Below are 45,905 nucleotides of genomic sequence, written 5' to 3' on the forward strand. Positions count from 1 at the left end.
CTGGCGACCTTGGCCGGCGAGACGAGCTTCGAGTGGGCGGTGCCCGACGTCGATGAGCCGGACTGCCGCATCAGAGTCGTCTGCGTCGACGCCGAGTCGAACGAGGGCAGTGACATCTCCGACGCCGACTTCCGCATCATCCCGCATGATGGGACAGCGCCGGAAGTAGCCGTCGTCGCGCCGAACGGCGGAGAAGAGATCGACGCGTTGAGCGCTTATACGATCACCTGGACCTCCAGCGATAATATCGCTGTCACGGGAACGATCGTGTTGCTCTCGATCGACGGCGGGTCGACCTATCCGGACACGCTGGCGACCTTGGCCGGCGAGACGAGCTTCGAGTGGGCGGTGCCCGACGTCGATGAGCCGGACTGCCGCATCAGAGTCGTCTGCGTCGACGCCGAGTCGAACGAGGGCAGTGACATCTCCGACGCCGACTTCTCGATTGTCGACGTGAGTGGGGTCGAGGGTCAGCAGGAGATTCCCGTTTCTCTAATCCTCAGAAGAAGCCGGCCGAATCCCTTCGCCGGAATGACCCGGATCGAGTTCGGTCTACCCACCGCCCAGCGGGTCACGCTGGGGATCTACAACATCAAGGGCCAACTGATCAAAACCTTGGCCGCAGGCGAGTATAGCCCTGGGTTCCATACAGTTGTGTGGCGCGGGAAAAATGCGCAGGGTGAGAAGGTTTCAAGTGGCCTCTATTTCTATCGCTTGGTGACCGATGGCAAGGTCCTGAAGCAGAAGATGTTATATCTTAATTAATTAGAATGAAAATGCCTGACCCGATCGCCCCCTCTTCAGGAGGGGGCGATTGTCTATCCGTCGACTCGAGTTTGATCCGATAGAAGGGACGATCGGGACCCTTCGCCGGTGAGTCACGCCATGATTCGCGGATTATCCGGCGTGGAGGGCCGCCGCCTTGCATCTGAGGCTGGAAGCCCGATAATAGTCTTGGAGTCAAGATAGTGCGCAAAGGCTGCGACGAGCCGCCAACAGAGATTGTTTTATAGAATAAGGGGGACAAGATGAATGCGGTCCACAAGATACTGGCCGCCATCCTCATCACGGCGCTTGCCGCCGGCTGCTCATCAAATAAAAAACTTCTGGAGCAGCAGCAGATGGAGATCACCTCGCTCACCACACGGCTAAATGAGGCGGAGCAACAACTGGCTGAAGAGCAAGCCAGAGCGGCCAATCTGACAGCTGAGCTGGACCAGGTTTTGGCCGAGTTTAGCGAGAAGGAGGAGCTCTACCTCGAGCAGATTAATTCGAAGACAGTTATCACGCTGCCCGATGCCGTCCTGTTCTCTTCGGGAAGCGCCCGTCTCACCTCGTCGGGAAAGGGCATTCTTGACAGGATCGCTGGTGTGCTCGAGGAACATCCTGATCGTGAGATCCTTGTCGAGGGACATACCGACGATGTCCAGATTGCGAATCAGTACTTGTCTAAATACCCATCCAATTGGGAACTTTCATCAGCGCGGGCCCACTCTGTTTTACATTATTTCCAGGATCAACATCGCTTTCCCGGGAAGCGTTTGTCGGCTATCGGTTACGGGGAGTACCGGCCGCTGACTGGAAGCGATACACCGGAGGGGCGGGCCATGAACCGGCGGGTCGTCATCAGCATTGGTCCAATGCGGCAGGAAGAACGGCAGACGCTCCCCTGATCAGCCGGCCACCTAGATGGGAGTTTTGGACGAACCAACGGGTGAAAGCATGGCCGATTCGCCGATAGATTCGGGCTCTCCACGAGAGATTCCCACCGATCTCACAGGCACAAAGGTGGGCCGTTATCTCGTTGAATCACTTATTGGACGGGGAGGAATGGGTGAAGTCTATGTGGCGAATGACCCCCTCTTAAATCGCAAGGTGGCGCTGAAAAGGATCAACCGTGACCGGGGTGGGGGAGGCGTTGAGAGAGGCCGCATCCTAAGGGAAGCCCGGCGGGCCGGCAAAATCAACGACCCAAGGATTGCCTCCGTTTATGACGTCCTTGATCTTGCCGGTGATGTGATACTTGTCCAGGAGCACGTCGATGGACGAACCCTCCGGGAGCTGATCCATCAGCATCCACCCATTAAAGAGTTTTGGCCCATTGCCGTGGAATGCGCACAAGCGCTTGCCGTCGCCCACAGAGAGGGCCTTCTTCATCGGGATATCAAACCCGAGAACATCATGGTCACACGGTCGGGTGGTGTTAAAGTCCTCGACTTCGGATTGGCGAAACCGCTTGCCTCTGAGCGGGAGACGGAAACCCTCACAACGGAATCATTCCAGGATCCAAAATTCGGTGGGACGCCGCCCTATATGGCCCCCGAGGTCCTGTTGGGCCGCGATATCGACGAACGGACCGATATCTTTTCACTCGGAGTTACATTTTACGAGCTGCTGACCGGGATCAGGCCTTTCCGCGGCCAGACGTTCCACGCCGTGGCCCAAGAAATCCTTAATACCGAACCGGGTGTTCCCACCGATTTAAACAAGGAGGTTCCGCCCTCTCTATCTACGGTTGTGCTGCGGATGCTGGCTAAAAGGCCGGATGACCGCTACGCAACGGCCGAGGAGGTCCTTCATGATCTGGAAAAGTCGCGGGGTGGGCAGGAGATTACTCCTCTTGCGCGGATAGATGAACCCACGCGACCTGTTGTGTTTAAGGCGCCAATGACCAAGGTCTTGTTGGCCTCCGCCGGAGCGATATTCGTTATACTCTTTCTTCTCCTTGGAGGACCAGAAAAGATTCGGGAGCGATTCGGATGGTATCCACTGCCATCACAAAAGAATGTTCTCTTGCTGCCCTTTGAAATAGGTTCCGGCAATGAAGAGGATTTGAAGGAGATAGCGCTCGGCATTTCGGGACTCCTCGGTTCCGGCCTGGCGGGGCTCTCAGGTGATCCGTCCCTTCAGGTGGCCTCCTTCATGAACACGATTCAATTAGGCATAAAAACGCCTTCGGAGGGCCGCGAGCTTCTAGGCGCCAATCTCGTCATCGCGCCCCTTCTCCTCAGTGATGGACGCAAGCTGCAAGGGACACTGAGGCTGTTGGATCCGGTCTCGGGCCGCCGGCTTCGATTTCGCACGATTGAAGCCCCCCTCTCAAGACCCGGCGAATTTATCAACGCAGCTTTTGTGCAATCCGCGGAGATGCTGGGTCTGTCCGCCGGGAGTCCTGCACAAAGGCATCTCATCATTTATGGAACCGAAGGGGCCGGAACACTTCAGTTTTATCTCGCCGGTTTGGGGCGGATTCTGGAGATTCATCGCAACCGTGATGCTGTCGCCGCAGCTGACACCATCCAAATTCTTGAAGCCGTGAATTCTTTCGAACGGGCGACGAATATTGATCCGGATCACGCCCCCTCCTATGCCGGCGTGGCGCGGGGTTGCCGCCTAATGTATAAAGCGATGGGGGATGCGGCATGGCTCGGGCGGGGAGAGCAGGCCGCGCACCGGGCGATCTCGCTGGATGATAGCCTGGGTGACGCTCACAAAAGGCTCAGTTTCATCTACTGGGATCAAGGGAAGCGAGACCTTGCCGCAGCAGAGATGAACATTGCTTTGGCCCTTGACCCATACGACGATGTGGCCCTCGCAAACCTTGGACTCTTCTATAGAGTTCTCGAGTGCGACGATGAAGAGGAGCGCGTCTATCTGGACGCCGCCCGATTGAACCCAAACCATTGGGCGCCTCAGTGGTATTTGGCGTTCAGAATTTATTACAGGCGCGGCCGCATCGAGGAAGCGCGTGAGGCTTTCCGACAAGTGGTCCGGCTGGCTCCCGATTTATACAAAGGTTATCAAGCCCTGGGAGGGATGCAGGTTCTCGACGGGGACTACGGGGAGGCCGCGGAAAATCTCGAGAGATCGATCGCGCTTCATCCAAATGCAGAAGCTTTGGGGAATCTAGGAGTCACTTACTTTAACACAAGAGATTTTGATCGCTGCATTCAGACCTTTAACGAAGTCTTTCAGTATAAATTCGCCGAATATCAGGATTGGCTCAATCTCGGAGATGCCTACTACTGGGCCCCGGACAAGCGGGCGAAGGCCGTAGCGGCTTATGTTGAAGCGATCCGTCTCGGCCGCAGGACCCTCTCGACATATCCATCAAACTACATGATTTATGCGAATCTTGCGCAGATCTACCCCAAGATTGACAAACCCGATAGCGCCCGGATATGTCTCGAGGCGGCGCTCGCAGGTGATCCCGAAAATCCCATGATCCAGTTTTGCGCTGCATTGACATTCTGGCAGCTCCACGAGAGCGATAAGGCGTTGGATTGGCTTGGCAAATCGGTTGCGGGAGGGTACCCGGTTTCCTGGCTTCGTGATTCCCCCATATTTGATGAATGGAGGCCGGAAAGCCGTTTTCAAGAAATTGTGAAGGAAATATTGTGAAAGGAAATGCCGACGGTAACTAATCTTGAAACATTGAAAGGAGAGATGCCGTGAAGTCATATCGAGTCAATGGGTGGGTTCTTGCACTCGGCGCCGTCATTATGATCTCCGGGTGGGGATTGTACATCATTGATAGGGATCCCGGGATTAATGGGGCGGCATTTAAAAATGAGTTCTGGTTTCGGACAGTAGTCGTCTCGCATGAGGATGGGCAGATCGCCGCCACTCCCGATCCTCTCCGTGCAAATCCAGAAGACAGAATCAGATGGGAAAATCCCTCAGGAAAAGATTTTAGAATCGAATTTGAGAATCAGGAATATCCCTTCACCGAATCGAAGTTCTCTTCCGAGGAAGCAAAGACTTATAAAAAACTCAGAGAGGGGACCCCAATGAGGGATTATAAATACGCGGTTATTCTCGGATCGGACACGCTTGATCCCGTGATCCGAATCGAACAAGATCCTCCCCCCGGAGGTGACTCATCCGGTGTGGTCAAGAAATAGACACTCAATCGAGCGGTGATCGATAATCGATCGTTGGCGCCACAACCACGGGTGGGCCGCCCAACATGTTATAAATTAATCAGTTAGAGTCGATGCGTGATCTTTCCAAGGAGTCGATTCTCCCGGCGATTATCGAGAAGACGCGTGGAATTCCTCTTGCTATTATGCACATATGTGCGTAAATAGGAAAAGAAAGCGAGACATCTGAATGCCAAGACCACGGAAGAAGAGGTCGGTTTATTGCCCACCCTTTTTCTCCGACTTCAAACCAGCGGGGATCAGGGGAAGCAAGTTGGAATCTCTTTGGCTGGCCCTGGACGAATTTGAAGCGATCCGGTTGGCCGATTTTTTGGGCATGGATCATGCGGAGGCCGCTGATCAGATGGATATTTCCCGATCGACGTTTTCCCGTTTGGCGGAGAGGGCCCGCTACAAGATGGCTCAATTCCTGATTGAGGGCAGGCATCTTCGGATCGATGGGGGTGATGTCCATTTTCGAGGGAATCTCATTCGGTGCCAAAGTTGTCAACACATGTTCAATTCGGCCTTTGATCTGGCGCTGGAGAAATGTCCCAGCTGCGGTTCTTCGAACCTGATGGACATGGCCAACGCATATGGACATGGGGATTGCTGCCTTAACTATCATCATAGGAAGTAGCGCCTGGCCGTCTCTGTAGATGATGACCGGCGCTTTTGCGTTTAAACCATTATAACTTAAGGAGGAGGTGTCATATGCCAGGTGGACGTGGATCCGGCGGTGGCGGTGGCGGTGGCGGTGGCGGTGGTGGCGGTGGTGGCGGCCAGGGACGTGGTTCAAGAAGTGGCGGCGGTGGCGGTGGTGGCGGCGGCCGCGGTCAGGGCCAGGGTTCCGCTGGCGGCGGTCAGGGTCGGAACAAGGGCGGTGGATTCGGCGCCGGAGGCTTTTGCATCTGCGCCAAGTGCGGTAAGAAGGTCCCCCATCAACGTGGCGTTAAGTGCACCGGGCTAAAATGTCCTGAATGCAACCGGCCCATGGTGCGGGAGGAGCTGCTCAACAGATCCAAGAAGACCGGGGAAACAGAGTGAAGATCGCTATCGCCAGCGGAAAAGGCGGCACAGGAAAAACAACCCTGGCGACCAATCTGGCCTTCTACATGGCCGAATCAGAATCCGTTGTTTTGGCCGATCTGGATGTTGAAGAACCCAACTCAGGACTCTTTGTACAGGGCCGTCTTCACCATCGCGAAACAACATATAAAATGATTCCAGTATGGAATAAAGACCTCTGCACCCATGGAGGCAATTGCCAAACTGTTTGCAATTTCAACGCCGTCCTTGCCATGCCCCGCAGCGTGATGGTCTTTCCAGAGCTCTGCCACGGTTGTTTCGCCTGTTCAGAGTTGTGTCCTACAGGATCCCTTCCGATGACCACCAAACCGATGGGTGAACTGAAACATCTCAAGACAGGGGCTCTTGATTTTATCGAGGGCAAATTGATGATAGGAGAGGAGCAGGCCGTTCCATTGATCAAGCAGACCCTCGCCTATATCAAACGGGGTTTCCCTGAAAACATTGTTAAAATCCTCGATGCGCCGCCGGGCACATCATGTCCGGTGATAGAGGTCACCAAAGATGCCGATCTGGTGATCCTGGTCACCGAGCCGACGCCTTTCGGGTTTCACGATCTGAAGCTGGCCGTTGATACGGTTAGGCATCTTGAGAAAAGGTTCACCGTGGTTCTTAATCGTTTCGGAATCGGGGATGATAAGGTTACTCGCTATTGTGAGGAAGAGGGCATAGACCTGATCGCGCGCATCCCCAACAGCAGGAAGATCGCTGAGATCTATTCCGCCGGTGGTCTTCTCTACCAGGAAGTGACAGAGGTGAGAGACGCGGTGAAATCTGTTGTTGCCTATATCCACAATCACTCGATTGGACAGGAATCATGAAGGAGATCGTTGTTATTTCGGGGAAGGGTGGGACGGGAAAGACATCAATCACCGCTTCCTTCGCTGTTCTAGGAGGAAAGAATGTAGTTGTAGCCGATTGCGATGTGGATGCGGCCGATATGCATCTTCTGCTTGAACCGGACTTCGGTATCGCCGAGGCCTTCTACAGTGGTGAACTCGCGGTGATTGATCAAGAGCTCTGCTCGGGCTGCGGCGCCTGCGCAGGTGTTTGCCGTTATGATGCCATCCCGGTCATCGATGGGAAGTACATTGTCGATGCGATCAGTTGTGAAGGATGTGGATACTGCGCACGAGTTTGCCCGGAGAAGGCCATTACTAATGTGGAGCAGAATGTCGGCAACTGGTATCTGTCCAAGATCAGGACCGGATCATCGATGGCGCATGCCCGTCTAAAGAGCGGGGCCGACAATTCCGGGAAGCTTGTGGCCAAAGTCAAGAACGAGGCCAGGAAAACGGCCGAGCAGACAGGCAGGCGCCTCATCCTCGTCGATGGCTCTCCAGGGATTGGGTGCCCGGTTGTTTCTTCTCTCTCCGGGGCTTCTCTCGCCGTCATGGTGACGGAGCCGACGCTTTCCGGACTCCATGATCTGAAGCGCGTCTATAATCTTGTACATAAATTCGGGATCAAAGCCGGCTGCATCATAAATAAGGCCGACTTGAATCAGGATGTTTTGCGGGAACTGCGATCCTTCCTTGACCAGGAAGAAATCGTGAATCTGGCGGAGATTCCCTATGACGATTCGTTTACCGCGGCTATCACCAACGGGAGAACGATCGTGGAGTGGGATTCCTCTTTGAAAGAGCGCATCAGCGCCTGTTGGGCGTCGATACGTCAAATTGTTGGGATGGATTGAACCCCGAGGGCCCAATGACCCTCTTTTTTCACAACGGGAGGCGGCAATGAGCATTGCTTTTACAACACAAGGGACCGAATGGGACTCATCAATGGATCCCAGGTTCGGCCGGACGCGGTTCTTTTTCGTTTTCGATGAAAAGACGGAGAAGATCGAGACCTTTGACAACAGCGCGATCGAGAAGGAATCCCACGGGGCCGGTCCCAAGGCGGCACAGAAGCTGGTGGAACTCGGCGCCAATGTTTTGATAACGGGCAACGGACCGGGTGGCAACGCCGCCGCGGTATTGGAATCCACCGGAATCAAGGTTTTTGTCGGTGCGGGGGAGATGACCGTAAAGGAGGCGCTTGAAGCCTACCGGTGCGGCAAATTGAAGGAATTTTAGCTTGGCGTAACTTTCAGCATAAACGACCGGGCCTGCACCCCTGACCGGAACAGGTGTCCCGATGTCTGAATCGACATTGTGCCGAGCCATAGTGAAGTCACTTATAGCGTTAACCCCGATGGGCCTGGTCTTATGGGAATAGAGCCCCGCTTTTCATGGCACTGCTCAATTGCGTGGGGAAAGCTGGTCCTTACTATCAGCTATCCCCTTGCCGATGAATCTGTAATGGGAATGCAGCTGAGATATGTGGAAAATATTTTCCACCTTACAGGGTGGAATAGGAATTTTACGAGATATTTGATGGAATTACCCCGATTCCACATTCTGCTGATTTTGATCCTGTTGCCTCTCTGTCTCGTCTGGACTCCAGTTGCCCTTGCTGATAATCCAACGAAACAGGAAAAGGAGATTACAGAATCGTTCTTCGATATGAGTCTTGAGGAGCTGTTGTTCATTGATGTAGAGACGGTGCTGGGTGCCTCACGATTCTATCAAAAGACGACGGAAGCTCCCGCATCTGTAACAATCATTGAGCGCAATGAAATAGCGGCATTCGGTTATCGAACCCTCGCCGGTATTCTGGCCGGCGCTCAAGGCTTCTTCACCACAAATGATCGAAACTATGAGTATCTCGGTGTACGCGGTTTCAACAGACCAGGGGATTATAATACGCGGGTTCTATTGCTGGTGGATGGACATCGGATCAATGACAACATTTACGATCAGGCGACGATCGGAACGGAATTCCTGCTCGATGCCGCCCTCATCGAGCGGGTTGAAATCATTCGGGGCCCGGCTTCTTCACTCTATGGAGCGAATGCCTTTTTGGGTGTGATCAATGTGGTCACGAGAGATGGAAGGGCATTGAACGGTTTTGAGGTTTCGGGTGGGGCTGGGAGTTTTGAGACATTCAGGGGCCGATTGAGTTATGGCGCCAAGATGGGAAATGGGCTGTCAATGATCCTTTCAGGATCGATCCTGGATAGCAGAGGTCAAGATTTATACTTCAAGGAGTTCGATGATCCGGAGACAAACAATGGGGTGGCGGAGGGTGGGGATGGAGATAAAAACAGGAGGTTCTTTACCAAACTCTCTTACGGCGACTTTACGCTTGTTGGCGCTTCCTCATCACGGGAAAAGAAGATACCTGCCGCGCCATGGGGAATAGAGTTCAATAGCTCCAAGAACCTAAGTGTGGATACCCGTTACTACTTGGACTTGAAGTATGCTCATCTTTTCGACGGTCAATGGAGTGTGACATCGCGGCTTTTCTACGATCGATATGAATATGATGGTGATTTCCAGTTTGATTATGGTGATGAGGATGAAAGGTATCTGGTGGTCAACAGAGACCGCGTTCTCGGAGAGTGGTGGGGCAATGAGCTGCTGGCTTCCGGGCAAGTGGGGGCTAGAAACCGGATTACCACTGGATTCGAATATCGCGACAATTTCCGGCAGGATCAAAAGAACTACGACGAAGAAGTTTATCTTGACGATAAGAGGAAATCCAAGATCTGGGCTCTGTTTCTTCAGGATGAATTCGAGATTTCCTCGACGCTGCGGCTGAATGCCGGCATGCGTTATGATCACTACGAAACCTTCGGTGGGAGCACCAACCCGCGTTTGGCTTTGATCTTCAATCCCTATGAGACGTCCGCGCTCAAACTCCTATATGGTGAAGCTTTCCGGAGCCCGAATGCTTATGAGCTCTACTATGACGACGGAGAGAGTACACAGAAACAGAATCCCAACCTGGAACCGGAAACGATCACAACCTACGAGATGGTCTGGGAACAATCGGTCAATGAAGTATTTCGATTTTGTACTTCGGGCTACATCTATCACATTAGGGATCTGATCAGCCAGCGACTCGACCCTGAGGATGATTTGCTGGTTTTTGATAATTCCGAACACATTAAGGCTCAGGGCCTGGAAATGGAACTGAAAGGCCGATGGGACAGTGGATGGAGATTTCATTCCGGCTATGCCCTGCAGCGGTCAGAAAATTTTGAGAGCGGCGAAGAACTCACTAACTCCCCCCGGCACATTGTCCAGCTTAAACTCCTGGCGCCTCTGCCCTGGAGTGATTTTCTTGCGGGATTCGAAGCAAAGTACATTGGCAGCCGGAAGACACTTGCAGGATCGATGGCTGAAGAGTACTGGATTGCAAACCTGACAGCATCCGGTCGTCCCGCCGTGGATTGGTTGGAGATATCGGCCGGTGTCCACAATCTTTTTGATGAGATTTACGGCGATCCCGGCTCTGCAGAGCATAGACAGAACCTCATCTTTCAGGATGGAAGAACTGTTTGGGTGGAACTGAAGTTCGACTTCTAATTCAAATAGGCTGCTGAAGATGCGCCCCGCTTCTTGGAAAACGCCCTGAATTTCTGCACCCCACGCTTCAATTTGACCTGGCAATGAATACAGCCTGGTGTGCTAAACTGCCCTTGAAGAGTTCGAGAAACTGGCCGAAGGGGAAACGCCCATTCACCGTAATGAAGGAGCAACATTTCATGAGACAATCTCATTATTTCACCTGTTCACTGGTCTTGTTTGTCATTATGGGTCTCATGATCTCCGCCCCCGATCTGCCGGCTCAGGACGATCGGGCTCAGACTCGAACGGCCATGGAACGGGTCGCTGTGAATCCCGACAGTATAGATGTGGATGATGGTGATACGGTCACCATTCGATGGGGGGGTGACGATGTAGAGATCATCCGCATCCTCGGCATCGACACGCCCGAGACACAGCACATAGGCCACAATCTTCCTTTTGACCAACCCTTCGGCCGGGAAGCCGCCGGATTCGCCATGGGGGCCTTCGCTCTAGCCACAAAGGTGGAGCTTCTCCGCGCCGACCAAATGGATCCTTACGGCCGGACTCTTGGTTATTTGTTCCTGAATGGCAAAAACTACTCGGCCCTCATCGTCGCCGCGCGATTGGCCTCCGAGACGGTGAATCACTATGGTGATAACGGCTTTCCGAAAGAGGCGGCGGAAGTGCTGGCGGCCGCCAAGACCGCCGGTCCCGTACCCTTCGAGCCGCCCTTTCAATTTCGCCAGCGGATGAGAGAGGTGACCGATTGGATGCGCGCGACAGGGCAGCTTCCGGAAGATGAATGACCGGATAGCATCACTGCCCATCCTTGGGAGCCAATGAGTTCATTCAATTCCCCGGAACTTCATCCTCAATCTGCATCAATACTGTCCCGCTAAGAGGTGCGTTCGGTACCGCAATCTGTCCAGGGTAACAACGGGCCATGTAACTAATTGTTTCGATTATAGATACACTGTTATATCTGTAAACATTCTCCGATATATTTTCCCCGTTTTTTCTCTTCAGGATGTCCAGATCTCTGAAAAAGCGTCGATGAAGTACCCAGGCGACCGCTCCTGACAAGGGCGAACATAGTATCCCAAAATAATAAGGAGGCCAAAGTGCGTACGCCTAATTCATTCTATTTACCCATTTTTGTTGCTCTGATTGCGATGGTCCTCATATGGGGATGTTCCGATGAGATCGCCGATCCTGAGCAAAATATCAAACTCACCGTCGAACTTGGCCGGGATGCTGATGATGTTGATCACGGCTGGTTGGTTGTAGATCACGACTCTGAGAATCAATACCGGCTGAGCCGTAATGAGAATCTTTTGGAGTCACGTTCACTTGAGCTAGAGCCGGGTGCCCACTACTTTGCAGCGACCGCCGTCGATGCGAATGAGAATATCCTCTTCATGGGCGCGTCGACCGACACCATACCGGAAGGTTATGGGGAGTTCAACCTGACGATCGAACTGGCGGCGGTCCGTCCTATTTGCGGATTCGCTCCCTCCAGTATTGATTTTGGTGTGGTTCAGATCGGCCAGAGCAAGGTGGATAGTCTCATCATCACAAACTCCGGCAATGCTGATTTGGAAGTGGACATCAGCGTCGATTGCGCCGGATTCGAGATTGTAGCAGGCGCCGGACACCATACCCTGGTCCCAGGTCAATCGCTGACCCTTACGGTCGAGTTCACTCCGGAAACTGTGGGTGATCTGACGTGTTCGATTCAAACGGGGACGGATTGTGAAAGCATCGTTTGCATCGGGACAGCTCAAGAAGCTCCTCTCATGGTGCCGGCCGCACCGACTGATCTGGTGGCGACAGCTGCGTCGAGCCGCCAAATCGACTTGAATTGGACAGACAACTCGGACAACGAAACGGGCTTTGTCATAAAGCGCGGCATGAGCGTCGGCGGACCCTATAGTGAGATCGATGTCGTCGATCCTGATACCGAAAGCTACTCTGATCCGACATTGTCCAAGGCAACCACTTATTGGTACTGGGTCTCGGCCGTTAACGAGGCCGGTTCATCGGATCCAACGAACCTTGTCTCCGCCAGAACCGAGGATGAAGCACCAACAGTGCCGACGAACTTGGTGGCAACGGTGATATCAATTGATCAAATCGAACTGAGTTGGACCGACACCTCGGATAATGAGAGTGGATTCCGCATTGAGCGCGCCACCAGCAGCGGGGGACCGTACAGCATTATCGACACTGTAGATCCGGACGTCACAGAGTATATCGATTCAAATCTATCCCAAGGGGCGACCTACTGGTATAAGGTAACCGCCTTTAATGATATCGGCGAAGTCGATTCCACCGACCCTGTCTCGGCGACAACCGGTTTGGAGCCGCCGACCGCCCCATCCGCCCTTGTCGCCGTTGCCGGATCGACAAGCCGGATTGAACTGAGCTGGACCGACAACTCCGATAATGAAGATGGATTCCGGATTCGGCGGGGCCAGGCTCTGAACGGCGCATACACGGAGATCGCCACGGTTGGAGCCAACACAACAACGTACACTAATTCAGACCTGCCTTCATCAACGAAGTACTATTATAGAGTGACGGCCTACAATAGCGCCGGCGAATCGGCTCCCACAACAGTGGTATCGGCGACAACCGGTGATCAAATGCCGGCGGCTCCGTCCAATCTCGTGGCCACGGCAATATCAAATAACAGGATTGACCTGACCTGGACGGATAACTCCGATAATGAAGATGGTTTCCGCGTTGAAAGCAGCAATGCATCGAACGGACAATATGTAGAAATTACGCCTCTTGGACCCAATCGGACGTCATATTCGAACACCGGATTGGCCTCCTCGACCAAATATTATTATCGGGTTATTGCTTACAATACGGCCGGTGCTTCAGCACCGACGGTACCTGTTTATGCGATTACGAAAGATGTTTTGCCGGAGGCGCCGTCGGGCCTGGCGGCTACGGGGGTGTCAAGCAGCCAGATCAACCTGACCTGGAATGACAATTCCAATAATGAAAAAGGGTTCCGCATCGAGCGCAGCCAGTCATTGAATGGTACGTTTATCGAGATTACACCGGTAGGACCCAATCGTACAACCTATTCCAATATGGGATTGGCCGCCTCGACGAAATATTACTACCGGATCTCGTCATATAATGACGCCGGCGGATCTGCAGTCACGGCCCCGGTTTATGCGACGACATTGGATGCTTTCCCGGATGGCGCACCGTCGGGTTTGACGGCGACAGCGGTCTCAAGCTCTCAAATTAACCTGACCTGGATAGACAATTGTTCCAATGAAAAGGGTTTCCGGATTGAACGCAGCACGGCCCTGAATGGCCAGTATATTGAGATTACACCGGTCGGGCCGAACCGGACGACCTACTCGAATATGGGGCTGAGCGCTTCGACGAAATACTATTACAGGGTTTTGGCCTACAATGATGCCGGCGAAACGGAGCCGACAGAACCGGTCTTCGCGACAACAAAAGATCTGATGCCGGAGGCGAAGCCATCAAATCTGACCGCGACGCCCGTTTCCACCAGCCAGATCAATCTAAGCTGGACAGACAATTCAACCAATGAAAAGGGATTCCGGATTCTGCGAAGCCAGGCCTCAAACGGCGTCTATGTCGAGATCACGCCGGTCGGTCCGAACCGGACGACCTACTCCAACATGGGATTGGCTCCATCAACCAAGTACTATTACAAAGTGCTGGCCTATAACGACACAGGTGAAACAGAACCGACGGAGGCTGTTTGGGCGACGACATTGGATGAAATGCCCCTGGCGCCGTCGAACTTGGTCGCGACACCTGCCTCGGACACCCAGATTGATCTCGGCTGGACCGACAATTCGGACAATGAGAAGGGCTTCCGTATCGAGCGGAGCTTATTGAGCAACGGTCCATGGACCGAGATAACTCCCGTCGGTCCCAACCGGACGACCTATGCGAATTTGGGATTGTCCGCCTCGACAAAATACTACTACCGCGTGCGGTCATATAATGATGCCGGTGAGTCCAATCCCACCACAACTGCTTGGGCCACGACGGATAGTCCGCAGCCACTTGAACCTTCTGATCTGGCGGCGACGGTCGAATCGAGCTACCAAATCAACCTGTCCTGGACCGACAACGCGCGCAATGAAACCGGTTACCGCATCGAACGTTCGACTATCGCCGCGGGCGGCCCCTATGTCACCGCGGGCACGGTCGGTGTCAATGGGAGCAACTTCTCTGACACCGGTTTGACGCCGGCGACGCTGTACTGGTACCGTGTGCTGGCCTTTAACAGTGGATACCAATCGAATCGGGTTGGCCCGGTCTCAGCCACAACGCACGATGTGCCGCCGGCGGCGCCAAGCCATCTTGAAGGTATGGCGATCAACAGCAGCCGGATCGATCTGACCTGGACCGACAACTCGGGGAACGAGACCGGATTCCAGATCGAGCGCGCAACAGCCGGTGCAGGACCCTACACCGCGATCGACACAACTGCGGCCGACGTGGAAGCCTACTCAAATACCGGCTTGACCGCCGCAACGACCTATTGGTACCAAGTGTCGGCTCTCAACGCATTGGGTAAGTCGGCGTCCGTCGATCCTATTTCGGTCACCACCGCCGTCGGCCCGCCGTCAAAACCCACCGGTTTGACGGCGACCGCGATTTCAAGCGAACGGATCGATTTGGAGTGGACCGACACATCTGACAATGAAACCCACTTTGAAATCGAACGCAGCGATGCAGAAGATGGAACATATGTGCAGATCGACACGGTCGGCGAAGATGGTGATGTTTTCTCCGACAGGGGATTGGACCCTTCAACCACGTACTGGTACCGTGTTTCATCCTCAAATGCGTCCGGTGATTCCACTCCCACCACTCCGGTATCTGCGACGACGCTTGCGGCGCCGTAAGGGGTGTCAGGAAACGGGTCGAATTGAACCGACTCTGAAAACGCTGACAAGAATAAGGAAGAGCCGTCTCGAAAGGGGCGGCTCTTCCTTCTATCTCGACAAGGGAAGAATTCCTGTTACAGTTGTCCTGTCGAGATCGTGTGGAGAAATAGAAGGAAGTATGAACGACGCGCTGAGACCTGGAGAATGTTTTTAATCCGCTGAGTGGAGTCATTTTATGTGAAGGTGTCAAAGACCGCAAAGTTGGCCGCCTTGATCTTCTTACTGGCCTTGGCGCCGAGAGTGATCTTTTGGGCTGAATGGAACCGGGCGGGTCTTCTGTCCCTCCCGGTGGTCGACGCCCACACCTATGACCAAGAAGCGAGAGGGCTTCTCGAGGGCGGCTGGCCCCCCGAGGAGCCCTTTTGGCAGGCTCCCCTTTACTCCTATTTCCTGGCGGGCGTTTATCGCGTCGCGGGGGTCAGCTGGCCCGCCGCCCGCCTGGTCAACGCCCTCCTTGGCGCGGGCACCTGCCTGCTGGCCTGGTGTTTGGCGCGGCATCTGCTTTCACGGAAACAGGCCTGGATCGTCTTCGGGATTTGCGCGCTCTATGGCCCCCTGCTTTATTTTGAAGGGCAACTTCTGCGCGAATCGTTGGCGGCATTTCTTTTGACGGGGTGGGTTCTGGTGCAACTGAAGGCCCTCTCGACCGCAGAGAAGGGGGGCTCTCCTTCTGTTTTATGGTGGCTTGGGGCGGGCATGCTTCTGGGGTTGACGGCTCTGTGCCGGGAAAACGCCCTGATCCTCGCCCCGCTCGCCGTCCTCTGGGGATTCTTTATAAGGAACGGCGGCGGAAGATGGCTTCGTCCTGTCCTTTTTATGCTCGGCATCTGCGTTATTGTCTCACCGGTGACATTGTACAATCTGAAACAGGATAACGCCCTTATCCCGATTTCTTCCGGCGGCGGAATCAATTTCTATTTGGGAAATAATGCCGATAGCCGGGGGGTGATCGCCATCCGTCCCGGGCGTTTCTGGAGTGAGCTCACCGACCGGCCGCGGCTCGAATCCGGAGCGGTGACGGCTGGAGAGAAATCGGCCTATTTCTACAGGGAGGCTTTCGACTGGATCATCCACCATCCCGCCGATTTTGTCCGCAACACAATGTATAAGACGGCCGGATTCCTGTCACCCCATGAGATCAAACGAAATCAGGAGATTTATGAAGCCCGGGAAGGATCGCGCTTGTTGCGGGTTTTAATGTGGAAAGCCGGCCCCTTTGGGTTTCCTTTTGGGTTGCTCGGACCGGCGGCCCTGCTCGGGCTCTGGCGGGCGTTTCGAAGACGGCTGACCCCGCGCAACCCAAAGGGATTTTACTTTCTTGCGGCAGCGACTCTTCTTTTTTCGATCGGGGTTATACTATTCTTCCCCAGTGCCCGTTACCGGGTCGTGCTGACGCCGGTTTTGGCTGTCTTGGCTGTAGCGGGATGGACCGGCTTCGCCCGCGCGTGGAAAGAATCCGCCATTGTCTTGGTGGCGTCCTTGCTGGTGGTGAATGCCGGATGGGTTCGGAGCCAAGAGGATCCGGCGGATCAATCCTTTCTTAGGGCCTATGCCCTTGTTGAGGCGGGGCGCACGGAGGAGGCGCTCTCTGAATTGCGGCTTGCCACGAAGATCAATCCTAAACATGGAGAGGCCTGGACGACGATGGCGGCCCTTTACGGTATGACGGGACGGCCGCGTGAATCGATGGGCGCCGCCTATGCCGCCATCGCCATCGATTCAACGAATGCCCAGGCCTGGGTCAACCTGGGCACCACCTTGATGGATATGGGGGATCTCCAGAATGCCGAGCGCAAACTCAGCCGCGCCATTCAGCTGGCGCCGCATCTCGCGGACGCCTGGAACAATCTCGGGACCTGTTTGATTCAACAAGGCCGCCGCCAGGAGGCGCTGCAAGCCTTTGATCAAGCCTTGCGCATTGATCCCGGCCACCGTTGCGCGGCGGAAAACCGCCGCCGCCCGCGGTGATGGTGAAGCTGCAGAGGACCCAGCCTGTTAAGGCCTGTATCCAGGACTGCCGTCCGGGTTTGGAAATCCGGGCATCTTTTTGGAGGCACTTCAGAAAATGAGTGGGCGAGTGGGGGGGGGGGCGGATGGAGCCGGGCACAAATCCTTGCAATAGCATGAGTTGGTATTATATATAGGAGGGGTGGAAGTGGGATGGAATCATGAAGCGGATATTGCGGTCAAGATTTCGAAACTATGAGATTTTGGATTGCGTCGAAGCAATCGATGCCCCCCTTGTCAAAAAATTTCCCGATGATGAGTCTGCGCTCCTTTTTCTGCGGCCCTTCTCAAAAGATGATGGCGCCCTGTCCACGCTGCGAGCTGTCATTGCGACACACTGTCTAGGCGTTCAGAGATTGAATGATGAGCAGGTCATAAAACGCGTCGCGCGTGAATTGGCAAGTGGGCGGATCATGCTTGTAGAGCACGCCCTTTCGGATTTTTCGGGAGGCGTGCCGGAGGAGCCGCTGATCGAGGAAGAGGCGGAGGATCTTCCTCCCTCAGAGACGCGTCTGTCGGCCGCCGAGGAGCCCCACCCGGCGGCATATGGAGAACAGGCCATGACGTTGGTGGAAGCAGCGAAAAGGGGGACACCCTTCTGCGAAGAGTGCATGAATGAGGAGAAAGGGGCCTGACAATGGCGCCCAGCGTATCGACAACGGAATTCATTGTACAGCAGATATTCCTGCAGCCGGATACAGCCGTCTTTGGTCTTTATGACGCCGCCTCGGCGCAGAACATGCCGCAAATTTTGAAGGGATCCCGATCAGAGTTTATCTGTCTTTATCGTGGCGACCTCACACCCGATATGGCCGAAGTCGCCCCGTATATGGTGAAGTTGCAAAAGGGGGCGCTTTTTAATGAATGGCTCGTTCGCCAGGGTTGGAGCCGAAACTGGGGGCTCTTTGTCACAACCCCTGAATCCATCACTCTACAGGAGGTGGCCACCCATTTTCGACGGTTCCTGCTGATACGGGATCCGGAGGGGAGGCGGCTCTATTTTAGATTCTACGATCCACGAGTCATGCGGGTTTATCTGCCAAGCTGCAATCCGGAAGAGTTAAAGAATATTTTCGGCCCTGTCGGCCATTTTTTTATTGAGGATGAAGACCCTTCCGCGCTTCTTCGTATGAACAGAGATGGCGAAGGACTCCACATCCAGCGTTTGATGCTTGAAACAGCGAATTAGGAGATGAGTCGTATATGTTGGAAATCCGCAAAGAGCAAATGGAAGTCTTTGAAAAGGATATGCGCAGGCGCATCAAACAAAGAACGATGATGGACTTGCGCCGTGAGCGACCGGCTGAATTTGAAAAGCGCGGGGAGGAACATTTTCGGGAGCTTATAGAAGTCGCTGAGGGACGGATTGACCAATTCGACGGCGATTTGTATAAGGATCTGCACCGGTATATTTTGTTGATGCTGGATCTCGGCCTGAATTTTCACACCGACGAAGTTTGGGCGGCGGAGGTATTCAATGATGATGAGGTTCCGGGGGTAAGTAAGCTTGATGTTCTGGAGATTTATGCAGCCGATTAGCTTGGAATGGGATTTCAATAGGGTTTTGCCGAGGGGTGGGGTTTGATATGACACAAAACGCCTGTTTGCCCTGCCAGCGCGAAAAAATTACCGCCCTTGCAGTGACCGGGGGCGCCACCAGAATCTACCGGAAGTGGGTGGTGGGTCCCCAGAATTGGTTTACCTCGAGTCATGCCGCAATGACGGTGGGGCTCACAGCGGTCACTCAGCCCAATAATCGAGCGACCCATGCGAAAGTGCAATGGGGTGGACTTCCCGGCGGGGCGGTGCCGAACCTGAATATGGTATCGATTCCGCGAAATCCCGTCGGTGGGCCGGTGACCATTACAGCGACCTTGAATAATTCTAAATCGATTAATCTCTATTTTATTGAGATCCAGACATTGGTTTGTGAAAATGGAGCGCAGATTAATGGGGATACCTGGAAATTCTATGTGGGACGGGATCGGGCCGAAATAACGGCGACGCCAAATCCGTCCGAGGATTGGTTCCGGAGTCGTTTGCCATGGGTGTGGAACACCGGCGTGGCGGGAAGTTCGAAGCGGCGCAGGCGCGTATCGCTGAATAACGCTCAGGATATTCAGGTTATAACGAATTTGTACAATGCCTCAAAGACGATCAATCTGCATATTTGCCAGGCGCCCCTATTGGAGATTGAAGAACTGACCTTTGCCGGAGGGCATACCGTCAATTGCGACACTGTCGCTGACTTTGATAATATCTGGAATCGTAACAGAGTCGATCCAATGTCCCCTCTGCCGGGGGCCGTCAATACGGTTCATTCCCCGCTCTGCTATACCCGCAACCAAAGGATCAGAATAACAGCCCGTTTTAATGTTGCGACGGCGCCTACGGAGCAAGAGCAGGTTACAGTAAGGGGGTCCGCAGATTTCAAAGGAACGCGGCTTCGATGGGAAAAGATAAATGTCGCCGTCGGCCCGGCCGATGCGGCAGTTACAGTTGCGAATATGGACAGCGATGTTTCGATTCCCAATCAAGTCTACTTTTATGAGAACCTGAAGATTGCATGGGAAATTGTCGGCCCTGATGGTGTCACGAGATCCGCCGGGCAGACAAAACATCAGATCTACGCTCTACTGAATGATCCTGTTGTTGGAACGCCCATATATTGGACGCCACTTCACCTGTCATGCCAATCCGCGAAGGGTCGTACGACGCAAAACGACCTTGTGACCTATGCCTATAAACCGCTTCAAAAAACGACAGGTGATGGGAAGGGTTTATCCCGCAGACGGGATGGCAAAAAATTAACTTATTGGGGTCGTGGCTTGGATTCACCGGCGATTTTCACGACCCAGGATCTTCTGCAAAATAGCGAGCCCGATGGAATAACCGCGACCGGCCGGTGCGGTTCGTGGGCCCGGTTTTTCATCGATATGTGCAAAATGCATGGAGTCAATGCGCTGCAATTAATTGCGGTGATTCCCAAGGATCCCAATGTGGCCTTTCTCGTTCAAAAGTGTAAGTTCAAGGGAAAGGGGACATGGCCGAGCGACTTCAGTCATTTGGCGGGGAGAGGAAAGCAACTCTGCACAAAGATGACCGGTGTTGCGGGTCAGGGGAAGACAAATCCGACATTCACATTTTGTGATCACGCGCTGGTCAGATATGGAGGAGAGATTTACGATCCGTCGTATGGATTGCAACCCTACCCGAGTGAAAAAGCCTGGGAAGACGCGGCCATTGCTGGAATTGGAGATAATGCGAGCCACTGGTTATTCTGCCAGGATGGTTCAAGACTCCATATCACGCAGGAATGCAGCCGGGGGTTCATTGCGCATATAATGTTACCAGGCGAAACGGTTGCCGATGTTGTGATTTTGTATGGGGTGACAGGAGGTGAAAATGCGCTGTTTCAACACGCCCAAAATCACGATTTGCGTTCATTTCGGGCTACGGTTGCAGATGTTCAAACGGGTGACGAAATCATTATCCCGAGGGATATATCCAATATCGCATTACTCAACGAGATCCTGATTCCATAGGAGGCTCGAAGTATGCGTCTTAATCTTGGAGTCATGGACATGGATTGCCCCGGTAATCATGGCGTTCTCCGTTCAATTGTGGTGGCGGTGTGGGTTTGCTTGACGACCTTTTCCGGGTGCTCGGCACAGGAGCCTGTTATGAAGAATCAAAATAAAGAGATCTCATTTTTGCTGCAATTGGACGCCTTGATGATAGAGAGGGGAGAAGAGATTGATGGAATTGAGTGGATCGATTGGCGGGGTTCGCCTCATCTTGTCGTTTCCTCGCACCAGAAGGATTTTAAGCCCAGCCTGCAATTCTTCTCTGTCGAGAATCCCCCGCGCCTGCTGTCTGAAAACACCCTCATGCTCCCGCCCCAGACGTCGAGGCCGCAGTGGAGCTTGATGGCCGCGGATAACGGATCCTTCTTTGTTGCGCTGACACGCCCGGGAAGCGCTTTTTGCCCGCTGGCATTATGGGATTCGAATTCCCCCAAAGATATTGATTTGAGCGCGCAACGATTAGGAGGTGTTTTCAGCAACCCCCGATTCGTGAAGGGTATGCAGGGAGTTATTCCACCCGTGATCGCTGTGGATGGCGCTGAAGCATCGAAAGCGGTGGTTTTGTTCACTCCACCTGAGAGTGGCGACTCCTGGAATTATAGGGTTCTCTATAAACCTGAGACGGGTGTTGTCCAGCAAGCGGAGATGATACGAATTGATGACGGTTATTGGCTCTTTTACAAACTATTTGTACCCGGAAGCGTCGAATCCGATTCCCAAGGCGCGATTCCTTCGCGGCCGAATATACATTTTGGAACCATCGCGCCAGGAATATTAAGCTGCGCCCGGTTCGATGGGAATTTCAATATTCTGGGATCCCCTTTTCGGCCGCTCAATGACGATTTGTTCTTTGAATTCGATGTTGATCTCTGTGGTGAACGTCTTGTTGTATTGGGAACGACGGATTCAGGCATCCTGATCAGTGAAGGATGTCTTGTGGGAGACGCCTTCCAATGGATAACAAAGACACAGCGCAACCTGACCGGACTGTGTTCCGAGCCCACGGTGATAATCAATGGAAATAGTCTATACATTGCTCTTGTGGAAGATCTGGGATCGCCCACGGCGCGGGTTCTTTATGCGCGTCGATGAATTCGGGGTTGGTTGCCTTTAATTACGACCTTTTTCCAGGAGATTCTCCCGGGCAGAGAAGGAGCCTGGCGGCTGCGCAAACCGCCAGGCTTTTGATCAACTCAGATGACACCGCCGATGCATAAGCTAAAACTTCTCGGGTTTCCAGATCTTCCAGACCTTGCCCACCAGATCGGGCCCCACTTTCAGCGTCGGTTTGCCGGGAACCCAGCCGGCCGGTGTGGCCTCAGCCCCCTTCGTTTCGCGAACCAATTGAAATGCCTGAACTTGCCGGACCAACTCCGCGAAGTTGCGTCCGACGGGAGGTGTCATAACCTCCATCGCTTGTATGACCCCATCGGGATCGATAAGGAAGCGGCCGCGGATATCAACGCCGGCATCTTCGTCATAGACACCATAGACCTGGCCGATCCGGCCGCCTGCATCCGTCAGCATCGGAAAGGGTACGCCGCCATCGACCATCTTAGACAATTCCTCTTCCTGCCACATTTTATGTGTGAAGCGGCTGTCGGCGCTCATTGAAAGGACCTGAACACCGAGCTTTTGTAACGCCGCGTAATTGGCGGCAACTGCCGCCAGCTCCGTCGGTCAAACAAAAGTGAAATCACCGGGATAGAAGCAGAGCGTCAGCCATTGGCCCTTATAATCAGAGAGTTTGATATTCTTGAAGCCGCCATTGATATAAGCGCTGGCTTCAAAGTCCGGAGCTGGTTTTCCAACCTTCGCCATCATGATCGTGCTCCTTTCTAAGGGGATGGACGCCGGCGCATCTGCCGACGCCGGTGGGTGAATGGGGCCGCCGGCCGGTTTCACGCATCCGTCTTGTTCCTTTGGCATGATCTTACCGCCTTTCAAATAACTCGAATTCCCACTGCGAGTCGTAAGTTATCCTGCACATGAACCATAATAAACATACATCCATGGCAGTGCAGGAATCAAAGGGAATGGCGATTATCGTATGCACCAATAGCGCACCTTTTCAGCATCGAGGAATGTCTCCGCGCCGGCGCCTCTGAGCATAGCAAAGGTGGCGAGCATCCCCGCCTCAGTGCCCGTGGGGGCGGCAACCGTTACGGAACGCGGAGCGCCCACCACCGGCCAACCGGTCCGTGGATTCAGAAGATGCGAATAGCGCACCCCATTCCGTTCGATGAATCGATGCGCATCGCCGCTGGTTGCCAGGGCTCCCTGCCAGAGGGCGACACGCCGGATGGGTCTTTCCTCGGAGCGCGGATCATCGATTCCCACCTGCCAGGGTTGGTCCCCGGAACGGGGTCCGCTCGCAAACAGGTCTCCCCCAAGGTTTACGAGATAGGGTCCGTCGGTCGCAGTGGAGAGAAGAGCCGCCACCCGATCGACAGCATATTCCTTGCCGATCCCCCCCAGATCAATTTCCATCCCCTGCGGCAGGAGGAGGGTGGGGGGATTCCATCGCAGTTTTTCCCATCCGATTAGGGGCAGGATCGAGCGGACAGCCTCCTGAGATGGCAATTGATCACCGCCGTCGAAGTGCCAAACGCGCCGCAGGACACCCGAAGTGATATCGAATCGTCCGTCACTCAGCCTGTGACAGGTTTGTGCAAAATCGATGAGCGCCGCCGTCTCTTCATCGACATTGATGGGCGCTCCCCGGGAAGAATGGATCCGGTGGATGATATTGTCGTTTCTGTAACGGCTGAACTTTGTTTCGATGCGGATGACTTCACGGCGGGCGATATCGTAGAGGCGCTCCGCCACCTTGCGCCGGCCCGTTTCTATGAGGATCTCACACGGGCTGGCCATGGCGGTAAAGCGCCCCATCCAAAGATCATCGCGCCGGAGGAGTTCCATTCCCTCCGCGGGGTGCCGCGGGCCTACCACCACTCGACCGGGAAAGAGGTGCCCACCCGGATCATCCAGGCGCTGACGTCGGGAAAGAGATCAGGTCCCACCAGCGACCCGAAGGCATCCGGCGGGCTGCTATCCCCTTGCTGCAGGTAGTACTCGATTCCAAAACGAAGAGCGAGACCCGAGTCGAGGGTGTGAACGGCCTGCACGCCATAGGTGGCCGCCGTGAATGTTCCTATACGATAATCAGCGCTGGCGAATGTGGGCAGCGTCCGGCCCGACACGAGGTAGCGATTGTAAAAGTCAGCCTGATGCTGATGGTAGATGCGAAAGTGTGGCTCTATCTCCGTGCGATTCCCGAAGCGATGGGAAAGATGAAGATCCAGCGTGGAGGAATGGATCGACCAGGAATCCCAATAGTAGCGATAGGATGCCGTGGCGACATCGGATCCGATCATACGTCGGACTTCACCATAGAGACTCTGCTTTGTGCGCCGATCCGGGCGGTTTTCATAAAGGTACTGCAGCGGTTCTCCAGGTTCCGCCTCGTAGGGCGACTGAACCAGCGAGAGTATTTTATAAGGATCGGTCAGGTAGCCGGAGGAGTATCCTCTTGTATAATTCAACCGTGCGATGGTGGCCCGATCGAGGACCTGGGTCAGGCCGACGAGGAAATCGGCGATATCCTTGGCCTCTGCAGGACCTCCGGACCGGCCCCCGCCCTCATCCCCATCGTCATCCTTTTGGAAATCGTCTCCTTTATTTTCATCTGCGGATGATCCTGTTAGAGGCGTCAACGCCGTCGGTATTCCGCCGGTGGGATCGACCGTATCGTGGGAGAGGGAGAATCCGGCCGCCAGGGTGGTGTTCCGCATGGCTAGATCGCGGGTGATGACTCCTGAAATCCCCAGCGAGAGGTAATCCGTCTCGGAGGAAATGTTCATCCCGAGGTTCGCTTGACTCATGCGCCCCAGGGGATGAATCCATGTCGCCGAGCCGGCAAAGCGCTCATCGCGAAAAGTCGGGTCGAGGGGTGTGTCGCCCGGGGCGATCGAATAGGAGTTCTTCCCCGATGGTCCCGTAAAGGTCTGGACCCGGTCGGCGGGTGTCGCGCCGCTGGCCGATGCGCCCGTCAGGGCGTCGTATACAAACTTTAACAATAATGAGCCGCCGGATTTCAGTTCTTTTGAGCCCTCGATGGCTGTTTCCACCGCGGTGACACGGTTGGGCTCGGTGTAGACGAGAGTGGTTCCTTCGACCTGTCCGGCCCGCGATGGACCCGGAATGGCCGTTAGGAGGAGGCCAGTGGCCGCCGCCAGGCCGGTTCTCACTCCCTCCCGGGCCGCCGCCTTAGGCCGTCTCCTTGAGAATGGGTTTAATTGCATCCGCACCCACCTCCGCCGAAACCGCCGCCGCCGCTGGAGGCTTCCTTGCTGAAGTAGATATGGTCATCAATGCCGTTTTGCACCCGGTTCGCGTCGGCCTGCATCCGTGGATCGGCCAGCAGGTCACGCTCCCACGGCTGGACCCGGGCGCAGCTGCTGAAAACTGTGAAAAGGAGGGACGCGGCTAGCAAGAGGAAGGAGAGTCGGGCTCCTGGGCGAAGGGTCGCTTTCATGGGCTATCTCCGTGTGGTATCAGGCGGCGTTTCACTCAGCAGGGAGATAATCTCGGACTCCCATGCTTCTGTTTCAGATTCCCTGAAACCCAGGTGAACCGCCCGCTGTTGGCCCTGGCGGTCGAAGAGCAGGGAGGTCGGCATGGCTTCGATCTGATAGGCCTCCGCCAGCTTCCCTTCGGGATCATGAAAGATGCGGAACGCAGCGGGGTTCTGCTTTAAGAAGGACTCGGCCGCCTTACGGTCGCGGTCCATATCCACGGCAACCACCTCGAATCCCTGGTTTCCAAAGCGCGCCTGCATCGCCCTCATCCATGGGAAGGATTGCTTGCAGGGCTTGCACCAGGAGGCCCAAAAATCGAGATAGATGACCTTTCCTTTGTATGCGGAGAGATCGAACAGGGTGCTATCACTCTCGGCAGCCGTGGTCTTTTCGCCAGCCATTACAGTGCCGGGAATAGAGGTTTCCATGAAGGCAGACAAGATGAAGGCAGACAAGATGAAGGTGGTGAGCCCACCAGTTGTCTTTACAGTGTTGCGGCTCTTAGAAGGTCGCATTTGAAGTCTCCTCATCCGATATCCCAGGTCATTTAGTGGATAACAGCGTTCCTACCGGTATCGCCTGAAGAAGTTCCAAACCATCGGCGGGGATCAATTCTCCTATCCCATGCGTCAGTGGATGGCGGATTTCCTGGAACTCTGCTAGGGTGCACGGGATAGTTGCGCTGGACGGATGATGAGGGGAGTCGTCTTGATGATCAATAAACATGTCAGTCTCAATTTGAATGTCCGCGGGTTGGGGCAATCCGCGACGTTGAGTGTGAACGACCGTATCCGAACGCTGAAGGCGGAGGGGAAGACCGTCTACCGCCTGGGGCTGGGGCAATCGCCTTTTCCAATCCCTCAATCCATCGTTGAATCGCTTCGAACGCATGCCCATGAAAGAGATTATTTGCCGGCCAAGGGGCATGCGGATCTGCGGGCCGCCGTGGCGGATTATCATCGCCGGACCGATGGTGTCGCCGCGGATTCAGAGGGCGTTCTGATCGGCCCCGGATCCAAAGAGCTCATGTTCATTCTCCAACTCGTCTTTTACGGCGAGCTGTTGGTGCCGGCGCCATGCTGGGTTTCGTACATCCCGCAGGCCAAGATTATCGGCCGGCAGGTGAGTTTGATCCAAACAGCTCTTGACGACGGATACATGATCTCTGCGAAGCGGCTGGAGGAGCATTGCGCGGAAGAGAAGGACGACCTCCGACCGCGCATCCTTGTGTTGAACTACCCGAATAATCCGGTTGGATCGACTTATACAGCGGATGAACTCGAGAAGCTCGCCGCTGTCGCTCGCAAATACCAGGTTATACTATTGTCGGATGAGATATACGCCCAGCTCGACCACAAGGGCGCCCATGTTTCGGTGGCCCGCTACTACCCTGAGGGGACGATCATCAGCTCCGGTCTTTCTAAATGGTGCGGCGCGGGCGGCTGGCGCCTTGGCACTTTTACCTTTCCAAAGGATCTCGATTGGCTTCTCGATAAAATGGCGTCGGTGGCCAGCGAAACGTATACATCGGTCAGCGCGCCGATCCAGTTTGCGGCGATTCGGGCCTTTGAGGGAGGGGAGCTGATAGACCACCATCTCCGCCACTACCGCCGGATACTGGAAGCGGTGGGAAAGCGCTGCGCCGGTATCTTGAACCGGGCGGGTATCGGTTTCATCCCCCCGACCGGCGGATTTTATATTTTCGCCGATTTTTCGAAGTATGCTGAAGCTCTTGCGGCAAAGAGCATTCATGGAAGCCCCGACCTGGCAAACCGGCTGATTGAGGAAACAGGGGTGGCGGTCATACCCGGAGCGGCGTTTGGGCGCCCCAAAGAGGAGTTGAGCGCCCGTCTTGCCTATGTCGATTTTGATGGCGCCGGAACGTTGGCCGCGAGTGAATCGATCCCTCTCGAAACCCGGCTTTCTGAAAGCTTTGTTGATGAGTACTGCCCCAAGGTGGTCCAAGCCTTCCAAATCATCAGTGATTGGGTCCGAGCCTAAGTTTCGAGTTGCCTTACCTTCTTCAGACCAAGATTGGATTCTAGTGCCGGCCTGTCTTCACCCTGACAATATCAGACCCACGGAAAACAAGACCCCCCTCCAGCATTCCCCTTAAGAATAGCTCCACCGTTTCGCTGTGCAGATCTCCGTTTTCTTCCAGCTGCGCCTGGGAGAAATGAAGAACCAGGTCCTCATCTCCATCACCATCGATATCTTCGGTGCGTTCCAAAATGCTGATATTGCGCTTTGCAGCTACCGGGGTGTCATTGCCGTCATCATTCCCGAGCGTGACGGTGTTGGGATCAACCACGGTGGCATCAAAACCGTTCATAGAGAGCAGCGCCACCGGAATGTTGCCTTTTGCACCGAGTCGAATCGTGTTTAGATCGTTGCCGGGTTTAATGTCGATCTCTACAGTGAGGAACTCGGATGTCCCATCGATTGAGTTAAAGGCAATATTATCGACAGCCTCGGATTGATCGGTGGGCGAGGTGATAATGACCTGAGAAATGAGCACTTCGGAGGCGAATCCCCAAAATCTTCCGCTGTTGCCGGCAAAGGCCTGCGTGAAGGCTTGAAATCCATCTTCGCCGATGATCTCGATTTCAAAATACTCTTCAGTAAAGTAGCTGATGAGATCCAAACCCAATCCATTGACCCTGCCATCCGGGAATTCGAGAATCAGAGCATCGGGGCAGCTTGTCACGGCAATATTCTTCGAGGGATTGTAAAAGAAATCCGGACCGACAAGCGCGAGTTCGAGTCCGCCATGATCATTGTTTGTTAATATTTCGATTCCAGGCAGGATGTCGCCCGGTTCAAAGCAGTCATTGTCAGTATGCTCGTTAAGCGGCTGTGAACAGCCGAGGATCTGACCGTCTCCGATGTTGCCCTCTTCAAAATCTTCAACTTGAAGGCCGGGGAAAGCTTCATCAAAGTCAGCTCGTTGGTAAAAATAGATTAGGGATCCCTCAGTCTTTGGAGCCGTACCTGTTTCTGGGGATGCCGCTGAAGGTTGTCCCACTACTGGAACACCGAGTCTAGCCTGCTCCAGAATCGAGGAGGGGTTCTGACCGGTGCTATTTGTTAAACCCTCTCCGCATCCCCACAGGCAAACGGCGAGGGCCATGGTCAACAGCCCCGGCCATGATTTGCTTGTTCTTGATCTCATGACCACTCCCCTTTCTTTTTGAGCTTATTTATAGCATCGGCAGCTTTGACATTCCCTGAAGAGCAGCGGATCCATGATGAATCTCAATATCAAGTATCCTATTGCCCGAGAGCGCATTATCCCAATGGGTGAAGATGACTGACGGTTAAATTTGGGCCGCAAGAAGGAGAAAGAAAGAGAGCGGAGCCATTCCGGCTCCGCTCTTTAACAAACACCAGTTGATCCGCCCGGGATATCCCCGATCGCTGGTTTCTAATAGATGCTCTTGATCAGACCCCAGGTGCTCATCTTCGCCGGTGTCGGCGGACAGTACAGCAGATCGAACTTGCCATCTGTGTGGTTTGTGTATCCCTGGGGAATGGGAACGACATCGGGATCATCCGTCCATGTCCCTAGGACCGGGCCGCCACAACCCAGCAGCAAGTTAGAGAGCGTGCCGCCGGTGCATTCCCAATCGGCCGTCATCGTACCCGTGGCGCCGGGGGGCGCGCCGGTATCGATGAGGAAGACATGGAAATTGGCCATTGTTCCTTCGAGGACGAGATCGCCGTCCACAAAAGAGGATGGCGCCGTTGCATTGGGAGGAAACACACCGAAATCAAAATCGGGTGTCACATCCGCATAAATTTTGAAAGTACCATCGGTGTAGTCGGTCTCGTAGATCATTCCGCCAATGACAGCAGTTCCCAATGAAGTGAGTCCCTCGAAAACAAAGGTGTACTCAACGAGATCGGGATCAAGGTCACCCAAGGGATCGTAGAAGGTATCGATCCTGCCGTAGATCGTTAATTCAGATCCCGGATTACTGATGTGGCCCGAGTAATCGGTTTCCCATCCAAAGCAGCTTGGACCCCAATCGAGGAGTGGGTCCTGCGCCATGACGGGAACGGAAATGACAAGAGAGGCGAAGACAAACCCAATGGCTAGTATAAAGGCGGATCGCATAATTTGTCGCTCCTTTCCAATTCCCGGGAAGCTTTTATAGCATTCCCGGAAACCAGAGATGTCTTTAAAGCTAGTCGTTATAGAAACTCTTAATTTGCCCCCAGGTTGCGCTGTGGGTGGCCGTCGGCAGCTGATCCAGATACACTTCGCCATCAACCTGGTTTGTATATCCACTGGGCGTATATGGGGGTTGTCCCAATCCCAAAGCCGCCAATGTCCAGCCGGCGCGTATCGTTGATGACATGTTTTCGATGCAGACACCTTCATTGAAATTGATCGTTCCGGTGAAGGAACCGTTACCACTCACCGTCTCGATGACTATCGTTAGGCTGGTAAAATAGCCACCAAGCAAGTGCGTTCCATCAATGAATGTGGAGGGTGCGGTCGGGTTCGGCGGATAGGTTCCGTAATCGGCAGAGGTTCCGTCGATACGCGAATCCTCATAGAAGGAGATGGTCCCATCGCCCCCGTAGTAATTGTAAAAAACGTATGTTCCCACCGTTTCCGTGGTAGAAAGGGCGCCGCTATGGATGTGGACCGTATATTCGTAATTGTCCTCATCCATGACCATAAAATCTGCGTTGGCTGAGACCATGGGGCCGATAGTTGCGTAAAATTGGCCCTCATCAGTGTAGTTTTGCGGAAGGGGCCATGTGAAATCGTACCCATGGTAGTCCGCCAACCATATGGACCCAATCGCCGGTGCGGTGAACAGGGCGGCAAGACAGAGCGCCACCAGAGCTTTTAGAACAACTTTCATGTTGCGCCTCCCAAGTCCTGTCTGCGGTCCAGCAACGACAGGCCCAATGTTGGTAGTCCAAGCAGTTTGTTCAACTTAATGGGAGCCAATGAGATGCGAATTACTCCTATTGCTGGAAAAGATACCACCGATTATTAACCAAGTCAATAGGAATTCGGGTCAAATGCCCCTAACTCCTTCTGGAATAGGAGTCAAAGGGCCTGTTCTTCGATGGAAGCAATAAATGTAAGTTAAAATTATTGATGAAATATATTAGTATGTATTATAATGGCCGAGACAAACGCTTTCATCAGCATGCGCCGCATCTTCAGTTGTCTATGTTGATACGAGGATGGGTTCCTGATATTGATGACCGGTGTCTATTAGCCCGCAACCTGAATCTTCAAGCGAGGAGCATGGGCCCACTCGGCCGATATGAAGAAACCGAATGATATCCATCGCCGATGCCTTTCTCAAGGTCCCTTGTTTTTAGTGCCTATTGTGATTTTTGGCATTTGGTGGGGGAGTATCCGACCCTTCATTGCAAGTCAGGTATTTGTGAGAGGGGCGTATAGGAAATCCCTGGAGTATGACACTTTCATAAACCATGAGTCCCGGCGTTTTCTGTCCCAGCATGTTCTTAACGGTGAAGACCTGTTGCCCGTTGATTATATTGTTGATGAAATGGAGAAGAATGTTCAAGAACATCCGCTGGATGCGAAGAGTTATATTTACCTGGGCCTGCTCTATAGCAAAAATGCAAGGGACAAAGACAAAGCAAAGTGGGCCGTGCGAGAGGCCCGGCGATTAGCCCCTTTCCGTCCGGAAGTTCGAGATATGGAGGAATTGTGCAAACCATAATTCGAACAGGACTTTTTGCGGTGTTATGCATTCCGCTCATTGTGACTGATTCGACGTTTTACCCCTTCGTTTTCGGCAAGGCCATTGCCTTCCAGGTCCTCATCGGTCTCCTCTTTGTACTGTGGTTGATCTTGCTTGCCCGGGGAGAAGTCAAACTTCGATGGACCCTGCTCAATGTCTCGTTGCTCATATTCTTTATTATGATGGGTTTGGCGACGATATTGAGTGTGGATCGCATCCGCAGCTTCTGGAGTACGCAGGAGAGGATGACGGGATTCTTTAATATGGTTCATTACGGGCTTTTCTTTCTAATGCTATCCACGCTCTTCTCGAAAGATCTGTTTTTGTGGCTATTTCGTTTCTCTCTCCTCGTCTCTTTGGTCATGGGGATACTGGCCCTCGGCAATTTTGCCGGCCGGCTCTCCGGGACGCTGGGCAATCCAGGATTCCTTGCCATCTATATGATGATGCATGTTCTATTTTCAATCTTCCTGATAATCAAAGATCGTAGAGTTCTCTGGCGTATTTGTTATGGAATGGTTCTTGTCTCTGATTTGTTCATCCTCATCTTTACAAAAACACGAGCCGTCTATATGGGCTTGGTTATTGGCGCAATAATCCTATTGGGCGGATTGTTTCTTAAGGCCCAATTGAGGAATCGAATTGCTGGATTGATCCTCTTGTTCGTTTTTGTTTTTGGGATGATCGGTTTGCTGTGGTTTGATGAGTACAGAAGCTTAAAACCAAGTGAGGCGCGCATCATCTCCTGGTCTATCTCGTGGAACGCCTTCAAGGAGAAGCCCCTGCTGGGTTGGGGGCCGGAAAACTATGTCATCCCCTATGCCAAATACTTTCCGGCAGACAGATTGCCGCCGGAGAGTTCCTGGTTCGATAAAGCGCATAACATTTTCTGGGAGTATGCTGTCACGATGGGCATGCTCGGTCTTCTGGCCTATTTAACAGTATTCATTATTGCGGGGAAGCGGGCTCTATTCAGCGCTGCGATCATCGCCGGTTATCTTGTCGCCCACTGCTTCTGGATAGAAACATCCAGCTGTCTGATTCCCCTCTATCTGGTGTTTGCTTGGACCGATGTCGATAAGATCAGGGATTGACGGTTCGGGCCAAGCGAAAGCCGAATTTAGTTCTATAAGGGTAGCTTGGTGTTCCTCCGGAACGGTAGGAGCAACGCAGCTCCTCGGTGGAAGACGCGTTCCATGAGCCTCCGCGAATGACGCGATAATTCCCGCTCCCGGCATCAACGGGATCGGTTACGGGTGTTGTTCCAAGTTCGCATAACCACCAATCATTGCACCACTCATAAACATTTCCGGCCATGTCGGATAGCGTGAGAAGTCCGGGTGCGTCGGGGAAACTGCCTATGGGCCTGGTCCAACTAATGCAGTTACAGTTTGCATAATTACAGTTATGAGGTTCATTCCCCCATGGGTAAATGCGCTCATCATCATATTGCGCCGCATATTCCCACTCGGCATCGGTTGGCAGGCGGTATCCCTGGGCGCTATATGGATCGCCATTGTTGCAGGCCCAATCGCCTGTGTGCGCATACGCCCGGGGCAATCCTTCTCGCAAGCTCAGCCAGTCACAGAATCGCGCTGCACCATACCAGCTGGCTGACTGGATTGGATGAGCAGAAGGGTCGTATCCATCGGGATACGTGTACTGAGCGCTATTTGATGGTGACTGACGCAGATAGAATGTCCCGGCGCCGTCAAATTGAATCTCGGAATAAGAATTGTTGAAATCGAGGAGGAGTTCGGTGCCGCCGTCCAGGTTATCCAGGAGCGATACAGTTGTTGCAGTGACATAGCCCTGATCAAATGCCCACTGAACCATTTCCAAGTATTCCAGGTTTGTTACCTCATGCTGCCCGAGATAAAAGTCGCGGGTCAAGGTGACTTCATGCTCGTCCAGGCCGCACGAAGCTTCCCCATCGCCCATCATAAAAATTCCAGCGGGCACAGTAACAAGCTGGAACATATCAAAGAATGTTACACTGTCGATCTCCGCCACCGAGTAGTAATTGGAGCTTACTCCTTGGTGGATCCGCATCCTTAGTTCGCCGTGGCTCGCTGAGATGCCGAATAATATTGTAATGCCGATGATCGCCATGATGGCCCGCCGCATGGATGCGTCCTCCCAATGGTGTCAGGATCATGATCTCCGAAATCCCGCTACATATCGAAAGAGAATACCCTATCTACCGTTGAATTGCAAGGATAGGTATTATGAGCCGCTCCTTGAAATGAGCGGCACCCGGTCGACGATCCGCACGCGCAGGCCGCGATGGCAGATCATCGTCGAGCCATCAATATTGGCCGGAAAGGGTTTGGGTTTTGAAGGTGAAAGCTCCAGGCAATTCCTGATGAGATAGGATTGCATTCCCCAAGCTTCGGGATCCTCCATAATTTTTCCGCTGCGGGCCCGCGTTGCCTGCTGAGGCAATTTTCGAATGCCGATATCTCTCATTGCGAAAAGATGAAAATGCCCGGAGCCAAGAGGATCTGATGTGAATGATAATTCCGGACCAAGATAACCATTGAGGATGATCAGGGCCTGGTAGCGGTCTTCAGCGACATCGTGGCCATCCACATGAATCTTCCACCGCCCTTGCCCGCCGAAGGGTCCTTTAGAAAGGCGTTCGCCTAATGAGAGGATCATTCCTGTTGTAAAGGGACCGAGATCACCGAAGAACTGGCTCAGGATTCCCTTGTACCATTTGATATATCGATTTTCTGTATAGTATGGGATCCGGCCGAAAATCTCAGCACCGCCATAGCCGACAAAGTGGATCGATGTGACATTTCCTTCAACGCTCTCGGCGAGAAGGACATCGCAGGGAAGCGTGCTTCGCCTTTCAATCGATTCAGCAAAGACACGAACGGCCTCCTCGATCTTATCAGGCATATCCAACACCTTGCCGATGAGATCGGCCGATCCCTTTCGAAGAAAGCCAAGGCGGATTTCACTCAGTGCGATTCCCGAGTCGATACAACCCTCCAGCACATTTCTGAAGGTGCCGGATCCGCCGGCTGAGATCGGGATGCGCCCTCCCTCTGTAAGAATTTGCGACGTTTTTTCACGGGCTGCTTTGTGAGTGTCTACTTCATGCAATTGTACATTATCGAAACCCTGATCCCTAAAAAGGGGCACGATGCGTTCCACTTTCTTCCAATCCTGGATTGATCCGGAGATGGTGGTCGCGATAATGTCGATCCGTTCAGTCTTCATCGTAATGTTCCCCTAATCGCCATCCCGGCACTCATCTTTCCATCGATTCTTAGCGTTTTCTGCAAACTTCTGCGCCTCGGCCGCGACAATGTCCAACGCTCGGCCGCCATCCAACACCAGGACCGGCATCTCCCAATATTTATTCAAGACTGAGCAGACAAGGAGATAGGCCTCCCGCAACTTGGCCAGTTTCTCCTCCGTTTCGTGCACCTGTTTCTTTTCTCCCCGCGCATCGATCCGTCTTATACAAACTTCCGGAGGAACATCAAGAAAGATCACCAAGTCCGGAGTCTGCATCTGATCAAGGTGAAGTTGTTTCAAACGAATTAGTTCTGGGAACTGCCTAAAGATGGGGTCATCACGCCTTATCTTCAATGATCCCTTAGGGCCGCGTCCCGTCAGGATGGCCAGCGCTTTGGCGCAAAGTTCCTCGTTGAAATGCTCTTCCCTGTAGAGGATAGACCAGGCGGTAAGGTTTAGCAGGGGCATCCCATCCATGAAGACCGCTTCGGGCCGATACCACCGTCCCGCTTCCTTCAATAGCCGGTCGCGAAGCAGAAGCTCGGCCAGTTTTGGGATCTTATACCTCACCAGCGACTTCGCTTGCTTTGCCTGGGCTCCGATCCATCGGCGGACCTTTTCCGTCAGGAGAGGTTGAAGATGCAGTAATTCCCGGCGCTCAAAAAGCTCCAGCCGGTCGCTGATCAGGCAGGTCCTATCCGTGGAGGAAAACGCAATAGCCATTCGACGGGACAGAGTCGATTTACCCGATCCATCAATGCCAAGCATTGCGGTCGTGAACATCCTATGCCGCTTTTCAGATCGGTGCTGGCGCGCCACCTGCGCCCGTGCATTTAGATCCTCCAAACCCCTCTGCAGGGAGAGCGTGATATCGCTGCAATCTCCCTGGAGGCGTTGGGGAGGGGCGATCGTCACATGGTTCCAAAGGGGAATAGGAAACGGAGCTTTTCTGGGGAAGGCCCTTTCGGGGCCTTCCAAGAAGGCTGGGACGACCGGGATGGACCGGTTGGCTTCAACAATTCTACCGATCCCGCTGCGGAACCCCTGCATCCGGCCCGGCTCACCGCGGGTTCCCTCGGGGAAGATGATGATGTTCGCGCCCCTGTCGAGCGCGGCTTGGATCGCCGGGAGGGCTTTCCCGCTTTCGCCGCTTCGATCGATCCAAATCGGTTGAAAAAGAAAACTGATGATCCTGAACAAGCCATTGGACTTCGCAAAATAATCACCGGCTGCAACGGGATGGGTCCTGAGGATCTGCCGCAGAGGCAGGGCGGCGTACAGAAGCAGGGTGTCGAGGTGGCTGTTGTGGTTCGAGATGAGAATGAAACGATCCAAATCCTCCAGGTTCTCCCGCCCGCGAATATTGATACCGAAGACCGCCCAGATGAGGGGACGCAGAACGAGAAGGTAGAGCAGAAAACGGGTGGATAGCGCCTCTTTTAACTTCATGGTCCTAGAGATTTCCCCAATGGAGGAACCATCGCAGATAGTGAAAGACGATGGGCGCAGGAAAGAGATAGGGTTTCAGCGAATTTAAAACAAGCCCCCGGCCCGGCTCCAGACGATCAGGGGAGACACCGAGATCCTCCTCCATGCCCCGCAGGGTGAAATTTCCGCCGACGACGAGAATGGGAACCATGACCCCTAAAATCGCGGAATGGATCCGTGGAATTGTCGTCCAGGGTGAAACCAGTAATGTTAAAATCACCGTTACCAATGTTGCGATCATGTAACCCAGCAGCGTCTTTCCAAGCAGTAACTTTCTCAAAATCAAGTCGCACACGGCGACTGTGAAAATCAGCAACATCGCCATCCGGACCGAGAAATAGGCAAGGTAACCGATATGTCCCATGCAGTAGGCAAACAAAAAAAGCCCCAAATCGATAGCGCCGATGGAGAAGACCGCGCCCCGGGAAACACCTCCGCCGATGGCCACCAGAAAAGGAATCAGAAGAAACGCATAGACAGGAATGGAAATGATAAACATTCCATACCAGTTGATATGAATGAAATATGTCATAAAGGGGATTGATAGATAAGCGCCGAGAATTCCCCAACGGTCTTGGAGCCGGAAGTCGACCAAAGAAAAGTACTCGCGCAGCGCCAGGAAAGAAAAACCGGCGAAGAGCCAAATGGCGAGCCGGAACGAAATCCAATCGGCCACACTGAGCAGAAGGAAGAACCCCCAGAAATAGGATGTGTGCGGCGGCATGCGGAAACGCCCGCGGCTGACCGATCCGGCCAGGAGGAGCAGGGTGATGAAAGCAAAAACGCCCAGGGAAAATGGTGTCGGCGCTGCATCCAACATCGGCCACCAGCCTTTCTCTTGATCGACATGCAAAGTCTATTCTGAGTTCCGTCGGGAAGCAATCGATAAGAGCCGTCTGCAATGGGCGGTTAAAGGCGGGATGTGGGCGAAGGGGAGCGGGCACAAGAACCACCCCGGAGATTCTCCCCCGGGGTGGTTCTCGCTCCAGTGTTCCGGCTCCGGTCCCTTTCGCGGCCGGACCATTTTAAGAGGACGCCTATTTCAGGCAAACGACTTTCTTTGTATAACTTTGATTTCGCCCCCTCAGAAGAGCAAACTTAATCAATGGGTCGAGGATCACCACATCCCATCCTTCACCCGAGATAGAGATCACTGATGAAATGATCGCTAAATCCATGATGCAGCAAAATGCCTTCAAAAGACGCGCCGGCCGATGCCGCACGCGGCCTTCCGTCCAATCCGGCTTTCACACCTCTGTGCGGATATCCGCATCGGCGGTGCCGGCAAGGCTACCCCGCAGGAGGGCGAGCAGAAGCAAAAAAGTTATCCGTCTCATGAAACGCTCCCCCCTGGATTACCGCTGAGTCCTTTCATACGCGGCTCTGCGTTCCTTTTCCTTCCCGAGGCGCATCAGATGCCATCGACCGTTTCTTGAAGGAATTCAGCAATCTCCGTGTTGCCGATCTTCTCAGCATGCCTGATCTGGCATCGAAACATTTCGACTTCGGTCATCACCTTGACCTCTTCAATCTCGCGTTGGATCCGGATGATCTCATGGTGGTCTTCGGTCCCGGCCAGCGCCGCCATCAACTCGTCCAGTTTGATATCCTGCGCTTCGATCAAGGCTTGGATTTCAACCATGACGGGATGGGCCGGCGGCTTGGCGGGGGTTTCGGCCTGGTTGTTTCTGTTTCGCCGGCGGGTGCTTCCTGAGTGGCTGCTGCATCGGCCTTGATCTCGCTCCTGAGAGGGAAAAGGACCAAGATGAAGAGAATCAGCAAGCCGACAGGGATCCGGCCATTGTTAGGTCTGAGTTTCATGGGGCTCTCCTTTTAGGGAACAGAGGGCCTGACCGCCTCATATCGGAGGACGAGCGATTCCCGCGAAGCGAACGGCCTTTCTGCGAAGATGATTTTTGGGGAATTTATGTTCGGTTCCCGGGAGCCATCCGTCATCGGGTACAGACGCGACACAGCGCGGTGGGAAATGACCTACCGGCCAAACCGCTCTTCTCTCACTCCCGGTGGACGGCTATGCTTATACGGTCCTCGTTTCAGCTATCAGAAGAGTTCTGGATCCGGAGGTCTGGTTCACCGTGTCGCCCCATCCGCCCACAGATGATCCAAGGGCCCCAACGGAGATGGAATCGACGAACCATCTGATCCAACGGGCACGGATAGGCGATGATACGGCCTGGCCGAGATCTGCCGCCGTTTTCTGTCGCGGAGGCAGCGCAGCCGGGGCGTTTGGGTTCGCCAAATCGATCTGATCAATCCCTCGCCGTAAGTGGCGGACAGAGCCGGCTACAAGAGCAGGAACCTCAAGGGCGGCTTCCCCATTGGTGGGCCCCCTTCCGAATTATCTTCAATAATATCATGATCATAGTGGTTCGCTTGGCCACGCGACCCATGGGCTGTTTTAAATCTTGGGAGAAACCCGATGATAAGGGGACGGCTCGCGTCGATTGTTTTTTCGCCATTCTTTTAAGTCGGCTGCCGGCCGACGCACAGGTTCCGGAAGCGCAGGATTCAATTTCAGCCGCATCCTCCAAGCAGATTACCCCCGTCGATTCGCTTTCTGCGGCGGAGGAATTGACCAGCCAGCGCCAATTCGCACCCGCCGGAGATTTGCCGTTGCGCCTTCTTCCTCGCGTCGAAGAGAAGTACGGACCGGATTCCCATGAGGCGGGCCGGGTTTTCGATCCCCTGGTCATGTGTCTCTGGCAGTTGGGCCAAAGCCAGACGGAAGAGACCATAGCCTTGGCCGACCGGGCCATTGAGTTGAAAGAGAGGCTTTACGGGGCGGATTCATGACATCTGGTGATTGGCGGTGATATCGGGTATCATGATCCTCGATAAGATGGTGACGATGCTGATGAGTGATCGGGGGGGGCATGTCGGGAAATTCAAAGGTTCATCAGCGGCGATTTTATAAACCCCGGCCGGCTCTTGTATTCATTAATATTTTTTCGATTTTAATAATTTCCGCCGGTGCGCATGCCGGCCTATCCGGACCGCTCCATGGAGTTTTGGGCCCGGGTGTTTACCAGGTTACCGGGGATATTACCGTGGAGACGGGTTCCTCCCTCACCATCCTTCCCCCCTCCGATTTTCTCTTCAACTATGGGCTTGGATTTGAGATCGATGGCCTGCTCACAGCTGCCGGCACCGAGGCCGATAGTATACGTTTTTTACGTGCGGCCGGCGGTGAGTGGAATCTTGTTCATTTTTTGGATGCATTGGTTGACACCAGCCGGCTTGAATACTGCCGCATATCCGGCTGCCGGTATGGAGGCGTGTTCTGCAACAATTCAAATCTCATCATTAGTCATTGTACAATTAATAACAATGAGGGTTCTTTGGGCGCCGCCATTCGCTGCCACCTGGCGCATATAACCATTCGGGATTCCGATCTGATGAACAACGTCTCCACGCACATGTCAGGCACAGGAGGTGTTCTTCTCAATGCGTCGGTAGGGATCGTCGAAGGGTGCCGGATACTCAATAATACCGGGGGTATGGTCGGAATGGGCGGCGGCGTCAAGTGCTTTGATTCGGTGGTGGCGATCCGGAATTGCCAAATAGAGGGGAATACCGGGCTTGGTGGCGGGGGTGGCCTCTATATCGGCACCTGCATCGGCGCGCGGGTTGAGGATTGTAATATTAACGGCAATCTCTCGGGTGGCGGCGGGGGGGTCTATGCCTATAATTGCAATGATCTCCTGATCGAGCGATGCCGGATTTCCGGCAATCAAGCCCACGTTGGAGCGGGAATTCGCCTTTTCAATTCTGAGTTGGGAATAGCCCGGTCTTCAATTGACGGCAATAGGGCAACGTCGAGGCTGCTGGAAGCCGGCGCCGGAGGAGGCATTTTTGCGACCGATAGCACAGCCCTGGCGCTGACGCATTGCACTATCAGCAGAAATATCGCAGAGCCCTGGGAATCGATTCCGCCGAAAGGGGCCGGCTTATACTTTTTTTATCTTGATTCAACAATAGTGAATACCAATCTTATCAATTGCATTGTCGAAGGGAATGAGGGTGGCGGGGGGCTCTACTTCGAAGACAGCACGGCCGTAATTGACGTTTCTTACAATGATTTCTGGAACAATGAGGGGGGTGATTTCGCCGGGGTTTCAGTGGATCCACAGCTGGGAATCATCACCGGCGGCAACGCCAATGACGATCCCTGTGATCTCTATTTTAACATTTTTGAGAACCCTCGGTTTGTTGACCCGGAATCGGGAAATTTTAATTTGCTTCACCAGTCACCCGCCATCGACGCCGGCGATCCCGGGTTCCCCCATGACCCGGATGGAACCATTGCGGATCAGGGCGCCTTTTGGTTCAATCAGGCCGCCGGATCGATTCCCGCTCCCTTTGATGGCATGGCGCGCCGCGCCTCCATAAAAATCTGGCCGAATCCCTTCAGCACTCGAGCTGACATTCAGTTTTCATTTGAGAGCTTCCAGAACTCCGCGGGGCAATTGGGGATCTACAATGTTCAGGGGCGGCTTATTCTCGAGTTGCCGCCTCTGAGCCGGAGCGCCGGCCTCTATGAATATTCATGGGATGGGCGGGACGGGGCGGGGAAGAAAGTTTGCGATGGCGTCTACTTCGTTCGAGGATCATGGGGACAACGGTCAGCCGGTCAAAAAGTTCTCTACTTGAGATGAGAGCGGGGCGCCCTAATTAAGACCGGCTGGAGCATAGGCCCCAGCCGGTTCTGTCATGATTCGACTTGATGAGCTTTATAGAATTACTCCAGCAACATCATTCGCCGCGTTGCAACATGGGCGCCTGTTTGAATCCGGCAGAAGTAGATGCCTGAGGAGACCCCCTTCGCTTCCCAACGGACATTGTGTACACCCGCCTCGTACGGCCCGTCGGCCAGTGTAGCCACCCTGCGGCCGGTAATGTCAAAGACCTTTATGACAACGCTGGAAGCCTCTGGCAGGCTAAAGCTGATCGTTGTAGAGGGCTTGAAGGGATTGGGGTAGTTCTGCGAAAAGAAGAACTTTCCGGGAACGAGCTCTCTTTTCAGCGAGACGATATCGTGGTCATCCTGGACGGCTTTGCCGTTGCTGTAGCCGCGGAACGCGATCTCGTCGATGTAGACGTCGTCTGTATTGTTGCTCGCATCGCACATGAACCGCAGCTTGGCATTGGCCGGATAATTGTACGTTCCGGCCGGTATCGAGACGACTTTATTGTAGAAGACATTGTTGGCGAATCCGGCACCCTGGACATAGGTCGCGATGGTCCGCCATGCGGAGCCATCATAATACTGAACCCAGAAATCTTCGTTGCTTTCCATACTCACCGCATAGAACCAGAATTCGACTTCCAAGTCTGTATAACCGGAAACATTGTAACTGCCGGTGTGGTAGAACGAGGATGCGGCGCCGCTGTTATCCTGGATATTCGCGGCCCGGCTACCCTGGTGCGCATAGGTGCCGCCGGTGTAGAGCGCGCAATCTCCGCCGCCGTCGGTGTAGCTGCCGAATCCCCCTTCGAAGTCGTCGTAGGTGATGACGGTCCAGCCTCCGCCGGTGGGTTCGGTTACGGTGATATAATCCACTTTGACCTCGTCGTCGGAACCGCCGGCGTTGACAGCGGTCAACGTCACGGTATAGGAACCGGCCGCCGTATAGGTATGGTTCGGATTCTGCGTACCTGATACGCCGCCGTCGCCGAAGTCCCAGCTCCAGCCGGTCGGATCGTTTGTCGATTCATCGGTGAATTCTACGAGAAGCGGATAGACACCGCTGGTCGGGGTTCCGGTGAAATCCGCGATCGGCGCCTCAGGTCCGCCGCTGCTGAAGCCGCGGAACTCGATTTCATCAATGAAAACGTCATCAGAATCGCCGCTGGCATCGCACATGAATCGCAGCTTGGCGTTGGAGGGGTAGGCGTAAGTACCGGCCGGAATCGAAACGATCTTGTTATAGAATGTATTATTGTTGAAGTCAATCGATCGGGCATAAGAGGCGATCGTATGCCATGTCGTTCCGTCAAAGTACTGAACCCAAAAATCCTCGGTGGTATTGTCCATACTATAGGCATAGAACCAAAACTCGACTTCCAATGCCGTATAGCCTGAAACATTATAACCCGCGGTATGGTAGAACGATGAAGCCACACCGCTGTTATCCTGGATATCAGCCGCACGGCTGCCCTGGTGGGCATAGGTTCCGCCGGTGTAGAGCGCGCAGTCGCCGCCGCCGTCGGTGTAATTGCCAAATCCCCCTTCAAAATCGTCATAGGTAAGGACGATCCAGCCGCCGACCGGCTCCGTGACCGCGATGTAGTCGGCCTTTGTTTCGCCGTCGGATCCGCAGCCGTTCGTCGCTGTTAAGGTCACGGTGTAGGCGCCGGCGGTTGTATAATTATGCGATGGATTCTGCTGCGTTGAGGTTCCGCCGTCACCGAAACTCCAGCTCCATGAAGTCGGCGAGCCGGTCGACTGATCGGTGAAGCTGACGGCCAAGGGGGCATCGCCGGATGTCGGGGCGCCGGTGAAGGCCGCGGTAGGAGCCACACATGGGTTCACCGTGATGTAGTCGGCCTTTGTCTCGCCGTCGGAACCGCCCGGGCCGGTCACCGTTAGTGTGACTGTATAAGTTCCAACCGTGGTGTATTGATGCGACGGATTCTGCTGCGTCGAGGCGCCGCCGTCGCCGAAGCTCCAATCCCAGGAGGCGATGCTTCCTGTGGATTGATCGGTGAAGTTTACCGTCAAAGGTTCTGTTCCTGACGTCGGAGTGCCTGTGAAGGCGGCGACCGGCGCCGGAGGCGGACCCGTGTTCACAGCATTGTATGAGTTGATGCGGCCGGCGCCCATCTTGCCGAGATAGGTTGACGAGAGATAGGCGTCGATGTTGTCGGCGCTGCTGTAGAGCTGGTTCTCGACCTGAGAGGCCGTCCAACCCGGGTTCTGCGACCAGATCAACGCGCCGACACCGGCGGCCATAGGCGTGGCCATCGAGGTGCCGCTGAGAGAGGCCCAAAAGGTGGTGTTGGGGTCGGCGTGATCATGATAGGTGGAGTAGATGCCGACGCCCGGCGCGCAAATATCGACCCAGGTTCCATAAGTTGTAAAACTAGCCGCCGCGTCATTCGCGTCGACGGCGGCGACGGAGATACAATCGCCCCGCGCGTTGAGGTAGTCGGCTGTCTGGTTGCCGGCATTACCGGCGGCGACGAAGATCAATCCGCCGTTGTTAATGAAGTAAGTCGCGGCCGTCCCAATACCGCCTGAATTCGAGGATCCCCAGCTGCAAGAAGCGATTTTGGCGCCGTTATTGGCTGCATAGTAGAAAGCCTCGGCCGCGGCGTCCATCATGACGACGCCGTATTCCTGGCCCGAATAGTTGTACGAATAACCCATCCGGCACGCCATGATTTTGACGCCGTTTCCGCTTTCGGTTTGGGCGCCGTTGCCCCAGCCGCCGGCGACGCCGGCCATGCCGTATCCGTCATTGGTCATCATCCCGAAGATGCCGGAAGTGTGTGTGCCGTGTCCGTTAAAGTCGCGGGGATCGTTGTCTTTGGTGGTGCAATCCTCGCCGGTCCAGCAGTTGCTGACGCCGTCGATGAAATCATAGCCAATCCAGTCATCGGTGTAGCCGTTCCCGTCGTCATCAACACCCGCTGATCCGTTCTTTTCGCCCCAGTTGATCCACATATTGCCGCGGGATGCGCCGGGATTGGAGACGGAGGCATAGAGGCCACCGAGATCGGGGTGGTAGTAACGTGTCCCCGAATCAAGGATGGCGACGATGACGGAACCGCTTCCCGTCTGAATATCCCATGCCTCGGGCGAATCGATATCATGATCGTTCGATTGATTGTGATAGGTCTGGTACGGGCTGAAATAGGTGTCGTTCGGCGTTGCGTACAGGGCGTGAATGCCGATTGGTTCGACACTCTCCACCATCGGATGACCGGCATAGGCGGCCATCGCTTCTTCAAGTGTACCGGACTCAAACCTTACTTTGTAATACTTGGCGAGCTCAGCGGTCTTTGAGTTCGGCCCGGGTTCAGCGCCGATGAATTGCTGCCTCATCTGTGTGACGGCATAACGGCTCGCAATTTTGTCGAAATCGACATCACCGATTTGAGCGATATCGGCGGCCGAATAGCTGATGTTGAGTTTGCCGACATCGGGTTTCATAACCACAATGAAGGCGTCGTTCGAATAGCCGATAAACGACGGAATCCCTTGTGGCATATCAACCTCAATGATCCGATCCGCTCCGATGGCTGAGATCGGAAGAATCAGGAGGAGAGACAGAATCACCAACGCTGTTCTTTTCATTTCAACCCCCTTAAATGCAGCTTCTTGGCTTAAGAATCCGCGTTCCATGTCCTTTCCAGGGTGCGGATCCCAGGGCTTCATAAACATTTTTGATATGCCATGTTCCCGGAGCGCAGCATCCGGCAGAAACATGCCCTAAAGATGGTATGGAGGTACGGTAGGAAAATTCCAGAGCCGCGCGCGTCTTAGAACATAGACGCCGTGAGTCTAGGGCGGCCGCCCCGAAAAGTCAAGAGAGGATTCTTTCGAGGGGCTCTTCCCGTCTTCTCAGAGCGGCATTCTCTAATTGAACAGGTTTATTTTCAGTTTGGCCGTTCCGCCCGGCGCGTCACAGGAATGGCCGGTCAAATTGCCGGATCCTCCCACATGGTTGTAGCTAAATGTCACGCCGCCGATCGAACCGCAGGTTTCGGTCCCCTCGACCTTGGCTTCGTAATAGACGCTGGTGGGGGAATGAGAGTAATCCGTCATGGGGACATTTCCCCCGTGATAACTGAAATCGGAGGTCTGATCGACGCCGTATTCTGTCTTAGTTCCATGATAGGAGACTACGAAATCGGTGACCGCGCCCGTCTCGGGCCGGACGGTAACGCTGACGGACCAGTTGTTGAACCAGCCAAACGGATCCGGGCTTTCTACGAGCGTCCCGTTAAAGGTATTCCCCTCGATCTGGCCCGGCGTCAGGCGGGTCATTAACGTCCGCCAAGAGGACTCCACTCCCTGGCTTGTTATGGTCCCATAAAAGGTGAATTCGACCGTCGCATTTCGAGCAAGACTGAGATCCAGCGGGTTGCCGACGGTGATCTCACCAAGATCGATCGTTCGGTTGGTTGGGAGGAGGGGGTCGACCGTGATCGGGACATCGATCGAATCACCCTGAAACCCGAGCCTCAGTGTCGTCTGCCCCGGGAAGGCGTGGGTGGCCGCAATGTAGCCGTCATCATCCGTAATGGTAAGTTTTGTTAATGGGGCGTACTCAACGCCGTTGACCTTGGTGAACTTGCGCACGATGACATTCTCAAGGGGGTCGCCGTTGGCATCCACCAGACGGGCCTTGAAGAGGTAGCGCCAGCCGATCCGCTCGAGGATGACCGGTAGGCGATCGGCCCTGCCGATGCCGGTGAGGTAGGTTTCCACATCCGTCCTAAGCTCATTGATATTCGTGGCGCCCAGCGAGATCAGACTCAGGATCTCGGACATGCCGAGGTTGACGGTTGGAACGGGACGCCTTTCGGTCGGCGCATTGATGTCGCCGATGGTCGGGTCGGCGCTCCAGAGCCTCGCGAGCAGCACACAGGCGAATCCCTCGGCGCTGGGGGCATCAACGGCGGCGGGGCGGATTTGCCGGTACATAGAGCCCGGTTCTGTGGGATCAGCAAGATCGACACTGCCCCTCAATAGGAATTGTGAAAAGTAAGCAAAATCTTCAATGATCGTCGTGCGGCCATCATGCAGATCTCCAAGACCATGACCATCGGGAGCCGTATTTTCAATGAGAAGGTACTGATCGTCGCTTGTCAGAATATGGTTCATATAATGCCCGACCTCATGGGCGACGGTC

General features: G+C 54.2%; 39 protein-coding genes and 3 pseudogenes. 23 read left to right on the plus strand and 19 right to left on the minus strand.

What is annotated here, in order from left to right; translation table 11 throughout:
• From KJ970_11630 to KJ970_11715, 18 genes are all read left to right on the plus strand, one after another.
• Positions 1-765: T9SS type A sorting domain-containing protein (locus KJ970_11630; GenBank protein ID MBU2691568.1), on the plus strand; the 765-nt coding region annotated here is incomplete at its 5' end.
• A 263-nt stretch (positions 766-1,028) separates the two neighbouring features.
• On the plus strand, positions 1,029-1,673 hold the full coding sequence (locus tag KJ970_11635) for an OmpA family protein (GenBank protein MBU2691569.1): 645 nt from the start codon (positions 1,029-1,031) through the stop codon (positions 1,671-1,673).
• 16 nt (positions 1,674-1,689) lie between these two features.
• Positions 1,690-4,401, plus strand: coding sequence for a protein kinase (locus KJ970_11640; protein ID MBU2691570.1), 2,712 nt, complete (start codon positions 1,690-1,692; stop codon positions 4,399-4,401).
• Positions 4,402-4,451: 50 nt separating this feature from the next.
• Entirely contained in the window at positions 4,452-4,904 is a 453-nt protein-coding gene (locus tag KJ970_11645) for a hypothetical protein (protein ID MBU2691571.1), read from the plus strand.
• 208 nt (positions 4,905-5,112) lie between these two features.
• Positions 5,113-5,562: a DUF134 domain-containing protein gene (locus KJ970_11650; GenBank protein MBU2691572.1), complete on the plus strand. Its 450-nt coding sequence runs from the start codon at positions 5,113-5,115 to the stop codon at positions 5,560-5,562.
• A 74-nt stretch (positions 5,563-5,636) separates the two neighbouring features.
• Positions 5,637-5,969 carry a hypothetical protein gene (locus KJ970_11655; GenBank protein ID MBU2691573.1) on the plus strand — a complete coding sequence of 111 codons (333 nt, stop codon included), beginning with the start codon at positions 5,637-5,639 and terminating at the stop codon, positions 5,967-5,969.
• A complete protein-coding gene (locus KJ970_11660; GenBank protein MBU2691574.1) occupies positions 5,966-6,832 on the plus strand; it encodes an ATP-binding protein in 867 nt (288 codons plus the stop codon). The genes KJ970_11655 and KJ970_11660 overlap by 4 nt, the downstream gene beginning before the upstream one ends.
• Positions 6,829-7,707 (plus strand): ATP-binding protein, encoded by an 879-nt coding sequence (locus tag KJ970_11665; GenBank protein MBU2691575.1) that lies wholly within the window; start codon positions 6,829-6,831, stop codon positions 7,705-7,707. Before KJ970_11660 ends, KJ970_11665 begins: the two co-directional genes overlap by 4 nt.
• Positions 7,708-7,753: 46 nt before the next feature.
• A complete protein-coding gene (locus KJ970_11670; GenBank protein ID MBU2691576.1) occupies positions 7,754-8,092 on the plus strand; it encodes a NifB/NifX family molybdenum-iron cluster-binding protein in 339 nt (112 codons plus the stop codon).
• Between the two features lie 300 nt (positions 8,093-8,392).
• Positions 8,393-10,429 carry a TonB-dependent receptor gene (locus KJ970_11675; GenBank protein ID MBU2691577.1) on the plus strand — a complete coding sequence of 679 codons (2,037 nt, stop codon included), beginning with the start codon at positions 8,393-8,395 and terminating at the stop codon, positions 10,427-10,429.
• Between the two features lie 179 nt (positions 10,430-10,608).
• Positions 10,609-11,220, plus strand: coding sequence for a thermonuclease family protein (locus tag KJ970_11680; GenBank protein MBU2691578.1), 612 nt, complete (start codon positions 10,609-10,611; stop codon positions 11,218-11,220).
• Positions 11,221-11,535: 315 nt separating this feature from the next.
• Positions 11,536-15,330, plus strand: a complete 3,795-nt coding sequence (locus KJ970_11685) for a fibronectin type III domain-containing protein (protein MBU2691579.1) — start codon at positions 11,536-11,538, stop codon at positions 15,328-15,330.
• Positions 15,331-15,549: 219 nt separating this feature from the next.
• Positions 15,550-17,340 (plus strand): tetratricopeptide repeat protein, encoded by a 1,791-nt coding sequence (locus KJ970_11690; GenBank protein MBU2691580.1) that lies wholly within the window; start codon positions 15,550-15,552, stop codon positions 17,338-17,340.
• Positions 17,341-17,540: 200 nt separating this feature from the next.
• Positions 17,541-18,014, plus strand: coding sequence for a hypothetical protein (locus KJ970_11695; GenBank protein ID MBU2691581.1), 474 nt, complete (start codon positions 17,541-17,543; stop codon positions 18,012-18,014).
• Between the two features lie 2 nt (positions 18,015-18,016).
• On the plus strand, positions 18,017-18,568 hold the full coding sequence (locus KJ970_11700; protein MBU2691582.1) for a DUF4123 domain-containing protein: 552 nt from the start codon (positions 18,017-18,019) through the stop codon (positions 18,566-18,568).
• Positions 18,569-18,582: 14 nt separating this feature from the next.
• The gene (locus tag KJ970_11705) at positions 18,583-18,918 is read left to right on the plus strand and encodes a hypothetical protein (protein MBU2691583.1); all 336 of its coding nucleotides are present in this window, start codon (positions 18,583-18,585) and stop codon (positions 18,916-18,918) included.
• A 47-nt stretch (positions 18,919-18,965) separates the two neighbouring features.
• Entirely contained in the window at positions 18,966-20,924 is a 1,959-nt protein-coding gene (locus KJ970_11710) for a hypothetical protein (GenBank protein MBU2691584.1), read from the plus strand.
• 138 nt (positions 20,925-21,062) lie between these two features.
• Positions 21,063-22,058, plus strand: a complete 996-nt coding sequence (locus KJ970_11715; GenBank protein MBU2691585.1) for a hypothetical protein — start codon at positions 21,063-21,065, stop codon at positions 22,056-22,058.
• A 126-nt stretch (positions 22,059-22,184) separates the two neighbouring features.
• Here KJ970_11715 and KJ970_11720 read toward each other — a convergent pair whose 3' ends face one another.
• From KJ970_11720 to KJ970_11740, 5 genes are all read right to left on the minus strand, one after another.
• Complete coding sequence (locus KJ970_11720) at positions 22,185-22,895, minus strand: peroxiredoxin (protein ID MBU2691586.1); 711 nt, start codon at positions 22,893-22,895, stop codon at positions 22,185-22,187.
• 114 nt (positions 22,896-23,009) lie between these two features.
• On the minus strand, positions 23,010-23,888 hold the full coding sequence (locus tag KJ970_11725; protein ID MBU2691587.1) for an FAD:protein FMN transferase: 879 nt from the start codon (positions 23,886-23,888) through the stop codon (positions 23,010-23,012).
• 23 nt (positions 23,889-23,911) lie between these two features.
• Positions 23,912-25,216 (minus strand): DUF3570 domain-containing protein, encoded by a 1,305-nt coding sequence (locus tag KJ970_11730; protein MBU2691588.1) that lies wholly within the window; start codon positions 25,214-25,216, stop codon positions 23,912-23,914.
• A gap of 44 nt (positions 25,217-25,260) precedes the next feature.
• Positions 25,261-25,503 (minus strand): DUF4266 domain-containing protein, encoded by a 243-nt coding sequence (locus KJ970_11735; GenBank protein ID MBU2691589.1) that lies wholly within the window; start codon positions 25,501-25,503, stop codon positions 25,261-25,263.
• Between the two features lie 3 nt (positions 25,504-25,506).
• Entirely contained in the window at positions 25,507-26,061 is a 555-nt protein-coding gene (locus KJ970_11740; GenBank protein ID MBU2691590.1) for a TlpA family protein disulfide reductase, read from the minus strand.
• 196 nt (positions 26,062-26,257) lie between these two features.
• Here KJ970_11740 and KJ970_11745 point away from each other — a divergent pair, with 196 nt between their 5' ends.
• The gene (locus KJ970_11745; GenBank protein MBU2691591.1) at positions 26,258-27,547 is read left to right on the plus strand and encodes an aminotransferase class I/II-fold pyridoxal phosphate-dependent enzyme; all 1,290 of its coding nucleotides are present in this window, start codon (positions 26,258-26,260) and stop codon (positions 27,545-27,547) included.
• Positions 27,548-27,587: 40 nt separating this feature from the next.
• Here the strand turns inward: KJ970_11745 and KJ970_11750 are convergent, their stop codons facing one another.
• From KJ970_11750 to KJ970_11760, 3 genes are all read right to left on the minus strand, one after another.
• Positions 27,588-28,718 (minus strand): hypothetical protein, encoded by a 1,131-nt coding sequence (locus KJ970_11750; GenBank protein MBU2691592.1) that lies wholly within the window; start codon positions 28,716-28,718, stop codon positions 27,588-27,590.
• Positions 28,719-28,970: 252 nt separating this feature from the next.
• On the minus strand, positions 28,971-29,663 hold the full coding sequence (locus KJ970_11755) for a hypothetical protein (protein MBU2691593.1): 693 nt from the start codon (positions 29,661-29,663) through the stop codon (positions 28,971-28,973).
• 70 nt (positions 29,664-29,733) lie between these two features.
• On the minus strand, positions 29,734-30,423 hold the full coding sequence (locus KJ970_11760; GenBank protein MBU2691594.1) for a hypothetical protein: 690 nt from the start codon (positions 30,421-30,423) through the stop codon (positions 29,734-29,736).
• A gap of 414 nt (positions 30,424-30,837) precedes the next feature.
• On the opposite strand from KJ970_11760, the gene KJ970_11765 reads away from it, so the two are divergent.
• Both KJ970_11765 and KJ970_11770 read left to right on the plus strand, forming a co-directional pair.
• The gene (locus KJ970_11765) at positions 30,838-31,263 is read left to right on the plus strand and encodes a hypothetical protein (GenBank protein MBU2691595.1); all 426 of its coding nucleotides are present in this window, start codon (positions 30,838-30,840) and stop codon (positions 31,261-31,263) included.
• A gap of 20 nt (positions 31,264-31,283) precedes the next feature.
• A complete protein-coding gene (locus KJ970_11770) occupies positions 31,284-32,378 on the plus strand; it encodes an O-antigen ligase family protein (GenBank protein MBU2691596.1) in 1,095 nt (364 codons plus the stop codon).
• Here KJ970_11770 and KJ970_11775 read toward each other — a convergent pair.
• From KJ970_11775 to KJ970_11800, 6 genes are all read right to left on the minus strand, one after another.
• Positions 32,368-33,411 (minus strand): formylglycine-generating enzyme family protein, encoded by a 1,044-nt coding sequence (locus KJ970_11775; protein MBU2691597.1) that lies wholly within the window; start codon positions 33,409-33,411, stop codon positions 32,368-32,370. The genes KJ970_11770 and KJ970_11775 overlap by 11 nt on opposite strands.
• A 99-nt stretch (positions 33,412-33,510) precedes the next feature.
• On the minus strand, positions 33,511-34,515 hold the full coding sequence (locus KJ970_11780) for a hypothetical protein (GenBank protein ID MBU2691598.1): 1,005 nt from the start codon (positions 34,513-34,515) through the stop codon (positions 33,511-33,513).
• Between the two features lie 12 nt (positions 34,516-34,527).
• The gene (locus tag KJ970_11785; GenBank protein ID MBU2691599.1) at positions 34,528-35,985 is read right to left on the minus strand and encodes a 1-acyl-sn-glycerol-3-phosphate acyltransferase; all 1,458 of its coding nucleotides are present in this window, start codon (positions 35,983-35,985) and stop codon (positions 34,528-34,530) included.
• 4 nt (positions 35,986-35,989) lie between these two features.
• A complete protein-coding gene (locus KJ970_11790) occupies positions 35,990-36,844 on the minus strand; it encodes a hypothetical protein (GenBank protein ID MBU2691600.1) in 855 nt (284 codons plus the stop codon).
• Between the two features lie 591 nt (positions 36,845-37,435).
• Complete coding sequence (locus KJ970_11795; protein ID MBU2691601.1) at positions 37,436-37,666, minus strand: hypothetical protein; 231 nt, start codon at positions 37,664-37,666, stop codon at positions 37,436-37,438.
• The gene (locus KJ970_11800; protein ID MBU2691602.1) at positions 37,645-37,845 is read right to left on the minus strand and encodes a hypothetical protein; all 201 of its coding nucleotides are present in this window, start codon (positions 37,843-37,845) and stop codon (positions 37,645-37,647) included. Before KJ970_11800 ends, KJ970_11795 begins: the two co-directional genes overlap by 22 nt.
• 588 nt (positions 37,846-38,433) lie before the next feature.
• On the opposite strand from KJ970_11800, the gene KJ970_11805 reads away from it, so the two are divergent.
• Positions 38,434-38,838 carry a hypothetical protein gene (locus KJ970_11805; protein MBU2691603.1) on the plus strand — a complete coding sequence of 135 codons (405 nt, stop codon included), beginning with the start codon at positions 38,434-38,436 and terminating at the stop codon, positions 38,836-38,838.
• A gap of 80 nt (positions 38,839-38,918) precedes the next feature.
• Positions 38,919-40,700, plus strand: coding sequence for a right-handed parallel beta-helix repeat-containing protein (locus KJ970_11810; protein ID MBU2691604.1), 1,782 nt, complete (start codon positions 38,919-38,921; stop codon positions 40,698-40,700).
• A gap of 83 nt (positions 40,701-40,783) precedes the next feature.
• On the opposite strand, the gene KJ970_11815 is transcribed toward KJ970_11810, so the two are convergent.
• The 5 genes and pseudogenes from KJ970_11815 to KJ970_11835 form a co-directional block, all read right to left on the minus strand.
• A complete protein-coding gene (locus tag KJ970_11815) occupies positions 40,784-41,341 on the minus strand; it encodes a T9SS type A sorting domain-containing protein (GenBank protein ID MBU2691605.1) in 558 nt (185 codons plus the stop codon).
• 237 nt (positions 41,342-41,578) lie between these two features.
• Positions 41,579-41,908, minus strand: a pseudogene (locus KJ970_11820) (PKD domain-containing protein).
• A 447-nt stretch (positions 41,909-42,355) separates the two neighbouring features.
• Positions 42,356-42,628 (minus strand): annotated as a pseudogene (locus tag KJ970_11825) (PKD domain-containing protein).
• Positions 42,623-43,009: pseudogene (locus KJ970_11830) on the minus strand (PKD domain-containing protein). The pseudogenes KJ970_11825 and KJ970_11830 overlap by 6 nt, the downstream one beginning before the upstream one ends.
• Before the next feature lie 1,617 nt (positions 43,010-44,626).
• Positions 44,627-45,905 (minus strand): hypothetical protein (locus KJ970_11835; GenBank protein MBU2691606.1); only part of this gene is annotated, 1,279 nt, incomplete at its 5' end.

The sequence above is a fragment of the Candidatus Eisenbacteria bacterium genome, from assembly GCA_018831195.1.
Taxonomy (GTDB): domain Bacteria; phylum Eisenbacteria; class RBG-16-71-46; order CAIMUX01; family JAHJDP01; genus JAHJDP01.

Bases quoted from the DNA above. Each gene is read 5' to 3' on its own strand.
- KJ970_11800 (MBU2691602.1), bottom strand. From the start codon at position 37,845: ATGAAACTCAGACCTAACAATGGCCGGATCCCTGTCGGCTTGCTGATT.
- KJ970_11795 (MBU2691601.1), bottom strand. From the start codon at position 37,666: ATGGTTGAAATCCAAGCCTTGATCGAAGCGCAGGATATCAAACTGGAC.
- KJ970_11670 (MBU2691576.1), top strand. From the start codon at position 7,754: ATGAGCATTGCTTTTACAACACAAGGGACCGAATGGGACTCATCAATG.
- KJ970_11705 (MBU2691583.1), top strand. From the start codon at position 18,583: ATGTTGGAAATCCGCAAAGAGCAAATGGAAGTCTTTGAAAAGGATATG.
- KJ970_11640 (MBU2691570.1), top strand. From the start codon at position 1,690: ATGGGAGTTTTGGACGAACCAACGGGTGAAAGCATGGCCGATTCGCCG.
- KJ970_11695 (MBU2691581.1), top strand. From the start codon at position 17,541: ATGAAGCGGATATTGCGGTCAAGATTTCGAAACTATGAGATTTTGGAT.
- KJ970_11760 (MBU2691594.1), bottom strand. From the start codon at position 30,423: ATGAAAGTTGTTCTAAAAGCTCTGGTGGCGCTCTGTCTTGCCGCCCTG.
- KJ970_11805 (MBU2691603.1), top strand. From the start codon at position 38,434: ATGGGCTGTTTTAAATCTTGGGAGAAACCCGATGATAAGGGGACGGCT.
- KJ970_11765 (MBU2691595.1), top strand. From the start codon at position 30,838: ATGAAGAAACCGAATGATATCCATCGCCGATGCCTTTCTCAAGGTCCC.
- KJ970_11725 (MBU2691587.1), bottom strand. From the start codon at position 23,888: ATGGAACTCCTCCGGCGCGATGATCTTTGGATGGGGCGCTTTACCGCC.
- KJ970_11675 (MBU2691577.1), top strand. From the start codon at position 8,393: ATGGAATTACCCCGATTCCACATTCTGCTGATTTTGATCCTGTTGCCT.
- KJ970_11665 (MBU2691575.1), top strand. From the start codon at position 6,829: ATGAAGGAGATCGTTGTTATTTCGGGGAAGGGTGGGACGGGAAAGACA.
- KJ970_11785 (MBU2691599.1), bottom strand. From the start codon at position 35,985: ATGAAGTTAAAAGAGGCGCTATCCACCCGTTTTCTGCTCTACCTTCTC.
- KJ970_11715 (MBU2691585.1), top strand. From the start codon at position 21,063: ATGAAGAATCAAAATAAAGAGATCTCATTTTTGCTGCAATTGGACGCC.
- KJ970_11680 (MBU2691578.1), top strand. From the start codon at position 10,609: ATGAGACAATCTCATTATTTCACCTGTTCACTGGTCTTGTTTGTCATT.
- KJ970_11700 (MBU2691582.1), top strand. From the start codon at position 18,017: ATGGCGCCCAGCGTATCGACAACGGAATTCATTGTACAGCAGATATTC.
- KJ970_11650 (MBU2691572.1), top strand. From the start codon at position 5,113: ATGCCAAGACCACGGAAGAAGAGGTCGGTTTATTGCCCACCCTTTTTC.
- KJ970_11750 (MBU2691592.1), bottom strand. From the start codon at position 28,718: ATGAGATCAAGAACAAGCAAATCATGGCCGGGGCTGTTGACCATGGCC.
- KJ970_11635 (MBU2691569.1), top strand. From the start codon at position 1,029: ATGAATGCGGTCCACAAGATACTGGCCGCCATCCTCATCACGGCGCTT.
- KJ970_11740 (MBU2691590.1), bottom strand. From the start codon at position 26,061: ATGCGACCTTCTAAGAGCCGCAACACTGTAAAGACAACTGGTGGGCTC.
- KJ970_11790 (MBU2691600.1), bottom strand. From the start codon at position 36,844: ATGTTGGATGCAGCGCCGACACCATTTTCCCTGGGCGTTTTTGCTTTC.
- KJ970_11815 (MBU2691605.1), bottom strand. From the start codon at position 41,341: ATGGAAAGCAACGAAGATTTCTGGGTTCAGTATTATGATGGCTCCGCA.
- KJ970_11775 (MBU2691597.1), bottom strand. From the start codon at position 33,411: ATGCGGCGGGCCATCATGGCGATCATCGGCATTACAATATTATTCGGC.
- KJ970_11745 (MBU2691591.1), top strand. From the start codon at position 26,258: ATGATCAATAAACATGTCAGTCTCAATTTGAATGTCCGCGGGTTGGGG.
- KJ970_11755 (MBU2691593.1), bottom strand. From the start codon at position 29,663: ATGCGATCCGCCTTTATACTAGCCATTGGGTTTGTCTTCGCCTCTCTT.
- KJ970_11780 (MBU2691598.1), bottom strand. From the start codon at position 34,515: ATGAAGACTGAACGGATCGACATTATCGCGACCACCATCTCCGGATCA.
- KJ970_11655 (MBU2691573.1), top strand. From the start codon at position 5,637: ATGCCAGGTGGACGTGGATCCGGCGGTGGCGGTGGCGGTGGCGGTGGC.
- KJ970_11735 (MBU2691589.1), bottom strand. From the start codon at position 25,503: ATGAAAGCGACCCTTCGCCCAGGAGCCCGACTCTCCTTCCTCTTGCTA.
- KJ970_11810 (MBU2691604.1), top strand. From the start codon at position 38,919: ATGTCGGGAAATTCAAAGGTTCATCAGCGGCGATTTTATAAACCCCGG.
- KJ970_11710 (MBU2691584.1), top strand. From the start codon at position 18,966: ATGACACAAAACGCCTGTTTGCCCTGCCAGCGCGAAAAAATTACCGCC.